56 protein-coding genes and 1 pseudogene (2 of these 57 only partly in view) are annotated in these 57,671 nt (G+C 41.0%); 16 read left to right on the top strand and 41 right to left on the bottom strand.

Features of this window, described 5'->3' with window-relative positions:
• The 3 genes from nhaC to aspA form a co-directional block, all read right to left on the bottom strand.
• Nucleotides 1–718 carry the 5' portion of a Na+/H+ antiporter NhaC gene (nhaC, locus tag ACE4RR_RS00770; RefSeq protein ID WP_375533483.1) on the bottom strand. The gene continues 707 nt to the left of window position 1, outside the view, so the window shows 718 of its 1,425 coding nt (coding positions 1–718); it begins with the start codon at nt 716–718; the stop codon falls past the left edge of the window.
• A gap of 406 nt (nt 719–1,124) precedes the next feature.
• Nucleotides 1,125–2,381 carry a dicarboxylate/amino acid:cation symporter gene (locus tag ACE4RR_RS00775; RefSeq protein WP_375533484.1) on the bottom strand — a complete coding sequence of 419 codons (1,257 nt, stop codon included), beginning with the start codon at nt 2,379–2,381 and terminating at the stop codon, nt 1,125–1,127.
• Nucleotides 2,382–2,537: 156 nt separating this feature from the next.
• Nucleotides 2,538–3,974, bottom strand: a complete 1,437-nt coding sequence (gene aspA / locus ACE4RR_RS00780) for an aspartate ammonia-lyase (RefSeq protein WP_375533485.1) — start codon at nt 3,972–3,974, stop codon at nt 2,538–2,540.
• Between the two features lie 175 nt (nt 3,975–4,149).
• On the opposite strand from aspA, the gene ACE4RR_RS00785 reads away from it, so the two are divergent.
• Both ACE4RR_RS00785 and ACE4RR_RS00790 read left to right on the top strand, forming a co-directional pair.
• A complete protein-coding gene (locus ACE4RR_RS00785; protein WP_375533486.1) occupies nt 4,150–5,418 on the top strand; it encodes a sensor histidine kinase in 1,269 nt (422 codons plus the stop codon).
• A complete protein-coding gene (locus ACE4RR_RS00790; RefSeq protein WP_375533611.1) occupies nt 5,418–6,338 on the top strand; it encodes a response regulator in 921 nt (306 codons plus the stop codon). Before ACE4RR_RS00785 ends, ACE4RR_RS00790 begins: the two co-directional genes overlap by 1 nt.
• A gap of 638 nt (nt 6,339–6,976) precedes the next feature.
• On the opposite strand, the gene ACE4RR_RS00795 is transcribed toward ACE4RR_RS00790, so the two are convergent.
• The 7 genes from ACE4RR_RS00795 to ACE4RR_RS00825 form a co-directional block, all read right to left on the bottom strand.
• A complete protein-coding gene (locus ACE4RR_RS00795; RefSeq protein WP_375533487.1) occupies nt 6,977–7,708 on the bottom strand; it encodes a YwaF family protein in 732 nt (243 codons plus the stop codon).
• 227 nt (nt 7,709–7,935) lie between these two features.
• The gene (locus tag ACE4RR_RS00800) at nt 7,936–8,262 is read right to left on the bottom strand and encodes an RNA polymerase alpha subunit C-terminal domain-containing protein (RefSeq protein ID WP_375533488.1); all 327 of its coding nucleotides are present in this window, start codon (nt 8,260–8,262) and stop codon (nt 7,936–7,938) included.
• A 30-nt stretch (nt 8,263–8,292) separates the two neighbouring features.
• Nucleotides 8,293–9,150: an AraC family transcriptional regulator gene (locus ACE4RR_RS00805; protein ID WP_375533489.1), complete on the bottom strand. Its 858-nt coding sequence runs from the start codon at nt 9,148–9,150 to the stop codon at nt 8,293–8,295.
• Nucleotides 9,151–9,334: 184 nt separating this feature from the next.
• Nucleotides 9,335–9,562, bottom strand: coding sequence for a hypothetical protein (locus tag ACE4RR_RS00810; RefSeq protein ID WP_375533490.1), 228 nt, complete (start codon nt 9,560–9,562; stop codon nt 9,335–9,337).
• 79 nt (nt 9,563–9,641) lie between these two features.
• A complete protein-coding gene (locus ACE4RR_RS00815) occupies nt 9,642–10,241 on the bottom strand; it encodes a GNAT family N-acetyltransferase (protein ID WP_375533491.1) in 600 nt (199 codons plus the stop codon).
• Nucleotides 10,242–10,266: 25 nt separating this feature from the next.
• Nucleotides 10,267–11,430, bottom strand: coding sequence for a DUF418 domain-containing protein (locus ACE4RR_RS00820; protein ID WP_375533492.1), 1,164 nt, complete (start codon nt 11,428–11,430; stop codon nt 10,267–10,269).
• A gap of 153 nt (nt 11,431–11,583) precedes the next feature.
• Nucleotides 11,584–12,843: a nickel pincer cofactor-dependent isomerase, group 22 gene (locus ACE4RR_RS00825; RefSeq protein ID WP_375533493.1), complete on the bottom strand. Its 1,260-nt coding sequence runs from the start codon at nt 12,841–12,843 to the stop codon at nt 11,584–11,586.
• Nucleotides 12,844–13,122: 279 nt separating this feature from the next.
• On the opposite strand from ACE4RR_RS00825, the gene ACE4RR_RS00830 reads away from it, so the two are divergent.
• Genes ACE4RR_RS00830 through ACE4RR_RS00840 form a run of 3 tightly spaced genes read left to right on the top strand, consistent with a single transcriptional unit; the run spans nt 13,123 to nt 15,597 of the window.
• Complete coding sequence (locus ACE4RR_RS00830; protein WP_375533494.1) at nt 13,123–13,701, top strand: DeoR family transcriptional regulator; 579 nt, start codon at nt 13,123–13,125, stop codon at nt 13,699–13,701.
• A gap of 24 nt (nt 13,702–13,725) precedes the next feature.
• Nucleotides 13,726–15,093, top strand: coding sequence for a PepSY-associated TM helix domain-containing protein (locus tag ACE4RR_RS00835; RefSeq protein ID WP_375533495.1), 1,368 nt, complete (start codon nt 13,726–13,728; stop codon nt 15,091–15,093).
• A 39-nt stretch (nt 15,094–15,132) separates the two neighbouring features.
• Nucleotides 15,133–15,597, top strand: a complete 465-nt coding sequence (locus ACE4RR_RS00840; RefSeq protein ID WP_375533496.1) for a FixH family protein — start codon at nt 15,133–15,135, stop codon at nt 15,595–15,597.
• Nucleotides 15,598–15,700: 103 nt separating this feature from the next.
• Here the strand turns inward: ACE4RR_RS00840 and ACE4RR_RS00845 are convergent, their stop codons facing one another.
• Nucleotides 15,701–15,886 carry a hypothetical protein gene (locus tag ACE4RR_RS00845; protein ID WP_375533497.1) on the bottom strand — a complete coding sequence of 62 codons (186 nt, stop codon included), beginning with the start codon at nt 15,884–15,886 and terminating at the stop codon, nt 15,701–15,703.
• Between the two features lie 148 nt (nt 15,887–16,034).
• On the bottom strand, nt 16,035–16,886 hold the full coding sequence (locus tag ACE4RR_RS00850) for a glycerophosphodiester phosphodiesterase (RefSeq protein ID WP_375533498.1): 852 nt from the start codon (nt 16,884–16,886) through the stop codon (nt 16,035–16,037).
• A gap of 439 nt (nt 16,887–17,325) precedes the next feature.
• Here ACE4RR_RS00850 and ftsW point away from each other — a divergent pair, with 439 nt between their 5' ends.
• Nucleotides 17,326–18,408 (top strand): putative lipid II flippase FtsW, encoded by a 1,083-nt coding sequence (gene ftsW / locus ACE4RR_RS00855; RefSeq protein ID WP_375533612.1) that lies wholly within the window; start codon nt 17,326–17,328, stop codon nt 18,406–18,408.
• A 38-nt stretch (nt 18,409–18,446) separates the two neighbouring features.
• Here the strand turns inward: ftsW and ACE4RR_RS00860 are convergent, their stop codons facing one another.
• Both ACE4RR_RS00860 and ACE4RR_RS00865 read right to left on the bottom strand, forming a co-directional pair.
• Nucleotides 18,447–19,625 (bottom strand): FtsW/RodA/SpoVE family cell cycle protein, encoded by a 1,179-nt coding sequence (locus ACE4RR_RS00860; RefSeq protein ID WP_375533499.1) that lies wholly within the window; start codon nt 19,623–19,625, stop codon nt 18,447–18,449.
• A gap of 197 nt (nt 19,626–19,822) precedes the next feature.
• Nucleotides 19,823–20,467, bottom strand: a complete 645-nt coding sequence (locus ACE4RR_RS00865; RefSeq protein WP_375533500.1) for a glycosyltransferase — start codon at nt 20,465–20,467, stop codon at nt 19,823–19,825.
• A 391-nt stretch (nt 20,468–20,858) separates the two neighbouring features.
• Between ACE4RR_RS00865 and ACE4RR_RS00870 the strand changes: the two genes are divergently transcribed.
• The gene (locus ACE4RR_RS00870) at nt 20,859–21,932 is read left to right on the top strand and encodes a M14 family zinc carboxypeptidase (RefSeq protein ID WP_375533501.1); all 1,074 of its coding nucleotides are present in this window, start codon (nt 20,859–20,861) and stop codon (nt 21,930–21,932) included.
• Nucleotides 21,933–22,410: 478 nt separating this feature from the next.
• On the opposite strand, the gene ACE4RR_RS00880 is transcribed toward ACE4RR_RS00870, so the two are convergent.
• Both ACE4RR_RS00880 and ACE4RR_RS00885 read right to left on the bottom strand, forming a co-directional pair.
• The gene (locus ACE4RR_RS00880) at nt 22,411–22,935 is read right to left on the bottom strand and encodes a L,D-transpeptidase (RefSeq protein WP_375533503.1); all 525 of its coding nucleotides are present in this window, start codon (nt 22,933–22,935) and stop codon (nt 22,411–22,413) included.
• 136 nt (nt 22,936–23,071) lie between these two features.
• A complete protein-coding gene (locus ACE4RR_RS00885; RefSeq protein ID WP_375533504.1) occupies nt 23,072–23,518 on the bottom strand; it encodes a hypothetical protein in 447 nt (148 codons plus the stop codon).
• Between the two features lie 638 nt (nt 23,519–24,156).
• Here ACE4RR_RS00885 and ACE4RR_RS00890 point away from each other — a divergent pair.
• Nucleotides 24,157–24,600 (top strand): RNA-binding protein, encoded by a 444-nt coding sequence (locus ACE4RR_RS00890; RefSeq protein ID WP_375533505.1) that lies wholly within the window; start codon nt 24,157–24,159, stop codon nt 24,598–24,600.
• 174 nt (nt 24,601–24,774) lie between these two features.
• On the opposite strand, the gene ACE4RR_RS00895 is transcribed toward ACE4RR_RS00890, so the two are convergent.
• The 14 genes and pseudogenes from ACE4RR_RS00895 to ACE4RR_RS00960 form a co-directional block, all read right to left on the bottom strand.
• On the bottom strand, nt 24,775–25,524 hold the full coding sequence (locus ACE4RR_RS00895; protein ID WP_375533506.1) for an ABC transporter permease: 750 nt from the start codon (nt 25,522–25,524) through the stop codon (nt 24,775–24,777).
• A 1-nt stretch (nt 25,525) separates the two neighbouring features.
• Entirely contained in the window at nt 25,526–26,287 is a 762-nt protein-coding gene (locus tag ACE4RR_RS00900) for an ABC transporter ATP-binding protein (RefSeq protein WP_375533507.1), read from the bottom strand.
• A gap of 170 nt (nt 26,288–26,457) precedes the next feature.
• Nucleotides 26,458–26,775 (bottom strand): DUF1048 domain-containing protein, encoded by a 318-nt coding sequence (locus ACE4RR_RS00905; RefSeq protein ID WP_375533508.1) that lies wholly within the window; start codon nt 26,773–26,775, stop codon nt 26,458–26,460.
• A complete protein-coding gene (locus ACE4RR_RS00910) occupies nt 26,772–27,125 on the bottom strand; it encodes a DUF1048 domain-containing protein (protein WP_375533509.1) in 354 nt (117 codons plus the stop codon). Before ACE4RR_RS00910 ends, ACE4RR_RS00905 begins: the two co-directional genes overlap by 4 nt.
• Nucleotides 27,126–27,163: 38 nt before the next feature.
• Nucleotides 27,164–27,499: a DUF1048 domain-containing protein gene (locus ACE4RR_RS00915; RefSeq protein ID WP_375533510.1), complete on the bottom strand. Its 336-nt coding sequence runs from the start codon at nt 27,497–27,499 to the stop codon at nt 27,164–27,166.
• Nucleotides 27,500–27,519: 20 nt separating this feature from the next.
• On the bottom strand, nt 27,520–27,837 hold the full coding sequence (locus tag ACE4RR_RS00920) for a PadR family transcriptional regulator (RefSeq protein ID WP_375533511.1): 318 nt from the start codon (nt 27,835–27,837) through the stop codon (nt 27,520–27,522).
• 459 nt (nt 27,838–28,296) lie between these two features.
• Nucleotides 28,297–29,465 (bottom strand): annotated as a pseudogene (locus ACE4RR_RS00925) (multidrug effflux MFS transporter).
• Nucleotides 29,466–29,655: 190 nt separating this feature from the next.
• Nucleotides 29,656–30,396, bottom strand: a complete 741-nt coding sequence (locus ACE4RR_RS00930; protein ID WP_375533512.1) for an SDR family NAD(P)-dependent oxidoreductase — start codon at nt 30,394–30,396, stop codon at nt 29,656–29,658.
• Between the two features lie 529 nt (nt 30,397–30,925).
• Nucleotides 30,926–31,621 carry a response regulator transcription factor gene (locus ACE4RR_RS00935; protein ID WP_375533513.1) on the bottom strand — a complete coding sequence of 232 codons (696 nt, stop codon included), beginning with the start codon at nt 31,619–31,621 and terminating at the stop codon, nt 30,926–30,928.
• A 36-nt stretch (nt 31,622–31,657) separates the two neighbouring features.
• Complete coding sequence (gene phoU / locus ACE4RR_RS00940; protein WP_375533514.1) at nt 31,658–32,314, bottom strand: phosphate signaling complex protein PhoU; 657 nt, start codon at nt 32,312–32,314, stop codon at nt 31,658–31,660.
• 12 nt (nt 32,315–32,326) lie between these two features.
• On the bottom strand, nt 32,327–33,106 hold the full coding sequence (pstB, locus tag ACE4RR_RS00945; protein WP_375533515.1) for a phosphate ABC transporter ATP-binding protein PstB: 780 nt from the start codon (nt 33,104–33,106) through the stop codon (nt 32,327–32,329).
• Nucleotides 33,107–33,129: 23 nt separating this feature from the next.
• Nucleotides 33,130–34,008 carry a phosphate ABC transporter permease PstA gene (pstA, locus tag ACE4RR_RS00950; protein ID WP_375533516.1) on the bottom strand — a complete coding sequence of 293 codons (879 nt, stop codon included), beginning with the start codon at nt 34,006–34,008 and terminating at the stop codon, nt 33,130–33,132.
• Nucleotide 34,009: 1 nt separating this feature from the next.
• A complete protein-coding gene (gene pstC / locus ACE4RR_RS00955; protein WP_375533517.1) occupies nt 34,010–34,954 on the bottom strand; it encodes a phosphate ABC transporter permease subunit PstC in 945 nt (314 codons plus the stop codon).
• An 89-nt stretch (nt 34,955–35,043) separates the two neighbouring features.
• Nucleotides 35,044–36,042, bottom strand: coding sequence for a PstS family phosphate ABC transporter substrate-binding protein (locus ACE4RR_RS00960; protein WP_375533518.1), 999 nt, complete (start codon nt 36,040–36,042; stop codon nt 35,044–35,046).
• Nucleotides 36,043–36,475: 433 nt separating this feature from the next.
• Between ACE4RR_RS00960 and ACE4RR_RS00965 the strand changes: the two genes are divergently transcribed.
• On the top strand, nt 36,476–36,715 hold the full coding sequence (locus tag ACE4RR_RS00965; protein WP_375533613.1) for a CHRD domain-containing protein: 240 nt from the start codon (nt 36,476–36,478) through the stop codon (nt 36,713–36,715).
• 323 nt (nt 36,716–37,038) lie between these two features.
• Here the strand turns inward: ACE4RR_RS00965 and ACE4RR_RS00970 are convergent, their stop codons facing one another.
• The 4 genes from ACE4RR_RS00970 to ACE4RR_RS00985 form a co-directional block, all read right to left on the bottom strand.
• Nucleotides 37,039–37,287, bottom strand: coding sequence for a biotin/lipoyl-containing protein (locus tag ACE4RR_RS00970; RefSeq protein ID WP_375533519.1), 249 nt, complete (start codon nt 37,285–37,287; stop codon nt 37,039–37,041).
• 154 nt (nt 37,288–37,441) lie between these two features.
• On the bottom strand, nt 37,442–38,989 hold the full coding sequence (gene pruA, locus ACE4RR_RS00975; RefSeq protein ID WP_375533520.1) for an L-glutamate gamma-semialdehyde dehydrogenase: 1,548 nt from the start codon (nt 38,987–38,989) through the stop codon (nt 37,442–37,444).
• Between the two features lie 82 nt (nt 38,990–39,071).
• A complete protein-coding gene (locus tag ACE4RR_RS00980) occupies nt 39,072–39,983 on the bottom strand; it encodes a proline dehydrogenase family protein (RefSeq protein ID WP_375533521.1) in 912 nt (303 codons plus the stop codon).
• A gap of 467 nt (nt 39,984–40,450) precedes the next feature.
• On the bottom strand, nt 40,451–41,887 hold the full coding sequence (locus ACE4RR_RS00985) for a sigma-54 interaction domain-containing protein (RefSeq protein ID WP_375533522.1): 1,437 nt from the start codon (nt 41,885–41,887) through the stop codon (nt 40,451–40,453).
• 352 nt (nt 41,888–42,239) lie between these two features.
• Here ACE4RR_RS00985 and putP point away from each other — a divergent pair, with 352 nt between their 5' ends.
• A complete protein-coding gene (gene putP / locus ACE4RR_RS00990) occupies nt 42,240–43,715 on the top strand; it encodes a sodium/proline symporter PutP (protein WP_375533523.1) in 1,476 nt (491 codons plus the stop codon).
• Nucleotides 43,716–43,821: 106 nt separating this feature from the next.
• On the opposite strand, the gene ACE4RR_RS00995 is transcribed toward putP, so the two are convergent.
• The gene (locus ACE4RR_RS00995; protein WP_375533524.1) at nt 43,822–44,115 is read right to left on the bottom strand and encodes an AbrB/MazE/SpoVT family DNA-binding domain-containing protein; all 294 of its coding nucleotides are present in this window, start codon (nt 44,113–44,115) and stop codon (nt 43,822–43,824) included.
• A gap of 279 nt (nt 44,116–44,394) precedes the next feature.
• Between ACE4RR_RS00995 and ACE4RR_RS01000 the strand changes: the two genes are divergently transcribed.
• From ACE4RR_RS01000 to ACE4RR_RS01015, 4 genes are read left to right on the top strand one after another with little or no spacing between them, the layout of a single operon-like run.
• Nucleotides 44,395–45,948: a spore germination protein gene (locus tag ACE4RR_RS01000; protein WP_375533525.1), complete on the top strand. Its 1,554-nt coding sequence runs from the start codon at nt 44,395–44,397 to the stop codon at nt 45,946–45,948.
• The gene (locus ACE4RR_RS01005; RefSeq protein ID WP_375533526.1) at nt 45,945–47,036 is read left to right on the top strand and encodes a GerAB/ArcD/ProY family transporter; all 1,092 of its coding nucleotides are present in this window, start codon (nt 45,945–45,947) and stop codon (nt 47,034–47,036) included. The genes ACE4RR_RS01000 and ACE4RR_RS01005 overlap by 4 nt, the downstream gene beginning before the upstream one ends.
• A gap of 7 nt (nt 47,037–47,043) precedes the next feature.
• Nucleotides 47,044–48,237: a Ger(x)C family spore germination protein gene (locus tag ACE4RR_RS01010; protein WP_375533614.1), complete on the top strand. Its 1,194-nt coding sequence runs from the start codon at nt 47,044–47,046 to the stop codon at nt 48,235–48,237.
• 15 nt (nt 48,238–48,252) lie between these two features.
• Complete coding sequence (locus ACE4RR_RS01015; RefSeq protein ID WP_375533527.1) at nt 48,253–48,465, top strand: hypothetical protein; 213 nt, start codon at nt 48,253–48,255, stop codon at nt 48,463–48,465.
• 124 nt (nt 48,466–48,589) lie between these two features.
• Here the strand turns inward: ACE4RR_RS01015 and ACE4RR_RS01020 are convergent, their stop codons facing one another.
• A complete protein-coding gene (locus tag ACE4RR_RS01020; RefSeq protein ID WP_375533528.1) occupies nt 48,590–48,883 on the bottom strand; it encodes a phospholipase in 294 nt (97 codons plus the stop codon).
• Between the two features lie 186 nt (nt 48,884–49,069).
• On the opposite strand from ACE4RR_RS01020, the gene ACE4RR_RS01025 reads away from it, so the two are divergent.
• Together ACE4RR_RS01025 and ACE4RR_RS01030 are read left to right on the top strand one after the other, a co-directional pair.
• The gene (locus tag ACE4RR_RS01025; RefSeq protein WP_375533529.1) at nt 49,070–49,423 is read left to right on the top strand and encodes a PadR family transcriptional regulator; all 354 of its coding nucleotides are present in this window, start codon (nt 49,070–49,072) and stop codon (nt 49,421–49,423) included.
• Nucleotides 49,410–50,186 carry an HAAS domain-containing protein gene (locus tag ACE4RR_RS01030; RefSeq protein ID WP_375533530.1) on the top strand — a complete coding sequence of 259 codons (777 nt, stop codon included), beginning with the start codon at nt 49,410–49,412 and terminating at the stop codon, nt 50,184–50,186. The genes ACE4RR_RS01025 and ACE4RR_RS01030 overlap by 14 nt, the downstream gene beginning before the upstream one ends.
• A gap of 140 nt (nt 50,187–50,326) precedes the next feature.
• Here the strand turns inward: ACE4RR_RS01030 and ACE4RR_RS01035 are convergent, their stop codons facing one another.
• The 5 genes from ACE4RR_RS01035 to ACE4RR_RS01055 all read right to left on the bottom strand — a co-directional run.
• A complete protein-coding gene (locus ACE4RR_RS01035; RefSeq protein WP_375533531.1) occupies nt 50,327–52,972 on the bottom strand; it encodes a GH32 C-terminal domain-containing protein in 2,646 nt (881 codons plus the stop codon).
• 324 nt (nt 52,973–53,296) lie between these two features.
• Nucleotides 53,297–54,727: a glycoside hydrolase family 32 protein gene (locus ACE4RR_RS01040; RefSeq protein WP_375533532.1), complete on the bottom strand. Its 1,431-nt coding sequence runs from the start codon at nt 54,725–54,727 to the stop codon at nt 53,297–53,299.
• A 14-nt stretch (nt 54,728–54,741) separates the two neighbouring features.
• Nucleotides 54,742–56,340 (bottom strand): extracellular solute-binding protein, encoded by a 1,599-nt coding sequence (locus ACE4RR_RS01045; RefSeq protein WP_375533533.1) that lies wholly within the window; start codon nt 56,338–56,340, stop codon nt 54,742–54,744.
• Nucleotides 56,341–56,376: 36 nt separating this feature from the next.
• The gene (locus tag ACE4RR_RS01050; RefSeq protein ID WP_375533534.1) at nt 56,377–57,285 is read right to left on the bottom strand and encodes a carbohydrate ABC transporter permease; all 909 of its coding nucleotides are present in this window, start codon (nt 57,283–57,285) and stop codon (nt 56,377–56,379) included.
• Nucleotides 57,286–57,301: 16 nt separating this feature from the next.
• A protein-coding gene (locus tag ACE4RR_RS01055; RefSeq protein WP_375533535.1) for an ABC transporter permease crosses the window boundary here: on the bottom strand, nt 57,302–57,671 show its 3' portion. 590 nt of this gene lie beyond the right edge of the window; only the last 370 of its 960 coding nucleotides appear in the window; its start codon lies off the right edge, out of view; the stop codon is at nt 57,302–57,304.

Raw genomic sequence — 57,671 nt, forward strand, 5'->3', positions numbered from 1 at the left:
TAAGGGGGCTGATATGAAATGTTTTGTTTAAGGCAGTCATTATAGTTTGAACTCTATCTAAGTCTACATTTCCCCTACTATAACTGAATCCAGTAATTGTGAAGAGCAGGGCTGTTAGGATAAATGCTGGTATATCCAAATACAACATAGATTTCACGTGTGAGATCACATTTACCTTAGACATTGAAGCGGCAAGGATAGTGCTGTCTGATAACGGTGATAATTTATCTCCAAAATAAGCACCGGATAATACAGCTCCTGCTACTAGAGGAAGAGGGAGACCGAGACCTTCACCGATCCCCATCATCGCAATACCAGCCGTTCCCACTGTTCCCCAAGAGGTTCCAGTAGAGAGGGAAGTCAAGGCACAAATAATCAGGGTTGCCAATAAGAAGATGGATGGATGGATGAAATCTAATCCATAATATATAATCGTTGGGACAATCCCCCCAGCAATCCATGTACCAATAAGTGCTCCGACGGCCATTAGAATGATTACAGCTTCCAAGCCATTAGAAATCCCTTTCATAATTGAGGTTTGCAAATATTCATAGTTAAAACCCAGTCTCAAACCAAGCAATATTATCAAAAACCAGGCAACAAACAACGCAAGTTGAATAGGCAAGTTAAAAATGGCGGTAAAAGAAAAAACTATAGCTAAAAATGCAAGCAACACGATACACACTTCAAAAATTGACGGCAACCTTTCATTACTCAAAGAAACCCCTCCAAATTAGTAATTATGTATTAACAAATACAAAAGTACGCTTAACGAGAACATTTTTGACTATAATATCATAAAATATCGAATTTACAAAATTTTTTACGCTTAACGAGAACATTTATTAAGAGGAGGTATTTAAAAACATAGGTGCTTATTCTACTTGATGAATTCATTTGCAGAGAGTGGTGTAAATTCAATGAGGGGATGAGCTTTACAACCCTTAGTAGTAGCATGGCCAGACTAGATCGATTGGAGTTTTAGCGCAGCAAATAGGCGCAATTCAAGATAGTTGAATTGCGCTAATCAATCTGGTGGTACCTTAATTTTCCTTCGTTATGTTTTTCCAGGGCACAAGTTCATATTTCATAGATCATTTATCTTAACATTGTAATATGTTTGGCTAAAGATACCCTTTGGTCTCCATACTTTTTTGGTCGATTTGGTTCTCTTTCTTTTGTTCAGAGCGATCAATAATGTAAGCACAAGTCGCATCTCCCGTTATATTGAGAGCAGTACGCAACATATCTAGTAACCGGTCTACCCCAAGAATTAAGGCAATTCCTTCAACGGGAAGACCTACTTGCTGAAGTACCATCGAGAGCATAATTAAACCTACACCTGGAACGCCTGCAGTTCCTATACTCGCTAGAGTAGCTGTCAGCACCACCATCATTAACTGAGAAAAGCCCAGCGTTTCACCGTACACCTGAGCAATAAATATTGTCGCTACAGCCTGCATGATTGCAGTTCCATCCATATTAATTGTGGCTCCAAGAGGCTGCACAAAACTGCTGACTGACTTGCTTATACCAAGCCGTTCCTGAGCGGTTCTCATTGAAATGGGCAACGTTCCACTCGAACTGGATGTACTAAAAGCGACCATCATAGCTGGGAAAAAGTTTTTATAAAACGTAATAGGACTCGCTTTTCCAAGACCTTTAATGGCAATGCTATACGTTATTCCAGCATGTAAAAGTAACCCGGCAATAATGGTGAGCATATACATAAGCATCGACTGAATACCTCTCATCCCTGCTTCACCAAGCGCAGAAGCAATCAAGGCAAAGGCACCATACGGTGCTGTATACATAACTACATTTACTAGAAACATCATTACATCGTTTCCCTGCTCAAGCATCTTATGAAGTCCTGCTGTTTTATCCCCAAGTTTTGCCAGGGCGATACCAAGGAATACGGCTACTGCAATGATCTGTAACATGTTCGCGTCCGCCATCGCGCTGATCGGATTATCTGGAATGATGCCCAGAAGATTATCTTTTATGGATGGCGCTTCCCCTGCTTTGTAGGTGGCACTATCGGTATTAAATATCCCCTCTTCTCCCGGTTGAATCACGTACGCCAGCAATAGACCAATCACGAGAGCAATAGCGGTGGTGCTTAGATAAAAAGCAATCGTTTTTCCACCAATCCGGCCTAACTGAACCGGGTCTTTTAAACTCGCTGTACCGAGTGAAATCGAAATAAATACGATAGGTACTACGAGCATTTTAATCAAATTCAAGAAAAGATGACCCACAGGTTCGAGAACAAAGTTATTAAGCGTATTATAAATGTTATTAGATACGAAATTTAAAACAATGCCTGCGACAATACCCAAAAAAAGGGCAATCAGTATCTTTTTTGTTAAATTATGCAATGTTTTCTTAGCTCCTCTCTGTTACAAGCCACGTGTAAAGTCCAGGTATCAACGATTTCAGTTTATGAACAACGAGCGAAATCACTTAGGGTGCTGCGTTCCAACTAGCCATTCGCAAAGCAACTTTCCTTTATTCCACCTAATTCTGTAAGTGAATTACGTTCTATCAAAAAGCTCTGCCCCAGAAATTCCTGGGTTTGTCATCTCATAAGGATTTAAAACAAGATTCAGTTCTTCTTCTGATAACACTCCGTAATGCAGACATATATCACGAACAGAGTTTCCTTTTAAAATGGCTTCTCGTGCAATGCGTGCTGCCACTTCATATCCAATATGAGGATTCACAGCTGTAATGATACCTACACTATTTTCTACATAATCTTTTAAACGATTTTCATTTGCTTCAATACCTGCCAGACAGTTGTCAGTGAAAGTCCTGAAGGCATTGTTCATGATGCTGATGGATTGCAGCAAGTTAAACACAAGTACAGGTTCCATCACGTTCAATTCAAGCTGACCCGCTTCAGATGCCAAGCAAATGGTATGGTCATTGCCAATAACTTGGAACGCTACTTGATTAATCATTTCCGGCATTACCGGATTGACTTTTCCCGGCATAATAGAGGATCCTGGCTGACGGGAAGGCAAACTAATTTCAGCAAGGCCCGCTCGAGGACCGGAGGCCATTAAACGAAGGTCATTCGCGATTTTAGACATATTCATCATACAAACTTTCAACGCCGCGGAGACTTCTGTATAAGCATCAGTATTTTGTGTCGCATCTACAAGATGGTCCGCCCCAACAAGCGGAAACCCGCTAATATCCGCCAAATGCTGAACGACACTTTTGATGTATCGAGGGTCTGCATTTAATCCCGTTCCGACCGCTGTTGCTCCCATGTTAATTTCATATAAATGCTGGCGTGATTGGTGAATGCGTGTAATGTCACGCTGTACAGAACGACTATATGCTTCAAACTCTTGACCTAGACGGATGGGCACAGCATCCTGAAGATGAGTCCTTCCCATTTTAATCACATGATCGAATTGTTCTGCCTTTTCCTTAAAGAAACCGAGCATATATTGCATCGTATGTAAAAGCTTTTCGAGCAATTGAAGAGTAGCGATATGAATCGCTGTCGGGAAGACATCGTTGGTTGACTGAGACATGTTCACATGGCTATTTGGACTCAAATGAACATAGTCCCCTTTATCTTTGCCAAGCAATTCCAGTGCACGGTTAGCAATCACCTCGTTCGTGTTCATGTTTATGGAAGTGCCGGCACCGCCCTGGATAGGATCCACGATAAAATGATCATGCCATTTGCCTTCAATCACTTCGTCCGCTGCTTGAATGATTGCTCTCTCAAAACCTTTATATAAACGGTGCGTGTCCATGTTTGCTAACGCAGCTGCTTTTTTCACCATCGTCAAAGCTTTAATTAAGTCTTCATGAATTCGATAGCCGGTTATCGGGAAATTTTCGACTGCACGTATGGTTTGGATACCATAATAAGCCTCTTTAGGTACTTCTTTTGATCCTAAAAAATCTTTTTCAATGCGAACGCTTTCATTTATGTTGATGACTGCCATAATGGTTCCTCCTCTTGTTCATTCTTCGATTATTTTGATTGTATAATCGGCCCTACGAATCCCTACTAAAACCTACAAAAGAAAATGGAAAAATTAAAAATTCTCAAGCAAAACTCTTTCCTCCTGTGTTCAATTTGTTATGTTTATAGGGAGTGAACTGGGGAGGGGGGGCGGATTGAAAAAACGATTCAGTATATTGTTAATAATAATGATTGCGGTGCCTCTAGCAGGAGAATTAAAGTTTTATCCATTTGACGATACTTTCAGAGTCAGTTTGGGCACTCCGGTATTTTTCTTGTTTTTGCTGTGGGGAAAGGGGATTCATCCGTTTATTACAGGTATTTTAACTGGGATGAGTGTGTTTGTTTTCCGTTTTTTTCCTGCTGTTTGGATACATTATATACCTGTTGAGGAAGCAATGTATCTTCATGTCCCAGCTCTTTTTTATTACGTTATTTACGCCTTTGTATTTCATCTATTGAAATTAAACGAACGGCACGACCAGCCGTTTATGATTGGACTGTTAGGGGTCATAATTGAACTTTTTGCCAGCGTTTCGGAAATGACGGTCCGTTTTTTTCTATCAAATCAGGACATTTCTTGGGTAGTCACGGAAAAACTGATAATCATAGCCTTTATTCGAAGCTTTTTCGTTCTCGGCTTTTTTAATATTTTCAAGCTAAGAGAAGCAAAACTCGCAGAAGAAGAGCAGAGAAGGCAAAAGGAGCAAATGCTGCTTTATATTTCAAACTTGTATGAAGAATCAGTTCAATTGAAGAAATCGATGCAAAATGCAGAAGAAATAACCCGCCTCTGTTATGATTTTTATCGTCGGTTACACTCCGTGGAGACCAACAGCTCTCATGCGCAAACGGCACTGCAAATTGCCGGACTCGTGCATGAAATCAAAAAAGATAACCAGCGGATTCATTCGGGTTTGACGGAACTCATATCTACCGAAAACATGAAGGAATACATGAATATCGAACAGCTATGTAACATCATAATGGTGTCCAATAGGCGCTATGCAGAGTCCCTGCGTAAACAGATTTCCTTTTCGTTATATGTTGATGGAGACCATCCGCCGTACCATGTTTATTTGGTATTATCGTTAATTAATAATTTGTTGGCCAATGCTGTAGAAGCCATGAAAGAAGATGGATCCGTATCGCTGCATGTAAAAAGAAAAGATCTATTTGTAGAATTCTGCGTCAGTGATGATGGCCCGGGCATTGCACCTAGGCTGAAGGAAGTCATTTTTACAGAAGGCTTTACCACGAAATATGATAGGACGGGAAACCCTTCAACGGGTATCGGTCTATCGTTTGTAAAACATACGGTGGAAAAATTGGGAGGACAACTCAGGCTTATGAATAATCATAAAGAAACCATGTTCATCGTAAAAATACCAATAAATAAAATGATAGAGAAGGAATTAGCATGATGAATTATTTCATCATAGATGATGACGCAGCTATTCGAGCAATGCTGACGGATATGATTGAAGACGAAGATCTTGGAAACGTGGTAGGAGAAGCCGAGGACGGGGCGTTAGTGGATAAAGGCCTATTAGCATTAAAAAAAGCAGACGTGGTCTTAATAGATTTACTCATGCCTGGAAGGGACGGCATTGAAACAATACGTGCTCTGGCTGATAAAATACAAGGAAGGTTTGTGATGATTTCGCAAGTAGAAACGAAGGAACTGATTGGTGAGGCGTATCGTTTAGGGGCGGAATACTACATTACAAAACCGTTGAATCATCAAGAAATTACAGGGATATTAAAAAAAGTAAACGAGCGGGTGCTGTTGGAACAATCGATTTGGCGCATTCGAGAATCGTTGAACGTATGTACAGGCCACTCGCAGCCTCCGTTCGTATCCTCCTCTCATGCAATAAATATAAAAGAAACCGGTCGTTCTCTACTTTCCGATTTAGGCATGTTTGGGGAAGGGGGAAGCGATGATTTACTTAGAATTTTAGAGTTCCTCCAAAAGGAAAAGAAACGACTCGGTTCATCCTATACATTCCCATCTTTAAAAAAGCTGTTTGCAGAAATCGCTGCTGAAAAATTGGGAAATCAAGCAAAAGAGACAGAAATCAAAAAAGAAATGAAAGCTTCTGAACAGCGAGTTCGTCGTGCTCTTTACCAGGCGCTTGTTCATATCGCTTCCTTAGGATTAACAGATTATATGAATCCAAAATTTGAAGCCTATTCTTCCACATTTTTTGATTTCACAGAAGTCCGCAAGAAAATGCTAGAGTTAGAGGGCAAAAACAAAAATGCAAACAAACCGAGCCGCATTCATATGAAAAAGTTTATTCAGGCGTTATTTATGGAAGCGAGACAGCTGGTTGAATAAGAAACGATTTAGAGGGAACCTTCAACAAGCGAGGGGCTGTAGCAAAAGCCCCTTTTTATAGAAAAAGTAGTATCCTAAATAGAAGATAGCAGGGGACAAGTCCGAGACTCCTGTGGGAAGAGCAGCGGCTGAAGATCCGCCGGGCGCGGGTTTCGCCCGGTTAGCTGAAGCGCTGCCCACGGAAAGCGAAGGACTTGTCCACTGCTTTTTTTTACCATGCAAAAGGGGCGAGTATCAGTTATGATACAGCCCCATTTTATTTCGTCTGTGAATAATTCAAGTAACTCCCACTTTTTATTCTTTATATATAATTTTTTCATAAGTACTTGATACATTTATTCAAAAAACGTTCTGTATCTGTTGTAAAGATCAAAAGAAGAAAAGTGATTGTTGGGATAACTAGTTAATATAGCGTTCTTTCAGGAAGTAACAAATAAGCGAATTTCTTATATTTCTTATAAGATTCGCTTTTTGTGTCTTTTTATCGTATATTCATTATTTTATACAATGTTGATTTATCAACTTTCACTTCTTTCGAATACGTGAATTGTAGTATTGCTGGCTCCTACATAGCTTGCCGCTGCCATTTTAGCGCCCCCCAATGCCCCCACCACGTCCACAGAGCCTTCGAATACCGTTCACACATTTACCTGCCCCTCCCGCTCTCTGTTTCTTTTTCTCAATGCAAACGGGACATAAGAAAGCAGAAAGACAGCGAACACCACTACCTCGAGGTTCAGTAGATAATACGGCTGCTCTGTACTCCACACATAGTATTCACTTGCAGCGGGAGGACGGTTTAAGAACATATAATTAGCGTCGAGCCGTACATTCAGAAGAATAATAAAAACAGAAATAATGTTCAGGCAGAGAAATGAAAAAAAGACACTTCGCAGCCTCGGCCGGTAATTTTTCACGAAAATAAAAAACAATACGGTACACACGATGGCAAGGTGCTGCGAAAAGAACCGGAAATATTCAATATGCGGAAATCCATTAAACAACACCGGGGTCGCGATGGCCACGACCGCTGGAAACAGGCCCAAAAAGTAAAAAATCCGAAACAATTTTTGATTGTCCGTACATAATAGAATAATTGCCATAAAAGTGCTTAACGAACAGAGCTCGAGCGGGAGGTGATCTACACGGTTCCACTCCCCTGTAAGAATCGCTCTGCTGTGGTATGTACTCTCCGTGGCGATAAGAAGAAACAACAGACTGCGCCGCAGCAGCTTCTGCAAAATTGGATTACTGCGGATGACGCGGCGGAAGTAAATTAAAAAGGCGGAGATAAGGAGCACAATGCCGACAGCGACCCAATGACTGGGCGAAAACATTTCAAAAGGATACGGTGAATCCCCAGCAAACATTACCTCTCCTCCTTCCCCTTTTACTATATTATACTGACAAATCGGGCACTACGTTTCAATTGATTTTAGAAGGAAGAAGCAGCAGCCTGAGCTCTTTTCTTAATAAAGCTTGTGTTCCCTGCAAAATAAGATCAAAAGACAATAAAAAGACGCTGTTTCATACAGCGCCATGCACTCCTCGTATTCACATGATTCAAACCGGTTAATGGTCACCCACGCAAACTTTCCTATTTAGGGTTCACTTTTGTATCAGCATTTTTCCCAGTATTGAATGCCAGCCCCTGTGACTGCAGCTCGTTTCTGAGTATAGGCATCGAACGCGGCCCCATTCCGTGAAGTTGTAATATCTCCCGTTCAGTATAGGCTGATAGCTTTTGTAAAGATGTAATTCCTTCATGCTCCAGTGCGGATCTGGCAGGACTTGAAAGTAGTGAAAGAAATCCAGTATCCGGTTTCTTTTCCTGTTCACACTTCGGACAGGTTGGACAGTCACTACTCTTATAGTATTTGTGTCCTTTGTCACATATCCTTAAAGTTTTTTTTGAGGGCGCCATACGTATTGCCTCCTTTTCTCAAGAAAAATCTTATTTTACGGCAAGCCAAATTTGATTCAATGCATCGGGTCTATAGGGATCAGAATCGGTATAGGCTTCTACGGCTGGTATGTCAGTCACTTCATACCCATTGGACGGAATCCACTCGGTATAAATTTGTTTCCACGCTTCAGGCATGGCAGTTGGTGCAGATCCGTGCACTTCAAAAACCACCCATTTGGATTTGGGAAATTCCAGGCTTGATAAATCGCTGGGACCTTGTCCCATATGCTCTGCTGCAATCCAGTAATCAATCGAGTTATTCTCCTCATCATAGTTATCCGTGATCCCTAATAAACCTTTAATGTCACTATTTATTAATTGACTCAGCCTGTCGACAGTTCCATTTGCGTTGACTTCACCCCAAAATTCAGGTATACCATCGACGTCACCATTTGTTCCACATGGACATTCTCTTTTGAGACCCACGACTTGAAAAGCATCTCTTTCCACAATCTGATATTTCATCGGTTCGGCCCCTTTCAAATTCACCTGTATGGACAGGCGGTTATAAGATTGAAGCTTCCCAATCCCTTTTCGAGCTGCCCTCGGACTGACCCCATGTTGTTTTCGAAAAGCTTTTGAAAAAGCTTCAGGAGAGTCGTAGCCATATTTATAGGCAAGGTCAACTATTTTGCCGTCTGTGTTGGATAACTCTTGTGCTGCTAGTGTGAGACGGCGGCGGCGAAGATATTCTCCAACGGATACATCAGTCAGAATCATAAATGTTCGTTGAAAGTGAAAAGGAGATACATGGGCTTGTTTGGATATATCTTCCATTGTGATATGATCCAGTAAATGTGCTTCCATGTAATCTATCGCCTCCTGCAAAGATTCAACCATTGCCATATGCCCAGCTCCTTACTCAAATTATATAAAAAAAGGGAACAGACATCCTGTTAATTTATGCTCTGTTTGGACAGTATTATATCAAAATAAGCGTCAAATAGCTCCCACCTATTTGCGAAGTGGAGAGCTGTTTGACGCTTACTTTAAATTACCATTTACCGTTGTGTGTTCACAGATAAGGTCATTACTCTACTATTATAGAAGGAGCAGATTCCAGGCCTCCCTCATCTACTGTCGTGACATAATATGCTCCCATGTTGTTCGATTCTGTGTAGCTCTTCCGTTCATGGGCAGAGATACTATCCACGTGCTCAAACTCGCCTTCTTCTTTTTCTTTATAGATTCGGTAGCCGATCACATTGTCTTCTCTTACGGCGTGCCATGTCACAAAGTTTTTCTTTACCGCGGGCAACGCTTCAACTTCCTCGGCAGCTTGTCGCTGCCTGCGGGATTTTCAGCCGTTGCTTTTTCAGAGAGTAGGGCTACCGAGCTTAAACTTCTTTCCTTTTTACTTGCTTCATATACACCAGATTATTAACACCACTTTTTTCACTGTTCTTTTGAGGTATACGAAGGAACTCTGCAAATCCCAGTTTCTGATAAAGTTTTATGGCGTTTGTGTTAGTATCAGCTACTTCTAATACATATTCGTCGTATGACGTTGAATCCATTATCGATTTTATCAGTTCAGTCGCCAGACCCTTCCCTCGATAATTTTCCGACGTTGCCACAAACTCTATAGCACCCATTTTTTCATCTATTTGAAAGGGGTATTTCTTTTTCTCGAATTCTTTCTTGAGAATGACATAAGCAATGCTGCCCATGAAGAAGCCAAGGTGCTTTCTAAATTCACTATATTTCAATTTGACCGAAGGTATATTGTTTGTAGTGCAGGCGGCTATTGCCGCAATATTGCCGTCAACTATAACCGTATAGAAAACCTCAGTATTAAACATATGGGCAAATGTCCTGTAAAGTTTAGTTTTATCCTTTGAAAAATAATTCAGCCATTGATAAAAACCATCTACAAAAATAGTGCTCATCTCATTATTTATATTTCTATCAACTTCACAAGCACGAATAATATTCACAGCTTACACCCCTTGTCGTTGCACCTCAAAGCTCTTTGTAAGTTAAATAATGCATGTACTTTTCTAACGGGCCTTCTATTTGACGACGGTCCATGAAATATGCAATTGACAAAGTAACTGCCCACATGCCGATTCCGAGTATTACAGAAGTTGTGACAGTTAGAGAGGCACCTATATTGAACGCGATTGGAGACAGTAGTACCACTATCAAAACTTCATGCATGACGAAGAAGGTCAGCGAACGTTTTCCCATAGATGTGATTGCTTTTACGATTACGCCCCGATATTTCACACCTAACCCCAATAAGCCAAATAGGGCAGCATACCCTACTCCCCCTGCAAAACCAGTAAGTATATGAATACCGTATGCTGTTCCTGCAGTAAAATAACTAGGAAACCAAACATCATTAATCAGTACGAGTGGGATGGCACCCACGAATGAAAGAGTTAAACATCCAATCGTTAGTTGCTTCAGAAGTCTTATATGATCCTGCGGGTCAATTAATACGTTTAATTTTCCTAACCAAATTCCCATTAATACAGAGGGGATGACTGGGAAGAGAAAGTGAGTAAACAATGGAATAATAGGGATAGTTATCAGTCGATCAAGTATTGTATTTAAGTATGTTTCCTGTCCTGTTAAATCTATCGGTAATCCGTAAGATTGCATACTTATTAAGAGTCCGCCCCACAAGATTGGAATATAAAAAAAACATATTATGGTGGAAATAATCGCATATTTCTTAATCTTATGGCTGTCCTTTTTCAAGCTTGAAACTAATAGAAGTCCAGCAATACCGTAGGACATTAAAATGTCCTGTACACCTGCGAGACCAGCGAGTATGGCGCCGAATAATATTAAATACCAGCAGCGTCTCTTAATAATGCGGTGTGCTGCCTGGGCACCCCTTCTTTCACATTGCTTGCGGTAAATCATAACAAGCCCATAACCAAACAGTATTGCGAATAATGGACGTGCCCGATTATCTACGATAATTTCCATTAAAAAGTTTAAGAAGTGGTCTAAAGGCGTACTGCCGGCTACTTTTGTTATTACCCCCGGCTCTATCATGTACAGAAATAATGGTATATGCGCAAGTATTATCAAAAACAGCATAGATCCACGTGCGATATCTAAAGATATGGCACGTTTCTTATTGGTTATTTTATCAGTATATAAATCAGCCATAATAATACTCCTAATTTATAGAGTCATGCTCAACTATTCGTGATCTACGACGTGATAATGACTTATTTTACCTGCTGCCTCTCAACGTGTAAAACTACAATAAGTACTTTAATAATATCGTAATTATCCAAAGGAAAGGAAGCAGAGCTTAAATTAAAAAAGATTATAATGCTGATCAAATGTCATATAGTCGAGATCCCCTGCTGGTTCAATTTCTGGATGAGCCTGCGCTTCGTCCAGCATGGCTTCCGAAATATAAATGTACTCGAGTTCTAATGTATTTTTGATGCGGATGATTCTCATCCTGGAATAGTCTACGTCAAAGCAGGTTTTCATGGCGGCTTTTATCGCAAGACTGTCATTTTCCATAACCATGGGGATCTTTACACCCTGAGCAATTTTGTTCGTCAGAGGATTAGGATAGGTAGCCGCAAATTGAATCTTATCAAAAAATCTTCGTGAACAGATATCAGCGTTTGTCATGCCGTTCGCATTGCCGTGCGATTCTTTCGTAAGGTCGAGAATGGCAATTCTCTGTACAAGCGGCTCGTGTTTGACGGAGCCGGAGTAATTTCGCCGGATGATATTGGGATCCATTCCGTTCCCGGAGATATTTTTACCCATTTCATCTACGATAAGTACATCGAAGGGGGAAAACAGAATACTCGGCATGAGCTGCTTTGCCTTTTCAAGAAGGACGGGTTCTTCTTTCATGATCTTGTCACCTGGAAGCACGGCAATTTCTGCCGTTTCTTCATAAGCGTTTTCTAACACTCCTACCGAAAAGACAATGTTCGATTTATCTAGTAACATTTTCGCCGCTTCTTCTACTCTTTCAGCGATGTTATCAACACCTGCCTCGTGAATCATTTCAGCTCCTTTCTGCTTTCCTAAACCGACAGCGATCATCTTCGCTAAGCCACTCTCAAATTTTGCCCGAAAGGAGGTGTGCGGTTTGATTCGTCCAGTGATAATAACCGCGTCCGCATGATAAGCCTCCTTGTCAATGTAGACAGGAAAGCCGCTCTCTGTCACCCCGAGCTGGACCACATCCATATTGGAAACAACCGGAACTCCTGTGACAGCCTCTGTTACCCCCAGCTCAGCTAGTACTTCAGCCTGTCCTGCCTCCGTGGCGCCGCCGTGACTTCCCATCGCAGGTACAATAAACGGCTCGGCCCCGCGCTCTTTGACAGCGGTTATAACTTCAGAAATCAGCTGTGGGAGATTCGCAATCCCCCGGCTGCCAACGGCAATGGCGACCCGGTCTCCTGTGTTGATAGTGCCGATAATTTTTTCCTGGTTCAATGCATTCTGCAGCACTCCGGCAATGTCTGATACCCTTTCCCTGGCAAAAGACTGTCGTACTTTCTGCATTCGCGGAATGTGGATTCCATTAAATAATTGTTCCATTCCCTCACCTAACCTCTTTTTTTGAAATATTCATGCAATTTTTAAGGTAAGGATATTATAGCAGACATTATAATTGTCAGACAATATAAGTGGTGAAAAATCAAAACTGTTTACAATCTATCGAATATGTCATGTCCATATTGTTACAGTTCAACATTTTTTCACAAATATTATCAATCTGTTCCTTGTTTGTTTTTATTAAATCAAATACCCTTAATTAATAAACAACTATAAAATTGCGTTTAATCGAACCATAATCTAGAAAAAAGGAGCAATAAAATGTTACCAATCGAGCGACAGCAACAAATTTTAACATGGCTGGAGCATGAAGAGACAATGCGTGTTTCAGATATTAGTAAAAGATTAGATGTTTCTGAAATGACAATTTATCGTGACATAAAACCGTTGATTGAGCAGGAGAAGATTCTAAAAACAGGAAATGGTATTTCTCTTGTGCCTCAAACGTTTGTTTCTTCTAATCATTGTTCTTATTGCCATAAACCTTCGAATTCTCGATTATCAGTCAAGCTTCTTAAAGTAAATCAACAAGTAGAGCTGGCCTGCTGCGCTCATTGCGGCTTGCTTCGTTATCAGGATATTAAAAAGGATATTTCGCAGATTATCTGCCAGGATTTTTTAACAGATACAACCATAAGTGCGAAAATGGCAGTTTATCTTATACATGCAGATGTAAACCTTAATTGCTGCCAGCCTCAAGTCATCTCTTTTCAATCCATGAAACAAGCTGAGCAATTCCAGCTGGGATTCGGTGGCGATATCTATCATTTTGACGACGCTATTCGCACCATTACTAAAGAAATGCATGGGGATTCCTGCTGTCAATCCAATAATACGTAAAGATACATATTAGAGGAGGAAAAAATGACTCCAAAACGCAATAAACAACTTAAGAATGGCAAGAAAACCACGGGTATATATCATGCCGTCTGGCGCTGGCACTTTTATGCTGGATTAATTTTTATGCCTTTTCTTCTACTATTGGCAATCACAGGCGGTATTTATCTCTTTAAGGCTGAGATTGAACAATTTATGTATCAGGACCTTTACCAAGTGGAAGCACAGGGGCAGGCCATCTCCCCTGCTGCACAGATTGACACTGTGATGGATAGATATCCTGAAGCAATCGTGGATCGATACCGTCCTGGAGAAGATGCGCATCGATCAGCTGAAGTAGGAATCAGCAATGAATCCTCTTCTCTGACGGTTTTTGTTGATCCTTATACTGGAGAAATTGTTGGTGATCTTCCTGATGAAGAACGTTTAATGGATAAAATTGTTGAAATTCATGGAGAACTAATGGCCGGGACCACAGGGGACCGAATCGTCGAATTAGCCGCCTGCTGGGCAATTATTCTTATTGTCACGGGGATTTACTTATGGCGGCCCAAAAGGAACGAAAAGTTATGGGGTGTGCTGCTCCCAAGATTTTCGAAAGGTAAAAAAATTGCAATGAGAGACCTGCACGCCGTTCCAGCCTTTTGGATATCGGCAGGGATGTTCTTTTTAATCATGACTGGATTACCCTGGTCTGGTCTTTGGGGAAATGGGGTTCAAACTTTGGCGACCAGTACCGGAGCAGGCTACCCTCCTTCCATTTGGGTCGGAGAGGCCCCGACCTCTGAGGTCAAGACGGAAGATATTGCAGATGTTTCATGGGCAGCTGAAAATTTAGACGTTCCTTCTTCTTCTATACAGGAATATGAAAGATTGTCCATTGATGATGTTGTTGATATTGCAGAAGAAAGGAACGTTTATCCGAGCTACGATGTGTTTTTACCCCAGGAAGAAGATGGAGTATATACGTTATCTGTATTTACTGAAAAAGCTGAGGATGAAGCCACTTTGCACATTGATCAGTATACCGGAGCTGTTTTAGCTGATTACCGTTTTCAGGACTATGCTCCGGCAGGAAAGCTGATTGCGATGGGAATTACTTTGCATGAAGGAACACAATTTGGACTCCTCAATCAACTAACCGGGCTTATAATTTGTATAGGTATCGCAGGAATTGTTGTAAGTGGGTTTTTATTATGGTGGAAACGAAAGCCTGCCGGAAAGCTGGGAGCTCCAAAAGCGCCTCCTGCCAGAACACTAAAGTTCTTCACCCTTATTCTCATATTATTGGGGATATTATTTCCTTTAGTCGGAATCTCACTCCTTTTCGTTTGGATAATTGATTTCCTGGTTATTAAAAGAATTCCAAAGGTACAGAAGTTTTTAAACGCGTAATGGACATATCGGAAAATGAAGAAGTGAGGTGTAACAACAGTGAAAAAAGCATTTCATTTCTACGCTGTCGGTATTTTATTACTCTTTTTGTCAGCATGTGCCGTAGATGATAATACAGCTAATCTATATAAAAAATCTAAACCACTGGAGATTGATTTGATTTTACCTAAAAGCACTTCGCTGGATAAAGAACAAATGATAAAGATTAAGTTGACTCAAGAAGGAGAAAAAGTAGAGGACGCGGCCGCTCAGCTTGAAATATGGAAAAGAGATAACCATGAAGATCATGAAGTGATTAAAGCGAAGTCTGAAGGGAACGGAATTTATGCTGCAGAAAAAATGTTCAACGATGATGGCTTATATTATATAAGAGCAGAGGTCAGGACCAGTGATTCACACGTGATGCCTACTAAACAAGTGATTGTCGGCAATCCCACGGAAGAAGAATTAAACTCATTGCAGCAAAAAACTGAACAACTCCAAGGAGGCCATGACCATCACTAATCACTCATTCAACTAAAACCACGTACCTATTAAAAAAGTCAATAGTAAGATTCCCATACCTGCGGCTCGGACACAATAAAGTTCTTTCTCCGAGAGTGGTCTTTTAGTTACAAGTTACAGACCAATTGAAAGCTAAAAAGCTGATGGTCTCTTCTTCAACGGCTTTATCGTTGTCTTCACAGTCCTTTTTAGCGTCTGCGTATCCTTTGTAGCTGGAAGCAGAGGCGACTGCAAAGGTAAGTATTAGCAGGAATACGATTAACAGCGTTTTTGTTCTTTTTGAGCTCAAGTTACCACCACCATCCTACCATGTTTTTGCCTCATGTGTTCTTACGACGCTATAAAATAATTGTTTCGCCACTTCTTTAATTTTTTAATATTTCATAAGCAAAACGAAGCGCCTCTGCCTGAGCAGAAGCGCTTCATTTATTTAAGTATCATGCTGCTTCATCAGCCGGATGCGGATCAACGTAATCCGGGTAGTCTGTAATGATACCGTCAACGCCGAGCTCCAGGAGATAGTCCGCAGATTCTCGATCTCTGACTGTCCAAGGGTAGGTTTCCATGCCTTCGTTATGAATCCGTTCGACCAGCTCCTCATCCATCATATCCTTCGCTGGATTGACAGCTTCTGCGTATTCCTTGAATTCGGAAAGCTGCTCGTCTGATATGCCATCATCACTGTAGCTTAACAGTACACCGACAGGCACTGAGGGAAGAATGGAGTGAAAGGTTTTCATTGAATCATGGTCAAAGGACTGCACCATAATTTTATCGTTATTCGGACGATGCAGATTGCGGGCAGTAAGCTCATCCGCTACCTTTTGTTCAATTCCGGGATAGAGCGAAGGAGATTTGATTTCAATGAGAATGCCGATTTTCCCCCGGTATTCATCGAGCACCTCTCCGAGGGTCGGGATGGGTTCTCCGGCGAATTCTTCATCAAAGAAGCTCCCCGCATCGAGTTCCCTCATTGCTTCATAAGTCAGATCTTCCACGGCTCCGCTTCCATCCGTCGTCCGATCCACGGTAGTGTCGTGAATCACCACAAGTTCGCCATCTTCACTCATCTGCAAATCAAGCTCGATCATTTCTGCTTTCATGTCCACTGCCTTGTCAAATGCCGCCATTGTGTTCTCCGGGGCGTAGCCTGACGCTCCGCGGTGAGCCACCGTTGTCATCTGCTTTCTTTCCTTCTCCGTCACTCCTTCATTCGCCTGCGCCCCTCCCGGAAGCAGCATCGTCACACTCATCACACCCATCGCACAGCTCAGCAAGAGTCGTTTCATCAATATTCCTCTCTCCCTTCCCTATTTTTCACTATCACTTTAGCTGAGAAATATAAAGGGAAAATAAAGAGAGCATCAATTGTTGTAGAGGGCGTGTAAAAAATGTAAAATATTAGGATATATTGATGATACTCTCTCAAGAGGAAAGCAGTAATTCCGGAAATGAACGAGCGAAAATCAAAAAATGCAGTAAGTATGAGATGGGTAGATGGATGTACCTTTCTACAAAAAAATTCTTTAAATTGAAAAGAATGAATGCTTAAAAAAATGATATAATCTTACCAGATAAATATATATCTTCCTGCTTCCATTCAAATGAAAGTTATTTTATAGTTGATATCGGTCACCAACTCACTTCCAATTTGTTTCATCAATAAATGAAGGGGAGGGATACACTTTTTTTCTTATAAATGACTGGTCCAGATACGACCGGACCTTAATAATTACAACGATGCTTCTTTGTGTCTTTGGTTTAGTAATGGTGTACAGCGCAAGTTTTCCATTAGCAATCGATATGACTGGCAGTTCCACTCATTTCTTACGAAGACAGCTTGTTTGGTTTAGTATTGGTTTATTTCTCTTTTTGTTCATTACACGTATTTCATATAAAAAATATAGAAAAATAATCCCGCTTATACTTTTCGGGTGCTTCTGCTCTCTTATCGGAGTGCTGTTGTTCGGTCACAGTGTCAACGGAGCAAAGCGGTGGCTTGCTTTAGGTCCTTTTACAATCCAGCCATCCGAATTTGTTAAATTAGGCATGATTATTTATTTAGCACACGTCTATTCCAATAAACAATCGTATATTAACCATTTCGTCAGAGGCGTGCTTCCTCCTCTCATCGTTCTGATTTGTATGTTTGCTCTTATTATGCTCCAGCCTGACCTTGGTACAGGAACGGCTATTTTACTTGCAGGCGGTGTGATTGTATTTTTATCCGGGGCAAGATGGACCCACCTAGTCACCCTGGCTATCCTAGCATGCGGTGTAATTACCTGGTTAGCCTATCAGGCCCCATATCGCGTCCAGCGGCTGATCGCCTTTCGGGAACCTTTTGAAATAGAAGCTCAGGGAAGCGGTGGCTACCAGCTGATCCAATCTTATATCGCTATTGCTCACGGAGGTTTAACCGGGACAGGCCTTGGACAGAGTGTACAAAAAATGAGTTTTCTGCCCGAACCTCACACCGATTTTATATTTGCTGTCATTGCTGAAGAGCTCGGGATATTTGGCCTTTTCTTCACGATTGCGGCTTTTGCCATTATCGCAGTACGGGGCTTTCGCATCGCAGCAAGATGTGAAGATACATTTGGCCGACTGCTCGCGTTTGGCCTTGTATTTAATCTGCTGAGCCAGGCTCTCTTTAATAAAGCAGCTGTTACCGGCATGATGCCCATTACCGGGATTACGCTCCCGTTTATCAGCTATGGCGGCTCCTCCCTGTTAATCTCGATGATATCAATGGCGATACTCATAAATATTTCGAAAGACCGCCGTTCTGCTTCTCACTCGCATACGTAGGAAAAGCTTCATGAGAACGTGCTCTCATGAAGCTTATTTTATGCTTTTTCCTTATACTGAGAGTCTGAAGAAGAAAACATAAATACTTTTCTATTATAACGAACTCCCATTACCAGCCCGATCGCAAGCATGGTAGTTAATAGCGAGCTGCCTCCGTAGCTTACTAACGGAAGTGTAAATCCGGTGACAGGAAGAATACCCAAATTCATTCCTATATTCTGAAATACTTGAAAAGCAAGCATTCCAGCTATTCCCGCGCATAAGTAGGATCCAAAAGGATGATGACATTTAAACGCCGTCATGACGATCATATACAACAAAATAAAATAAAGCACGATTAATAACGCCGCTCCACCAAACCCATGAGTATTTCCAATGATAGCGAATATAAAATCGGTATGAGCTTCTGGAATGTAAATCTGATGGTCAGAACCAAACACCTTTCCCGTTCCAATCAATAACAACGCCTGTGCCGTCTGATATCCTTCATCGACATATTCGAACGGGTTAAGCCACCCGTAAAAACGACGTACTTGATAAGGGGAAAGATACGAAAAAATATACTGGTCAATGACAGCCGGGTATCGAAAAAATACCCACAGGAACATTGCAATTCCCAGTAAAGGAATACCAAAAAGCACTGCTAATATCTTAAGTGAAACTCCTGATACTATGAGCATCGTGATGAATATAGAAGTTGTCATCATCACCATGCCCATATCCGGCTGATTGACCAAAAACAGAACAGGTGGAATAACAACCACAGTCATTTTTCCTATCAGCTTCAGGTCTGCACTTAACGTATGCGAATATCGCTGGTTATGTTTAAAAGTAATATTGCTTAACGTTATGATAATGAAAATTTTCATTAATTCGGACGGCTGAAAAGAGCCAATCAGCGGCAGCTCAAACCATCTTACGGCTCCTTTACTCGGTGGTGCTATAGATGGAGGGGCAATTGCTAAAAGCATTAACAGAAATAACCCCAAAAAGTAGAGGAGCCAGGATAAATACATATAATATTCGAAGTCAAAGTGCAGGATTAAAAAAATCATCAGAAAAGCGACAAAATAAAATACAGCCTGCCTGATAACAAAATTCGTATCGTACTGAGACATTTCCTGAGCATAGAAAATAGACAGACAGCTGATTACACTAAAAAGAAATAAAACAAAAAACATGTTGATATCATATTTTTCATATTTAATATTTTCCATAGTTCACCACACAAAAAATACTTTCTAATCTTTTACTATAAAGGTTTCAGCCTCAGTGGTCTATAGTGTTAAAATAATGTTTATAAAATTCACATAAAAATATATTAAAAGCAACAAACTCTGCGAAACATTCGAGCAGCAGCAACCACTTTTAAAAAAGAAAGAAGCTTCAGCAATCAAGCTGGAGCTTCTTTCTTTTAATTATTAAACTTCTCTGGAAATTGTTTTACAACTGCCTCAGAGATGGTGTCTGCCATTATGATTATATGAGTGATCCCTTCATCAATCGCAGCGATCCTTGCGTCCCAATCTTTTTCTAAGCTTGCCGTTAAGTCATCTGCCACCATTTCCAGATGCGTATACAACAAATTTTTTACGTCCTCATTTTTTAAATTAGGATTTGCCTCACTAAGGAATGCCGCTATATCATCAGCATTTCTATACCATTCTTTGTTTAGTTGCTTCACTTTGTCTTCCTCACCATTTTTAGCTGCTTCTACAATCTCGCCAGCAATAGAAATATGCTCCTTAAGTAATTCCGTAAGTGTATTCCCTGCGTCCTCTCCATATACCGGCTTCACTGCATTCCCGATATCCTCCTGATTTTTCAGAAGCCTTGCCAGCACCTGCTCCTGATCCTCCGCTCCTGCCGTTGTCGCACTTGTAATATAATTACTTGTCCATAATACATGATCAATCCAAAGTCTCCTGAATTCATTTTCGAATTCCACCTCTGATTGACTAATGCATTGTTCCTCTGTGTTCTCATTGGCACTAATGTCTCCAGGCAGCATGTTTAGCAGAAATAACAACGTAAATGCCATCAACAATAATCTTTTCATCAAACCGACTCCTTCCAAAATAAAAAATACCTTCATATTATTGCTATAGCGATTTTTTTCATTCATTAAAATAAGGAATCTAAAGGAGTGGCCATTAAATTGAAATAATGTTCTTTTATAAAGTTTGAGCAAAAATTCCTCATAAGCCAGCATTATACGATAAATAAGCGTTCATTTAAATTTCGTTTTATAGTAATACTAATTTTTCTTATATCCAAATTATGTTAATAAAACACTATTACTATCTTGCTTATCTGAATAATCCTGTTTGCCGTCAAATTAAATTCAGTACTTTTGGAATAGTTCTATATTATCTATATTTTTTAATAAAAGGAAAATATAAAGTTATGTGGAAAATAATAGAATAAATTCCAAAAGGAGGATGGTTTATGTGATCAAAAAAATTGTAAAGACAGGTATGGTTACGGCATTATCTTTTTCTTTATTTACATCCCCGACATTCGATAATTCTATTCTTGCAGCAGGGAACGGACCATACGTGAATGAAAACCAGGAAATAAAAATCGAGCGGTTAACCAGCTATGAAAAGATGAAATCCTTCCTAGAAAAAGCTGATCGCAAAGCAGAGCATATTTCGGTCGAAGTCATTGGACAATCAGTGAAAGGTCGGGACCTGCATCTTGTAAAGTTTGGCAGCAGCGAGGATAAGCCGACGATATTAATGCTGACTCAGCAGCATGGAAACGAACCATTATTAACGGAATCAGCCTTTCAAGTAATTCAACAGCTATCAACAAACAGCAGGGAAGTAAAAGACTTAATGGAACAGGTTAATATTTTATTTGTTCCGCGTTTAAACCCAGATGGAGCGGAAGGGGATGTAGACTGGGATACTTCCCATATTTTGGGCGGCGGCCAGCAAACACGTAACAATGCGAATGGGATCAACTTAAATCGGACTCATAATTCTTTGTCCCAGCCGGAAACACGAGCGCTGCATGAAGAAGTACTGCAGCAATATGACATTGACTATGCTATTGATTTTCACCACCAGGTGGCGAACCGCGTTATTGATGACGAAGGGAAAGAACAACTTGTATCTGCTGCCATGCTTTACCCGACTAGTAATGTGACGGAAGAAGTTCTGGAAAAATCTAAACAACTTGGCGCTGTCGTACATGCTGCAATAGAAGAAAAAGGCTATAGTACCATGGCAAAATATCATATGGGCGATACGTTGACCTCTAATGCACGGAACAACCTGGCAACTCGTTATGACATTCCAACCCTGTTATTTGAAAACCGCGGTCTGTCGGCTTCCCCAAATACGGATTCTATTCTAGGACAGAAAAGCAGTGGATACCTAATTGGACAGGGGAAAGTGGCAATGATGTCGGCAATAAAAGCCATTGCTGATGGCTCGATTGATTCTGCTGATCCAGGCATATGGGAGTCGCTGCCGTTGCAGTATACTTCAGGGGGCGAAGTGGAAGAAGGAGAATAAAATGAAGGGGTATTAGCCAGTGCCGCACCTTACCCTATAAAATGGTCAGTTCAATAAATGAGGCTTTTCAACTGATAGTAAATGACTTCGGTATTTTGCCGGGGTCATTTCTATTAATCCCCATTGATAACGATCATAATTGTATTTTTCTATGTTTTCATTCACTTTAAGCTTTCCTTCCGTACACACACAACCCCGAATAAAGACTAAGTATGTCCTTAATTCGGGGTATAGTTGAGAGAAAGCTTTCCTTAGACGCTATTTACTGAATAATGCTTTCCTTGTTTTAGTCCCTACAAAGCCATCAGCCACTTGAGCTTTGAACTCTTTACAGCACATAAGTCTGCGTTTCAACGAGTCATCAACATTTATACTGAATTTTTTCTGTAGGGTAGATTTTTCACTACTTCTCCTTTACTATCCCTCAAGGGGAAGGTATCATTTAAAGGTTTCATAACTTACAACTACTTTATCTGGCTTAGTCAACTTCAAATTCTTCCGCTAACTCCGAGAATGATGATGAAGAGCTTGTAATATAGACCGGAATATTTTTATCCACCCGGTCATACAACCAGATGACATCATCATTATGCATTCGAATACAGCCATTGGACGCGTAAGTTCCAATCGAAGACGGCTCATTTGTTCCATGCACTCCATAAATATTTCCGGAGGTATGCCCCCAGTCTCCAGGCACTTCTAACCCGAGCCACCTTGCGCCTAATGGATTCTCTGGATCTCCACCTGGGATATCTCTTTTATAAAATGGCCTGTTTTTCACTTTATTAACAAGAGAAAATTCCCCTTCAGGAGTTAAATCTTCTGTTCTTCCCGTTGCTACAGGAAACACTTCCTGAAGAGTTTCTTCTTCATAAAAAGCCAGTTGGTTGTTACTTTTGTTAATAATAATCGCCTGGTTCTCGTCGGCCTCTACCGGCTTTACCATTAAACTTAAAATCAATCCCAAAATCCCCATTGCAAATGCAATTTTTCTTATACCCATTCTCTTTCCTCCATTTAGTTGGAAATAGTATACTCCGGGTGATTGGGGAAGTAATCGTTGGAATGTCTGTCAAAATAAAGAAATTTCAGAGTAGATATGAGCAATCATATGAAGTGGGCCAACTGCCCCCTCTTAGTTATTTTAAGATTTTCGTATATTTTAACGCTCCGATTAATGACTCAAAATCTTCGTTTACTTGGTTAATGACTGCTTCTTCTTTCCCTTTGGTGGAAAGGTTTGGATTAATTTCTAACAGATGACCTCCTTTAAATGTGATTTCCAATCTTTGTGGAGGGGTATTATCGTCAAACTTATAATGCTCAAAATATTCCTTCATGGAAATAATTTCGTCTGTAAACCATGTTTCCTTTGTCACGTTATTAGTTACGTCCACACTTAGAACCGTGAGGGTACCATCCTTTCTGTTCACGATGAAGAGTTTATTCTCTTTAGGAGTAAGAACTTCTAACGGTTTGTAGGTGTCTGATTCGAATACCTCTTCTGTGAACTCTAATACAGCCGCAGCACGTAAATTCTGTTCGAACGGAGTCCTACTTAATCTTTCGTTAATGGCGATTCCCATTATAATAAAATCCTCCTAAAATTTGTATTTGTTTTACATTTACAAAAATACCCATTATATGGAATGTTAAACCTAAATATTGGAAATGAACCGATGTAACTATTGAATTAGATTACTAAAGATAGAGAGTCGATTTTTCTCGACAACATTTATCTCAAACCAAAGTTTTATGTCAAGTGAAAATTTTGTTCCATACTATTCAAACGACACAGCTATGAAAAGAATCTCTTACTAGCAAGGTGGATATTATTGATACGAGCAGCACATTTCATATGACAATTGAATATACTTTTGCTCCAGTAAGGCTTATATGATCAAATGGTAGATTTTAAAGGGAATGGAGGAAATAACTCTTTAGCATATACATCAGATCAGGATTATAATTAACTCCTTCCTTTGTATATAGTGCTCTTGCATACCACACATTGTTTACTCCAGGTCCATGAATACCCTTAGCCAAGTAAAGAGAGCATCAATTGTTGTAGAGTCTGTGTAAGGAATGTTAAAAATTAGGATATATTGACGACACTTCTCCAGCAGTTGACCACGGAGTAAGTAGTGCGCCGGCTATCAGTTATGGGTATAAAATTGTGTTACCATTGAATTTCAATAAATATTTATAAAGGATGTGACATTGTATGCATGAGTCAGCAATGAAGGAAAGAATCAAAGAGTTTTTCAAGACATATGAAGACCAATTTAATATTGCTTTAGAGGGTAAAGCTGATTTAGAAAAGATTGCAGGATTCTATTCTGAAGAATTTATTGCAGCAAATCCATCCGGTGTAAAAGCAGGGGAAAATAATAATGAACTTAAAGAAGCTATGGATAAGGGATATGAATACTACCGTTCAATAGGAACTAAAAAAATGGAATGTAAGGAAGTTCAAATCACTCCACTTGATGACAAACATGCTGTTGCCCATACTAAATGGAATTCAGTTTATCTTAAAGACGAAGAAGAAGTATCCATTCCATTTAAAAACAATTATCTTATCAAATTTAGGGATGGCAAACCTATTATCTTTGGGTGGATAACTGGTGACGAATCACAACTATTAAAAGATAAAGGTATTATCTAACGACAAAGAAGGTGAATAGATACTATACAGGGACATTAGTTTAGTAAGACTATAATACATATAGGACTTATATATAAAGAGCGCAATCCTCACTTCAGATCTGCGCCCGTAATGCAGAACAATTATTTACAATATTCTTTTATAATTTATGGTTTCTCAGAATATCATGGTGCCTTACCCTAACTGGCGTTTAAATTCTTTACTTGCAAAGAAGTAAGCAATAACCATGATGGCGGCGCACCAGGCAAGTGCGGTCCAGATATCGCTGCCAACCGTACCTTCAAACAAGAGGGCACGAAGCGCATTCACGATGGAAGTCACGGGTTGGTTCTCAGCGAACGCACGGACAATTTTAGGCATGGTTTCGGTAGGAACAAATGCCGAACTGATAAATGGCAGGAAAATCAGCGGGTACGAGTAGGCTGTTGCCCCTTCCATAGATTTCGCTGTCAACCCGGGAATGACTGCAAGCCACGTCAGTGCCAGTGTAAACAGTCCGAGTATCCCAACTGCTGCGAGCCAATCCAGGATATCAGCACTGGAGCGAAAGCCCATCAAGAGTGCGACGAAGATAACCACCACGACCGTAAGTGCATTGGAAACAAGTGAAGTTAACACGTGAGCCCACAGTACAGAAGAGCGCTTGATGGGCATCGTAATGAAACGCGCCATCAGCCCGCTCTTTACATCCGTAAAAAGCCTCAAGGAAGTGTAAGCGACGCCGGAAGCAATAGCGATCAGCAGAATTCCCGGCAATAAATAATTGACGTAGTTTTCCGTCCCGGTCTCAATGGCGCCGCCAAATACGTACACAAACAGCAGCAGTAACATAATCGGCGTGATCGCCACCGTGATAATCGTATCCGGGCTGCGCATGATATTGCGCATTAAACGCCCCAGCAATACTCCTGTTTTACTTTTCATTTTACATTTCCTCCTTTTTGCCGGTGATCGCCAGGAAAATTTCTTCCAGTGTTGGCTGCTTTTCGATATACTCCACTTTCGCCGGCGGGAACATCTCTTTGAGTTCGGTAAGGGTGCCGGTTGTGATGATTTTTCCGCCATGCAGGATGGCGATACGGTCCGCAAGTTGTTCGGCTTCCTCCAGATGCTGGGTCGTCAGCAGGATGGTCGTGCCGCCGCCGGCAAGCTTCTTGACAGTCTCCCAGACTTCAATACGTGCCTCGGGGTCAAGCCCGGTCGTCGGTTCGTCGAGAAAAATAGCTGCAGGTGTGCCGATCAGGCTCATAGCGATGTCAAGCCGGCGTTTCATCCCGCCGGAATACTTGTCGGCCCGGCGATTGGCAGCCTCCTTTAAGCTGAATCTTGCCAGCAGATTGTCGGCAACTTGAGCGGGGTTGGAAATTCCCCGCAGCCTGGCGATCATCATCAGGTTTTCCCTCCCTGTGAGCATGCCGTCTAAAGCTGCGAACTGCCCTGTCAGGCTGATACATTGGCGAACATGATCCGGTTGACGTTGGACGTCAAAACCGTAAATTCCTGCTTCGCCGCCATCAGGCTTCATCAGCGTCGAGAGGATATTGACCGTCGTTGTCTTGCCCGCACCATTTGATCCCAGCAGTGCGAAAATTTCACCGCGCCCTACCTCAAAATCTACTCCCTTTAACACTTTCTGGTCTTTAAAGGATTTTTTTAAGCCTGTTACAGAAATCGCTGCATTGTTCATCCTTTTTTCCCTCCTTTTACGAAATTCAGATTGTCTCCCGCTACTTAGTTTTACTGGTAACATGTATTACTTACTACCAGGGAAAAAAATAAATCTGAATAGGAAATGCGGCACATTTCTACCCAGCTGTTCAGTCAGTAATATCTATTGAATTTACTTTTTTCATATCCTTACCGCTTTTTTGATTTTACCGCTTCTTGATAGAGATCAGCGTAGGTTGTTGAATCTTCAATCAGCGCATCGCAGAAAGCGGAAACGTTTGTTCCTGTAATTTCTAGTACACCTTTTCCAGCAGCAGCGCCTTCTTCAAAGAAGTCGAGAATGTCCGAGAGCAGTCCGCTGCCTTCATGCAGTTCAACAGGACCGACTTTGAAGAAATATTTTTGGATCTCTTTATAGACAATTTGATAATCTTGTGGTAGTGCTTTGACACGAGAAACATGGGCTCTCCCTTCTTTTTTGCCTTCGATAATTTTTTTGAGACTCATTTCAGTCCTCCTAATTTTCTTGCTACATTCTTGTTGAGTTGGTCACGCCATTTATCTCTGTACGTTTTTGTGCCTTCGTCTCCAACAAGCGCTGCGCAGAAGCCTTTGATATCATCTCCCAGCACTTCTTCGACGCTCTGGCCGTCTGCTGATGTAACTTCAAGCAGTTCAAGAGCACTGTCAAGAATGGGCATCAGATTACGACCGGTGAAATCTCCGTAAATCCAGAGATTACTACTAATTTCATTCCAGGCAGTTTGATATTCAGCTGGCAGGACTTTTGCTCGTGCTTCAAAACCTTTTATTTCTTTCGTCATATCGCTGCCGGTGATTTTTTCAAAAATGTTCATCGCAGCCTCCTTTAGATACTAAGCTGTTCAGTAAAGTTCTAGTATTTAATTTCATCGTTGAGTTTTTGACGGTGCTTATCCACCCACGATTTTGCATCAATGACAAGATCATCACAGAAAGCTGCTACGTCGTCGCCGGTAACTTCTTTCACGCGCTTTCCATCAGCTGCGGCTTCTTCAAGAAGGTCGATGATGTGATTAAAAACGAATTTCGTTTCCTGCCAATCCATCACGCCGCCGGTGGTCCAGAGATATTTTTGCATCGCTTTATAAGCGTTGTAGTACTCACTTGGAAGTGCCTTTGCACGTGCCTCCATCGCCTTCCATTCCCGCTTGTCGTTCAGGCTTCCGGTAATTTTTTCAAAGATACTCATATTACATCTCCTTTTTGATTCTATTTTTTTAGTTCATTAATAGTGCTCGAGACAAATTCCCATTTTTTCCAAAAAGTTTCAAGATGCTCTTGGCCTGCTGCGTTGAGTGTGTAAAATTTTCTCGGCGGTCCCATAGTGGATGACTTTTTCTCAATGTTCACCAGATTGTTTTTCTCAAGCCGCATGGTAATCGTATAAACTGTGCCTTCAACCACATCAGTAAAGCCAAGCTCCCGAAGCTGCTGAGTGATTTCATAACCGTAGGTTTCACCGCGGCTGATGATCTCAAGCACACAACCCTCAAGCACCCCTTTCAGCATTTCTCTGAAATTTTCCAACTTTACCCTCCTTTTGTGTTTCACTTTCTTCACTACTCTGTATAACTGGTATTAAGTGTTACTTATTACTTGTATATAGTATAGCATAGTAGTGTCGTTTGTCAAGAATTTATTCGTCAAATAAGCCCATTTATAAATCGTCTAATAACCTTTGAATATCAGAAATCAGATCAGGAATCCATTCACGTGCAGCCGTGATAGCTTTAACTCCATAATCTAAAAGCTGACGAAGTAAATGTATTGTCCAGCAGATTCCCCCTATGTTGATCTGCCATTCAATATCATTTGACCAAGTATCATCAATTTCCTCACAATACGCATGAATCAAATCGGTTGATGTTATATTGTTTTCTTTTGCGGAATTAATTAAGCAGTATAAATCTCCAAGATGGGGGGTTATTACCCCCCCCAACCTAAACAATACTGAATATCTCGGATGTGATAAACATTAAAGTAATTTTAAAATAAGGAAGAGGATGTTTCAGTATAGCGGTGACGTATAAAAATGATATAGCATACCATCGCTCCCATATTCGCAGCCATTATTGTTAATCCCATCGGCACCGCAGTGGATTCTCCTGCAATGCCTACGAGAGGTACAGTCATACCGTCAAACAGGTAGGGTAGCAATCCCAGCAGGGCTGCCGCGCTTCCTGCTCTATCTCCCTGTAATTCCATTGCCAAAGAAAAACATGTAGTAGTGACGATCCCGACGCTCGAAACTATAAAGAATAATGGAATAACAATAAAAAGAAAAGGAGCCTGAATAATAATCATCCCAATTAAAAAAAGACTTGCCGTTAAAGAAATACACAGCCCGGCTAAAAGCATTCGGCCAGCAGAAACAATCGCAGACAGTCGTCCCGTTAGTTGACTGCCTATAATGAGCCCCATTCCATTAATGGCAAACAAAAGACTGAATTGCTGTGGGGAGACTCCGTAAATCCCTTGATAAATAAATGGCGTACCGGAAACATAGGCAAAAATTCCAGCCATGAACAATCCCTGGATCAATGCATATCCAAAAAATGTTCTTTCTTTTATTAGTTTTCCAAAGGTGAGAATTGATTGCTTTATGGTACCTTTAGAACGTCTGGATTCCGATAAGGTTTCAGGCATGGTGAACAAAACCATTAAGGCCATAAATAAAGCAATGGCAGCCAGCAAACCGAAAATACCACGCCAGGTGGTTATTTCTAATATAAAGCCACCAAGGATCGGAGAAATTATTGGTGAAATACCTACTATAAGCACCAGTAAAGAAAAATACTTTGTTAAATCCCTGCCGGAATATAAATCTCTGACAATGGCACGGGAAATAACGACGCACGCCGAAGCAGAAAACCCTTGTAAAAATCGTGCGGCAATAAATACCCAAATGGTCGGAGAATAGATACAGCGATATAACAAAATAGAAATATAATTAAAGGTTTTTTTCTCCCCATCTTATCACTTAGCGACCCAATAACTATTTGACCGGACGCAAGTCCAAATAGTGCTGCGGTTAAGCTTAATTGAACAAGTGATGCGTTTGTTTGTAACGATTGTGTAATAGATGGAAAACCTGGCAGGTACATATCTATCGTAAGTGATCCGAAGGCTGCTAATGAGCCAAGAAACACTATCATTCATATTCGATGCTTCGCCTTTAGTAGAGTTGGCACTGCTGTTATAGATTTCAAAAAAAGAACACCTTTCGTATCTTTTAATAGCAGACAGGTAGTGAAAGAGTTGTCATGCCAGCCCCATTATAATTACTCTACTCGAGCTCGATCTAAGAATAAGAAAAAATGGCTTGCCACTATCACTGTCCTTCTGCTAAAGTGTCCATCCGCCATCGACCACAATTGTCTGACCCGTAACGAAGTCTCCTCCTTGTATAATGCCAAGGACCATGCTGCCTATATCTTCTGGATCTGCCACTCTACCTAACGGTGTATTTTCTCCAAACTTTTTAATATGCTCATCTTTCCCGTCCACCCAACGCGTATTTACAATTCCCGGAGCTACTGAATTTACCCGGACATGTGGAGCGAGTACGCGGGCAAACGATTTAGTAATGCTGATCCCGGCTGCCTTTGATGCAGCGTAAGCCATCGAACTTCCCGCTCCGTTCAGCCCCGCTATAGAAGTGATGTTTATAATACAGCCCTCATTTTTCTTTAGCTCTTCAGCACAGGCCCTGCTTACAAAGAAGCTGCCTTTCACGTTAATGTTAAAAGTGTTGTCCCAGTATTCTTCCAGCATTCCATCGAGATCGTCGAGCTCTACAAAGTTTGTTGCTCCTGCATTATTTATTAAGATATCTATGGATCCAAATTGGTCCACTGCTTCTTTGCACATGGCTTCTACTTCGTCTACTTTTGATACATCAGCTTTGTAAGTAAACGCCTTTACACCAAAAGATTCGATTTCTCTTAAAGTCTTTTCCGCCTCTTCCTTTGACCTTGAATAATTCAGTACAATATTGGCTCCCTGCTCTGCTAATTTCAATGCAGTGGCTCTTCCTATCCCTGTCCCAGCACCAGTAATAACAGCTGTTTTATTATCAATTTTCATTTATACTCTCACTTCCTATCACGAAAAATTTGGAATACAGAAAACTTCCTCCCTATCTAACTATACTTAAGTCTGCTTATAATACTCAAGGTCTACACTCTCCTCATTCAAAAAAACTCATTTCTCATCCCCGAAACTATTTCCTCTGTGCACCAAGTGTCGGGCTACTGCAACCTCCAAATATTCTGCATGATCCCAGTATTCTAGTGTTTCGCGCTCTTCACTGACTTCAAAACATAGCTGCAAATGCTTTTTTCATAGAAATAATCTCCTCTATATCATTCGATTTTCGCTCCAGGCGAACGCTTTCCGTGGGCTAGTTACCCTTAATGATTGGAAATTAGAAGCAATCCCTAAGAGGGGACTGAAACTGTCAATCAATCTTTGGAAAAAACTCCAACTATCCTCCACACTCTTATTAAATTTCCCCTTTTGTTTAGCCGATTGAATACCTGCGCGTTGCAAACAAACCTCGTCGATTGACCACGACAAAGTAAAAGAACAGCAGCTCACACGAAGGCTGCTGTTCTTATTCAATAACAGAGGGAATGTCAAATATATAACCGACCCTCGTTATAGTTTTTATATACAGAGGATGAGATCGATCTTTTTCGATTTTGGAACGTAAATTACTTATATAAGAGTCAATCACTCGTTCTTCAGAAGTTCCCGCTAAAAGCTTTATTAGTTCTTTACGTGTTAAAATATTTCCTCTACGCCGAAACATATACACAAGTATTTTCATCTCGTTATGGTTTAATTCCTTGGATCGGTTGTTGATTGTTATTTTATAACTTTCAGGAAATATCTTTAGTTCTCCGGCATCAAAAATATCACCACTGTAGTCGTTCGCCATTGAAACGATTCTTTCATATAAACGAAGTAACCTCCGTACTCGAGCTATAATTTCTCTTTTTCTCTTATCACTGTGAACAATGTCATCTATTCCAATTTCAAAAGCTAAAACACAGTCAATCTCTGAAGCATCGGGAGATACAACAAGAATCGGCAGATGGATTCCAGATAAACGAATTCTTCGACCGATTTCTGAATATGAAAATCCAGGCCCAATAAAAAGCAGATGGTGTTTTCGATAAAGTATTGCCTCTATACATGCTGACTCTGTATCCCACTGAATGAAATAATAATTATCTGAACCTAATTGTTTTTCTAATATAGGCAGCCAGGTATTATCTCTGTCTAATAGTCCAATGATTTTTTTCACGTGCTACCCTCTTTTCTATTGTCAGAGGTTTTCTTTTTAATTGTTTAAGTCATATTGCTTCCCTTTTACAAGGTAAATGATACTTTCGGAAATATTAGTCACATGATCGCCAACTCTCTCTAAATCCCTGCAAATGAAAGTGAGTTGAGTAACCTGGGTTATAACGGAAGCATCTTTACTCATGTATTGAAGTAATTCTCTTATTAAAGCCCCGTGTAATTGATCGATTTCATCGTCGCGTTCTGCAATGGATTTTGCTTTCACAATGTCTTCTTCCCGAAACGCCTCGATCACATCATTTACCATGGTAATCACTTTTTCGGCTAAATTAGGGATATCCTCTAAGGGCTTGAACAACTTCTTATCCCCGATACGAATGGTTGATTTTGCGATATTTACCGCTAAATCAGCTATTCGTTCTAAATCATTCGAGATTTTAAGAACGGTGATTAATCTTCTCAAATCGGTGGCCACTGGTTGTTCTTTCGCAATTAACCAAATTGCTTCATCATTTAACTCTTCTTCCAGCTGATTGATTTTGTAGTCTTTATCAATAATTTGGACACCAGCCTCTATATCCTGGGTTTTTAAAGCTTCTACAGACTGCTGAAGTGCTTTTTTAGATTTATTTCCCATCTTCACTAATTTAGTTTGCAGATCTGAAAGATTGTTCTCAAAATTAGTACGTGCCATGTTATAGCCCCCTTATCCGAATCTTCCTGTAATATAATCTTCTGTTTGTTTATTCTGTGGGTTATGAAATATTTCATCTGTGTGCTCATATTCAACTACATATCCGTCTAAAAAGAATGCTGTACGATCAGAAATGCGTGCAGCTTGCTGCATATTGTGTGTAACAATAACGATGCTGTATTTCTCTTTTAAAACACGAATGAGCTCTTCGACCTTGTTTGTTGAGATAGGGTCAAGTGCTGATGTCGGTTCATCCATCAAGATAACTTCAGGCTCGATTGCTAAACAACGTGCAATACACAACCTTTGCTGTTGACCTCCAGACAGGCCCATTGCATTGGTCTTCAGCCTATCTTTTACTTCATCCCAAATCGCAGCATCCCGAAGACTTTTTTCTACAATTTCATCCAGTTTGCTTTTTTGACGGATACCGTGAATTCTTGGACCGTAAGCCACGTTTTCGTATATGGATTTTGGAAAAGGATTCGGTTTTTGAAAAACCATCCCCACTTCTGTTCGTAGATCTTCAACTTTATATTTCGGATTAAAGATGTTCTCTTCCCTGTAATTTATGCTTCCTGCCATGCTGACAGTCGGAATCATTTCCACCATTCGATTTAAAGATTTGATAAACGTTGATTTTCCACAACCAGAAGGTCCAATAATCGCCGTGACCTCATTCTTATAGATATCCATATCTATATTATGAAGTGCTTGTTCTTTGCCGTACCATAGATTAAATTGATCCACGGAAATTATTTTTTCATGCTTCACTTTTTGTTCTTGTGTCAAGATGTTCATCCCCTTTATTCTACCTAATAACGTTTGGACAGCTTATTTCGAATGAGCACAGCCGTTAAATTCATTAGGATTAACATTGCTAACAAAACAATAATTCCAGCGGCTGCCACATTTTGAAAATCTTCTTGAGGGCGTCCGGTCCAGTTGAAAATTTGAATTGGCATAACAGTAAATCCGGACCACACACTCCCTGGAACAAAGGCAATAAATGTCAACGCTCCAATCATAATAAGGGGAGCTGTTTCCCCAATGGCACGTGACAAAGCTAGAATTGACCCAGTCAGCATACCTGGCACAGCCGCAGGAAGTAATACACGACGTACCGTCTGCCATTTAGAGGCACCCATTGCGTAAGAGGCTTCTTGAGTTGGGGTAGGGACCGATCTGAGCGCCTCTTGGGCTGCGACCACAATAATAGGAAGAATAAGCAAACTCATTGTCAATCCTCCTGCCAGTACACTTCTTCCCATCTCCATTAAACGAACGAATACCGTTAGTCCCAACAGCCCAAAGACGATGGAAGGAACCCCGGCTAAGTTCGCAATATTAATTTTTATTAACTCCGTAAATTTATTTTTTTTCGCATATTGTTCAAGATAAATCGCTGTTCCTACTCCGAGAATAATTGACACTGGCGCTGTCACAGCCATCAGCCAAATCGTCCCCATGATAGCTGCATAAATACCGGCGTTTTCCGGGTTTCTCGAGGCAAAATTAGTAAAGAAATGAAGGTCAATATATTGAAAGCCTTGATTGAAAACTCTTATAAACAGCACAAGTAGAACAAACAGTGCAAACCATGTGGCTGCTAAAAAGAGAGTGCGGAAACCAAAATTTATTGCCAATCTGTTCGAAATATTTTTATTCATTTTTTGTTTATCGAGTAAGCTCATATTAGTACTCCTCCCTAAACTTCTTGGTGATGTATTGTGACAGAAGGTTCATTAGGAGAGTGAATACAAATAGAGTCATCCCAACAGCATAAATACTATAGTAAATGGTAGACCCAAAAGAGGCATCCCCCAGACTGACCTGCACAATATAAGCAGTCATCGTTTGGATAGAATCCGTTGGATCTGCGGTAATTCGTGGAGTAGAACCACCTGCAACAGTCACAATCATTGTTTCCCCAATGGCACGAGAAATGGCAAGTACAAAGGAAGCTACGATTCCAGAGAGCGCAGCTGGAACGACAATCTTTCTCGCGACTTCAAATCGTGTGGCGCCCATGGCAAGAGCCCCTTCTCTCATCGAGTTTGGAACTGCATTCATAGCATCCTCTGATAATGAGGCAATCATAGGCACAATCATTATTCCGACGACAATACCAGGACTTAGCGCATTAAATAGGGAAAGATCTATAAAATTTTGCAGAAGTGGTGTCACAAACGTTAAGGCAAAGTATCCATAGACAATCGTAGGGATCCCGGCTAACACTTCTAATATTGGTTTGATAATTCTTCGTTCTCGATCGCCGGCATATTCACTTAAATATATGGCAGACGCTAAGCCGATTGGAACTGCCACTATAACAGCTATTAAGGTAATAAGAAGAGTTCCAGATATTAGTGGCAAAATGCCATATGAGGCACTTGATTCCACAAATGGATACCACTCAGTGCCGCTAATAAATTCTATAAAGGAAACTCTGTTAAAAAACGTGAGCGTTTCAAAGAGTAATGTAAGCACAATTCCAACAGTTGTGACTATGGAAATAACAGCACAAATAAGAAATATAATTGGTACTGTTTTTTCTGTTAATTGATTCCATGAACCTCTCTTTTTTTTCTGTTCGCGGATTAATGCGGACACAGTTTCATTGTTTTTTTCGTTTGCCATCCCACTTTTTTCCTCCTATAAAAAGAGATGGTGAGCAGGTTCCCCCTTCTCACCACATCCCTTATCAAACACCTTTTCCTAAAAGAACTTTATTCAGCAGCAGATTCTAATTCCTCCAGGTTAGCTTCATAATCTTCTTCCGGCAGGGCGATATAGCCAACCTCTTCTGACAAGTCGCCTGCATTTTCTAATGCAAATTCCATATAACCGTATACTGCATCATTTTCTTTTAAGGAATCATTGTTTACGTATAAAAACATCGGACGAGATAATGGCTCATATTCACCACTTTGTACTGTTTCAAGACTAGGCTCCACTTGGTCCCCTTCGCTGTTTTCGATTGGAACAGCACGCAGAGTGTCCTGATTTTCTACATAGTAAGCATAACCAAAATATCCAATGGCATTGTTTGATCCCTGTACACCTTGTACTAATACATTATCATCTTCCGAAAGGGACGCATCTCTATTAATTGCTTGGTCTTCTAGAATAACTTCATTAAAATAATCATACGTACCAGAGTCGGTCCCTGGGCTGTAAAGCTCAATCGGCTCGTCCGGCCACTCGTCACGGACATCCGACCAAGTTTCCACTCCGCCATCCTCTAAATAAATAGCTTCAAGTTCCTCTACCGTTAGATAGTCTACGAAGTCATTTTCTTGATTAACTACGACAGATAGACCATCCAAAGCAAGTTCAAATTCTGTATACTCGATCTCATTTTCTTCTAACAATTCTTTTTCTTCATCAGATATTGGACGAGATGCATTTTGTATGTCCGTTTCTCCATTAATAAACTTCTCAAATCCTCCGCCAGTACCAGATACACCAACCGGCGCATTGACGCCTCCTTCAGCAATCGAGTACTCTTCGGACACTGCTTCCATTATTGGGAAAACAGTAGAAGATCCATCTATAGCTACATCTCCAGAAGCCCCGCCTTCTTCAGAAGAACCTTCTTCTCCGGAAGTTTCTTGTGCTTCTTCTTGACCAGTTTCTTCAGGAGATTCAGTGCCATCTCCATTTCCACATGCCGCCATAATTCCAAAAAGAGCTGCAAAACTTGTGATACTAAGAAACTTCTTCATTGTTTTCCCCCTCAGGTATTATATATTTCCAACAGTTACAACTATAAGGGGGGAGTGTTAAATGAGAATTAACTTAATGTAAAGAATGTGTAAAGTAAACAGGATGAAAGACCCTTTTTTTGTAAAAACATTTCCATGTTGTCGAAATAACTAGAATGAATTTCGTACACTTAAATTTACGTGTAAAAAATGATAAAAGATTGATTCTTTACTAACTTTTTATTAATTGGAGTGATCCAATACTATTTTTTTGTGCAAATTTAAGTTTACAGCAGTGAAATAGTCATTTAATTCTAAGGAGAGGATGTTAAAAGAGAGGAGATTATTTCTATGAAAAAAGCATTTGTAGCAAACTTCCTGTTCAGGGGTCAGCTCAACCATAAACTCTCGCCCTTCATGCTCGGCGGAAGCTGTTCCTGCAAAGGCTACCGACCTGGCAGGAGATATGAGCTGGGAGGGTTTTTCAATGGCCCTCGTAGCTGGTGAAGTATACGCGAACCTTCACACGGAAGATTATCCGGATGGTGAAATTCGTGGGCAGTTAGATGAACATGCAGAAGAAGAAGCGATGATGCCGGGAGAAATGCCACAGACTGGTATGGGCGGAACCAGTAATGATGGGTGGTTTACAAGCTTATGGAACAACATCAGCGCTTTCTTTTCATCTAAATAAGAATCCGGCTTGTAAGACGCTCGAGATAAAATTCTTTGATGGAGTATACTGTAAAAAATCATGGGGCTGTATTATAAATGATACTCCCCCCTTTTGCATGGTAAAAAAAGCAGTGGACAAGTCCTTCGCTTTCCGTGGGCAGCGCTTCAGCTAACCGGGCGAAACCCGCGCCCGGCGGATCTTCAGCCGCTGCTCTTCCCACTGGAGTCTTCGGACTTGTCCCCTGCTATCTTCTATTTAGGATGCTACTTTTTCTATAAAAAGGGGTTTTTGCTACAGGCCACTTATTACACTTTCCTATTCGCCTGGGAATCTCTTGGTGGCTAATCACTACCTGCTGGGGACCTGCTCTCACTTACGATTGCAAGAGGAGTATTGATACTTACTTTGTCTCCAGGTGACACATAAATGTGTTTCATATTCCCGCTCACTCCCCATTTGACTTCCTCTTTTGTTTTCCATGGTGTCTGAATGATAAATATAGGTTCCCACTCATGAACATAGGAATCTTTTTCAACGAGGATTTTTTCAATCATCCCTTCATGAGCGCTATTAATAAAATAATAACCCACGAGCTATTCCTCCTTATTCTACTCAGTCAGTGGCTTCGGATCACGAATTCAGTCTCCAAATTATATTTGAATTCTCAATTTTCAAAAATATATAAGTTATAAGAGAATCGTTTACGAATGAATATGTAAACGACTCTCTCTTATAACTAACTAGTTAAAGCTGTTGGCTGATTGTTTTGGGATGCATATATTGTAAAAGATAGTCTGGACCGCCGGCTTTGGAGTCTGTGCCAGACATTTTGAAGCCGCCAAAAGGATGGTATCCCACAATGGCACCGGTGCAATTTCTATTAAAATATAAATTTCCTACATGGAAATGAGTTTTGGCGTATTCTAAATGTTCAACGTTGGTAGAAATAACAGCACCAGTTAATCCATATTCCGTATTATTAGCAATATCTATGGCTTCTTCATAACTAGATGCTTTCGTAAAAGCAACTACTGGTCCAAAAATTTCTTCCTGCATAATTCTTGCGTCTGGGGAAACATCGGCGAAAATGGTTGGATCAATAAAATATCCTTTAGAATCGTCACTTCCTCCTCCAGCGGCCAATCGTCCTTCTTGTTTACCAATAGCAATATATCCAGTGATTTTATCAAAAGCCTTTCGATTAATCACAGGTCCCATATAATAATCATAGGAGGTTGTATCCCCAACATTTATTTCATTTACTCGATCTACAACACGCTCAAGCAGCTTATCATAAATATTTTGATGGACAACCACACGGGATCCAGCAGAGCATTTTTGGCCGGAGAATCCAAATGCTGAAGCGACAACAGCTTCAACGGCTGTCTCCAGATCCGCATCTTCATCAACAACTACGGTATCTTTTCCTCCCATTTCAATAATCACCCTTTTTAGGTGCTGCTGCCCTTCTTGAATTTCCGCCGCTCTTTTATATATTCTCGTACCAGTTGCGCGTGAACCGGTAAAGGAAATAAGTGATGTTTTCGGATGATCTATTAAATAATCACCAATTTCTGTGGGTTCTCCCGGCACAAAATTCACGACCCCTTCCGGCATTCCGGATTGTTCGAGCAATTCTACAAATTTAGCCGCAATAATAACCGCTGGTTCGGCCGGCTTAAGAAGAACCGTATTTCCTGTAACCATAGGGGCTACTGTAGTTCCCACCATAATCGCGCATGCGAAATTCCATGGTGGAATAGTGACGGCCACTCCCATTGGCTGATAAACGTATTGATTGTACTCCCCTTCGCGGCTAAGAATGCCTTTCCCATTTTTTAATTCAATCATTTGTCGTGCATAATATTCCATAAAATCAATGGCTTCGGCAATATCAGCATCTGCTTCTTTCCAGGGTTTCCCAACCTCTTTAACTAACAGCGCAGAATATTCATGTTTATCACGACGCATCCCGGCGGCAGCCCGGAACAAAACTTCTGCCCTGGCTTCTGGACTGGTTACGCGCCATTTTTGATACGCTTTTTCCGCTGCATCGAAAGCTTGATCAATAATGGTTGTATTTGATTTTGATACAGCCCCAATAATCTCCTCTTTGTTTGCAGGATTCACAGAATTCATTTTTTCATCTGTGAAAATTCGTTCGCCTCCCACTATCAATGGGTAGTTTTTTCCTAAAGTATTTTCTACTTTGTTTAATGCTTCTTGAAAGACTTGACGATTTTCTTCTTTCGTGAAATCGGTAAATGGTTCGTGACGATAAGCTGTATACATGATTATTCCTCCCAAAGTTTTTAACTAATTGATTTATGAAATGGTGCTGGTCTGTTAATTGATACTGCACAAAGGTAAAACGTTATTTTGAAAAAAGGCCTTTCACGGCAAATGCCACGTTTTGCGGTCTTTCTGCTAAACGACGCATAAAATAACCATACCAGTCATCTCCAAAAGGAACATACGTGCGGAAGCGATAACCCTCTTTGACGAGTTCTAGCTGCATTTCATTACGAAACCCATATAACATTTGAAATTCAAATAGATCTTTAGGTAAATTGTGTACTCTCACAAATTTTTTCACATGTTCAATGATCGAATGGTCATGTGTTGCAATTGCGGTATAGCTCCCATTCAGAAGATGCTTTTCAATAAGGGTCAGAAAATTTGCATCTATCTTTTCTTTGTCCTGCATGGCGACGTCGGAAGACTCTTTATACGCTCCTTTCACCAGTCGTAATGGTATCCCTTTTAATTGATCAAGATCTGATTCAGCCCGGTATAGATACGCCTGAAGCACGGTACCGACATTGTCAAATTTTTTACGAAGTTCAGCTAATATATCAAGCGTTAATTGATAATGACCATAATCCTCCATGTCAATGCGGACGAAATTTCCATGTTTTTTGGCTGTTAAAAGAATGTTATACATATTATTTAGGCAGAGGTCCTGGTCAATATCCAACCCTAACTGAGTTAGCTTTAATGACAAATTGCAATCAACGCCATATTCAGCGATTAAGTTCAGTGTTCTCTGACAATAATCTGCCGCTTCCTTGGCTTCTTTTTTATCGGTGACAAATTCACCAAGATGGTCCACCGTGCACATAAGATTTTTTTCATTTAAGGACTTCACGGTTTTCATAGCACTTTCTGCTGTAACACCCGCCACAACTTTTGAGGCGCCAAGCTGCAGCCCCCACTTTTTTGCACCGTGGTTTAATGTTCTGTTTTTAGATAGAAATAGAAAAAAATCTCTACTTATTTGCTTCACCTGTAACTCCTCCTCATGTCATTTAAAAAGAGGGGCTGATTCATGATTCTTTGGCCAGCCATTGCTTCCTTTCTCGAGTAAATTGAGCCGAAACAGATTTAGACTACCTGAACCAAAGCAAGTAAGTATGGTTCTCCAGCTTGGTGAAAGTTGTCAGCGGTTCCTGTTGAAAATCCCAAACCATTGTTCATCTCTCCTTTACCTAGTGAAAAATAGTCATTCACCCAATTAATTATGCAATTACCGTGCCAACTTTTAAATTTTTAATTATAGCGCAAGTTCTCTTTGAATTAAGTAGGATCTTCACCAGATTTGGGAATAGAAGTTAATAATATAGCAAATTATTTTGCTGTATATTGACAAAAAATTATGAAATCGCAAAATAATTGGCGGTTCTTAATAAAAAAAAGAGACTGCTCCTGGAAGTGGAAGGCAGCCCCTATTCATGATTTAGATGGATGAGAGGTTTAAGGTCTCTGTATATGAAATTTTTCCATTCGATATTGTAAACTTTGGCGGCTCATGCCTAATGCTTTTGCTCCGCGATTGACATTATAGTGGTATTTCTCTAGAGTGCTGATAATAATTTCTTTTTCCAGCTTGTTAAGATGTTCATTCAACGATTCACCATGTTCGAGAGAATGCTCCCCCGGTTGTTCATGAACAGGTTCTCCTTGTTGTTCTATTTGATCTTTCTTAAAGTCGTTCTTGTTTCCTGTTTTTATTTTAAAATGAGGAGGCAGATGAGAGACAGTCAGTTCATTTTCGCCTACCATAAAATTCATTGCTCCTTCAATAACATGTTCCAATTCCCTTACATTTCCCGGCCAATGGTACTCATGAAATAGAGCTAGTGTTTTTTGGGAGATTCCTTCTACATTCATCTGAAATAACTGATTATATTTCCTGATAAAGGATGAGACAAGAAGTGAAATGTCACTCTTACGATCACGAAGGGGAGGAACAAACACAGTAACCACACTGAGCCGATAGTATAAGTCTTTGCGAAGTCGATCATTTGAAATGGCATCGATGGGATCTTCATTGATCGTCGCCAAAATTCTCACATCGATGGAACGCTCTTTATGGTCACCTAAGCGGGTGACTTTTTTTTCTTGAATCGCACGAAGCATCTTTGCTTGAAGAGACATCGGCAGGGAATTGACCTCATCAAGCATGAGCGTTCCTCCTTCCGCTTTTTCGAATAATCCTGGTCGTTCAATGGCCCCTGTAAATGCACCTTTCACCGTTCCAAATAGGATTCCCTCTATTAATGTTTCAGGCAGCGCAGCGCAGTTCTGCGAAATATAAGGACCGTTTCCACGCGCACTTCCAGTGTGAATGCTTTGGGCAAATAACTCTTTTCCCGTGCCGGTTTCTCCGACAATCAACACAGATGAAGACGTACGTGTAGCGCGTTTAGCATTTTCAATAATGTCTTTTAATTCTTTAGAAGAACCAATGATGCTTTCAAACGTAAATCGGGTATTTCCCTGACGATTCAGATTATCGTGAATCAACCGCTCGAGCTGTGTTACATCTTTTGCGATTTCTGCTGCTGCAATAATTTTATTGTTATATCGAATAGGGAAAATATGATTGACCGTAGTAACCTTTTCTCCCTTATAGGTAAAGTACGTCTGCTTTTTATTATTTATAGTTTTCCCCTGCTGAATTGCCTGCAGTAATCGACTATCCCGTGCATCTTGAAACTGGAACATGTCCATGATTTTTTTATCTGAGAAATCTTCCGCTTTCATTGACTCAATGGATTTCATCTTTTCATTATAGATAATCTGCTGCTCGTTTAAGTCAATAACCCTAATGCCATGCTCTACATAATTAAGTAGTAATTGATGAATAAAGAAGATCTGGTGATCGGTAAGTTGTTGTGTATTTTCCATATTATCCTCCCTACTGACCAATAGTCTATGCAACTTAAAATATCATAAAAGTATAAAAAATAGTATAAGAAATGCGAAAACGCAAAATTTTGACATAATACTGAAAAATATTTTGCGTTTTTAAAAAAGGGATTATCCAGAAAAGTTAAAAATTCTTTGAACATTCTCGAATTTTGTCGTTGGCATTATTCTTGCATCATTTACTAGCTAGGTTGAAACATAAACAGGAGGTAATATTATGGATTACGCACTATCACCTGCAACTTGGCTGTTACTAGCACTACCAATGCCAACACTTATTATCCTATCATTCATCTCTTTTGTACGATCAGGAAGGAAGGTGTCATAATATATGTCTGTTCCTTCACTCTCGACGTTTATCATTTACCTTATCGGCATGTTGTTTATTGGATTTATATGTTACCGGCTCACAACCAATTTATCGGATTATGTTCTTGGTGGCAGAAAACTAGGAGGAGGCGTCGCGGCATTGAGTGCTGGGGCATCTGATATGAGCAGCTGGCTCCTGCTCGGTTTGCCCGGCGCCATTTTCATGTATGGAATGAGTGAAATGTGGATTGCTGTTGGACTTGCCATAGGTGCTTATTTGAACTGGCAATTCGTAGCCCACCCGTTACGAAGGTATACAGAAAAAGCGAATGATTCCATTACCATCCCTGATTTTCTTGAGAATCGCTTCCGAGATCATTCGAAAATCCTGCGGGTCGTTTCTGCAGTCTTTATCTTGTTATTCTTTGCCTTTTACACTTCTGCCGGCCTTGTGGGAGGGGCCCGCCTCTTTGAAGCTTCTTTCGGACTTCCCTACCAGGCAGCGCTTTGGGTAGGAGTGATTGTCATCATCTCCTATACCTTTTTAGGAGGGTTCCTTGCGGTCAGCTGGACAGATTTTTTTCAAGGAATATTGATGTTTGCTGCATTAATTATCGTACCTATTGTTGCGATTAGTGAGCTGGGAGGATGGCACGAAACTGTTCAGCTTGTAGGGAATGTCGACTCGTCCTACCTAAATGTTTTGACTGATGCGAACTCCATTGCCATCCTTTCCATGCTTGCATGGGGGCTGGGTTACTTTGGACAGCCTCACATTATTACAAGGTTTATGGCCATTCGACATGAAAACGAAATTCCTAAGGCTCGATTTATTGGGATGTCCTGGATGGTTTTTTCTCTTTTTGGTGCCATTTTCACAGGGCTTGCGGGCATTGCTTACTTTACAGGCGAGGGTCCTGGAAATGCTCTGGCTGATGGCACGGAAGAGACCGTTTTTATTTTGTTTACTCAAGTACTCTTTAACCCCTGGATTGCCGGCTTTCTGCTTGCTGCAATATTAGCTGCGATTATGAGCACCATTGACTCTCAATTGCTCGTTTCATCCAGTGCCTTAGCTGAAGATTTCTATAAAGGCTTTCTGAGACCCTCCGCAAAAGAACGTGAGCTTGTATGGGTTGGGCGTTTCGGGGTCCTTGGTATTGCTCTTATTGCAACATTTCTTGCCTACAACCCGAACAGTACAATTCTGGATTTGGTTGGTTACGCTTGGGCAGGATTTGGAGCAGCTTTCGGTCCGGTCATTTTACTCTCCCTATTTTGGTGGCGAATGACAAGATGGGGAGCTCTTGCGGGAATAGTCATTGGAGGAGGAACTGTGATTTTATGGGCTCGTTTAGAAGGTGGTTTGTTTGAATTATTTGAAATTGTTCCAGGCTTTATTTTTGGCATGGCTGCAATTGTTCTGATCAGCCTCATCGATAAAAAACCAGACAACGATATCCTTAATGAATTCAAAGCCGTTCACCAAAAAAACTAATTACATGTAGAATTCATTTTGATTACTAATAGGGATTTCCCGGGTATAATCACAAAAATAAGCTGTCCCAAATTTGGGGCAGCTTATTCTCTTTTCCTCAGCCTATTCACTCATATCGACTCCTCTCATCGACATACTCCTCCAGCTGTTTCATTAGTTTCTTTGCCCCATCTGGACTAAGATTGATATCTCCAGCAGTTGTAGTGAAATTATTAGAGCTCACTATCCCTGTGACTGCACACGCCTTATCTGGAGTATATTTTTTAAGAATGATTTGATCCCCATCAACATAAATTTCCGTCGGCGTTTTGTATTGAAGATCCAATATATTTCTTAATTCTTTTGGTAATACCACACGACCTAATTCGTCGACTTTACGAACCATTCCGGTTGATTTCATATTGTATCTCTCCTCTTCAAATGATATGGAATATCGTTACGCTGCCTGTCTTCAGCATACCTGCTAACATGGTCATTTAGTTTGTTCGTACCATTCCACACTAGATCTTCAGACTGGACATCAATATCGTAACGCTCATCCCTGTATGTTTAAAAGTGTCTCCCGACATAGACCCAAAATCATTAAATAGGGTCCAGCCGATATCTATTTCTCTTTGCATATTTCCACATTTTAAACGCATCCTACCTATAGATATAGACTGGTCAGGAGGGAAATCTGATGGGCGGCTTTCTAAAAAGAATAAGAAGAAAATCAATGAATAAAGGCAGCCAACATCATGGTACAGATAAGGACATCCCTTCTTTTATTTCGAAAGAGCCCCGGATCAATGTAGAAATAATCAAAAATACAATGCAGAACAGTTCCGATGTTTTATCGCGATCCTTTCATTTATTTGGTACCGACAAACAAGCTGCTATCGTATATATAGAAGTATTAGTTAACATGGAGGATATTCAAGAACAAATTCTTTCTCCTCTTCTGGTAAAAAATCCTCAAATATCTTGTGCAGCCACTTCCATTTTCAAAGACGATATACTTTCCGTTGGAAAAATAGAAATAGAAACAGATATGGCGAAGGTTGTTCATCACATCCTAAATGGAAAAACAGCCCTGTTTATTGATGGGGGGACAGAGGCTGCAGTGATAGACACTACCAAAGTAACTTCCAGAACGATTGAGGAGCCGGTCCAGGAAGCGTTGATTCGCGGACCACGGGATGGGTTTACAGAGAATTTAAATAGTAACTTAGCTTTGATTCGGGCAAGAATGAAGTCTTTTACTTTAACAATAAATACGAGGATCAAAGGAGAGCGTACGCGAAAAAGTGTAGCGGTCATTTACGATCACTCCCTTGCACGCCAGGAAATCGTAGAAGAAGTAATGAATCGATTATCGACCATTGAAATGGATGACTTTCCTGATACAGGTTTTATCGAACAATGTATTGAAGATGAGAGCCTTTCTCTCTTTCCGCAGGTTCAATCGACAGAGAGACCAGATAAAGTTGTTGCAGCTGTGTTAGAGGGAAGAGTGGTAATCGCTGCAGAAGGAACACCTTTTGTATTAATTGTGCCGGTAACCTTCAGTCAATTCATTCATTCGCCTGAGGATTATTATGAACGTTGGTACATTGGGACCTTTTTAAGGATTCTCCGATATTTTGGTGTAATGTTAGCTGTATTTCTTCCGGCATTATATGTTGCTTTAACGTCTTATCACCAAGGGCTGCTGCCTACTGAACTGGCTCTATCGATTGCCGCCGCGAGAGAAGGCATTCCCTTTCCCTCATTTTTAGAAGCGCTATTAATGGAAATCACGCTTGAGCTGTTAAGAGAGGCGGGGGTCCGTTTACCAACTCCGTTAGGCCAGACGGTTGGCCTTATTGGAGGTATTATTATTGGAGAAGCAGCGGTATCTGCCGGAATAGTCAATCCACTAATGGTTATTGTGGTTGCTATGACTGCGGTCTCCAATTTTATTATACCTTCTTACTCCATGGCTATTACCCTAAGAATTCTCCGGTTTATCGTTCTTATGTTCGCATTAGTATTAGGCATGTATGGTATTATTTTATTTTTTATCTTACTCATGGCTCACTTAGTAAGTCTAAAAAGTTTTGGTATTCCTTATTTTACTCCCTTCAGCCCGTTAAAAGCTCAAGATTGGAAGGACACTATTTTCAGATTTCCAATTCCTGTGTTAAACAAACGACCGCAAACTTTCCACCCAAAGGATAAAGTAAGGCTGCGAAAGGAGACAAAGCAGGGATGAGAACAAAAGATGAAAAAATATCTACTGGAACGTTAGGAATTGTTATCGCTTCTTTTTTAATGGGAGTGGGAATACTAACCGTTCCCAGGACGGTAACTACAGCCACAGGCGGTTTTGGCGGCTGGTTGTCTCTTTTGGCTACAGGTCTATTGTTTATCGTAATTGGCGGATTTGCTGCCGGTTATTTATTAAAAATGTTCCCAGGGGAAAACCTTATTTTGTTTGGTTCAAGAATCTTAACGAAGCCTCTTAACGCTGTAGTTTGTTTCCTGTTTTTGTTGTATTTTACTGCTGCCGCCTCTTTGCACTGCCGAATATTATCCGATGTTATGAAATTATATGTACTTGATACGACCCCTCCCACTGTCATTATCGGATCCTTGTTATTGGTATCTACCTATGTAGTCTCTCACGGAATAAATACTATTGTACGTTTAAACATTTTGTTTTTCCCTCTGGTTTTTGGCATTTTAGCGCTTATTCTATTCTTAAATGTGAGAGGGGACTTTACATTAGAGGAAGTGCGTCCTTTTTTTGTCCCAGATATTGCGGTTTATACTAAGGGCATTACAAGCTCATTATATGTATTCGTAGGCATTGGGTTGTTGTATTTTTTGGCTCCTTTTATAAAACGGCCGGAAAAAATTCCACTTTCTGTAGCGATCGGCATAGGAGTTGTCACTTTCTCTAATATAATTACGCTTTTTATCGCTGTCGGCATTTTTAACTTTGCAGCAGTCCAAAACATTGTTTACCCTACCATTGAGCTTGCAAAGGATATCGCCATTCCCGGTGCATTTATTGAACGAATAGAAGCTTTTTATATGACCGTTTGGGTTTTGGCCATATTTAGTGCAGTCAGCAGCACTCATTATGTCGTTTCCCTTGGAATGAGTCAATTGTTTAATGGAAAACAAAAGCTTTGGGCGATATGGCCGCTGCCATTATTTTTTTTAATTGCGATGGCCCCAGAAAATATTGACGAATACTTTCGTTGGAAAACCGTCCTCTCCTATGTAGGAACTACTTTTCTGATTGGTGTGCCTGTTCTTTATATCCTCATCGCTAAAATAAGAAAGGTGATTTGACGTGAAAGTGATCAGAGCTAGTATATGCTGTCTTCTCTGCATTTTTTTAACAGGCTGTTGGGATTTACAGGATATTGAAGAAAGAGGGCATGTAATGGGAATAGCGCTGGACCTTACCGACGAAGAGATCCCACAAGATGGAAATGAATCATTAAATAACGGGGAAAACAAAAACATCCACTTAACGGCACAGGTAGCAATACCGGAACAAGGTGGAGACGGACAAACGACTTCAACCAAAAAGTATGTCAATATTTCTGCCGTCTCTCATTCCGTATTTGATGCGCTGCGCCTTTTATCTAATAAAAGCTCCCGCGTATTGACTTTCGATCACTTAAAACTACTATCAATCAGTGATGAGATTGCTGAAAGCACCCATTTTAACGGAGGACTCATCGACTATTTTTTGAGAGACCATCAAATGAGAAGACAAATACTCTTTTTTGTAACGGAAGGGGAGGCAAAAACATTGCTTGAACATCAAGGCTATTATGATGACATCCCTGCGTTAAATATCCTGGCAATTACAGAGAATTTTACAAGAACGAACCGCATGCCTCCACCGTTTGCGGTGGGAGAGTTGAACAATGAGATAGCAAAAGATACAAGCTTTATTATCCGAAAAGTCAAAATGAATAAGGATGGGGAAGGTGTTACCGTCGCAGGAGGACTTTTATTCGATGGAAAAATGAACAAACTGGCAGGCGAGCTGGTTGGCGACGATATAGTTGCTTATAATTTACTTGCTGGAGAGCACCAGAATGGGATTATTACGACTGAAGACAAAGATGGAAATATAATTTCTTTTGAAGTATTTGAGTCATCCGTAGATATAAAGCCCACAGTCAATGGGGAGGATATATCGTTTAATATCACTATTTCCGTTACCGGTAATTTGGGGGAAGCTCAACAGCTTCGCTACGATCCGTTAACAAACGAGCACTACCTAAAGGAAATAGAACAACAGGTTAATAAAAAAATAAAACACATTACAAACGACTTAATGACGAAGCTGCAGGAAGAGTACCGGCTTGATCCACTTGATCTTTTGGACAAAATACGGATAGCCGATTATTCTGCGTATAAGAAGATTAAAGATAATTGGGATCGGGGAGAGAAAGTTTTCACTAATGCAGATTTTCGTTTTCATATCGATACAAAAATTGAACGGATGGGAGTAACCGGAAATGCCCAAAAGTAAAAGAGGTCATCAAGAATGAACGCAGAGCAAATTTCAGCATATATAGAACTTTCGAATGTTTGGATTGCGATTTCCTTTTGGGTCATTTGCTTTGGATGGTATTTTCTATATAAATGGATAGATCACTGGATTGCGCCGCCATGGAAACAAAATATGCAAAAAGAAGAAGCACGGGAAGACGCCTCTGATCCTTCAAGTCGATCTTCCGAAGCTGAGCAGGTAGATTAAGTTCATTAGATTTTATTTCGCCATTTGACTTGGCGACAGGCCTATTTTTTTTAATGAGAGTCATTTATAAATTAATACAGCTAAAAATATATATCTGCCATCCGATCGAGGCTCCATGACCATTCTAAAAAGAACAATTAAAAAATCGTTGAATTTTCATGTACTGCAGCATCGCTCTGGCGTTGCGCCCTTCCCTTGTATATGGATTCTGAAGATGAGCCAGCCGCCGGATAAATTCCTCATCACATGCGCAATAATTCTTCGTTCGCCGGTAACAGAGGTCGTGCGCTTTGCAGGCCGCATCGACTGCGTTTACGGGCGCGCCCGGTCCGCTGCAGCCCGGTCCGCACCAGTTATAGCCCGGAAACACACAAAAACGCGGCCCTCTGCCTCTTCTGCCACATGCATCTCGTCCCATTTCCCACTCCCCTCCCATCCTATTGACTTCTATACAATATGAAACGGGAGTTAGATAAGTATGGTCGGGAAACCACATTTTCATAAAAAAACTCATCGCGTACATATATACCTTGCATAACAAGATATTACCAGTTATGATATTTATATACCTTGTATAACAAGACAAAGGAATGGGGAGACTCTCATGTCGCAGACGCAGATGATGAAGGGTATATTGGACGGCTGCCTTTTGGCGATTATACGTGGAAACGAAGTGTATGGCTATGAAATTTCCAAGCGCCTCAGTGATTACGGATTTGACTCGGTAAGCGAAGGAACGATCTATCCGCTGTTAATGAGAATGCAGCGCGAAGGGCTGGTCAGCTCAGTCCGTAAGCAATCCACGGCCGGCCCAAAACGAAAATATTACTCCCTCACACTCGAAGGCCACCAGGCATTACAAGACTTTCTGAAGCGATGGAGCCTGCTGGAGCGAAGCGTAAATGAAGTAATCAAACAAGAAACGAAAGGACGGAACAAAGAGAATGGGACAATATAATATTTCTCAAAAAAGTGAAAAATTTATTGATGACTTGCGAGTTTACCTCTTTTCCAGCGGGAAAAATGAAGCTGAAATTAAAGAAATATCAGAAGAACTCGAGGTTCACCTGTATGAAGCCGAACAAAAAGGCAAATCGGTAGAAGAAGTGGTCGGCAGCTCGCCGAAGGAATATATGGAGATGATATCCTCAGAAATGAAGATTGATTACCCAGGCTGGGCTAAGCACGTACCCCTCATCATTCTCGGGGCGATTTCGTTTAAGATCATAGGAGATCTGCTTCAAGGCACCCTTCAATACAGTCTCTTACATATCATCGCCACTATTCTCTTTCCGTGTTTGTTCTTAGGAGGGGTGTTTGGCTCCTTTCGGTATGTCTCGAAACACCAGTTATCCAATAAAGCACAATTTGCAATCCTTCTCATTCCGATTTTTTTCATCACCTTTTCCTTCGGCGGACTGCTTTTACTGGACACTGTCTACAGCAGCCCGATGATTGGATTCGGGGTATGGGGAAGCGCCGCGATTGGTGTTGGAACGCTTATATTTATTATTTTATTTTCACTCTGGGCGAAGACAATGATCCTCCCACTAATGATGATCGCCTTTTATCTCCCTACCTTCGCCCTCTCCTATACGAATCTGGGCCTAGAATTTCGGCTGATCATCGGGATGGCAGTCACCTATCTGGTCATTGGCCTGTATGTGTTTTACACGTTTAAGAAAATAAAGAAAGAACGACAAAAACAAATTTCCTTTTGAATGGTTGAAGAATGGGGGGTTACCCATTCTTCTTTGTTCTTTTATATTGCGCAGCTGCGCTCATCAACAGTTGGATATTCGGCAGAAAATACCGCTATTACTAAGTCCCCACTGAAAATACGTTCGCTCCCTTCCTATCACTATTCACTTATATTTTTCTTTACTCGCATCGCTTCAGTTTGAATCTCTTCTTTTGCCTCGTTCGTGATATGTTTCTGCATGCCAGGGCTGTCCAATCGTTTAATTAGCTTATCCATATGATGCAGCGATTGTTTTATTTGTCCTTGTTCTAGATGTTTTTCCACTTGCTTTACACGCTGCAGCAATTGACCAGATAAGGGGGAGGCCACATCACCTGCAGAAATATAGTCTTTCATCTGTTGGTACAGCGATTCTATCGTACCGTGTTTTTCATCATGTGCTTGGACGATAATGTTCGTAAATTGCGCTTCTGTATTTTCGTTAATTAATCCCACATTCATTTCATCCGCTACCTCGACTGTTCGTTCATATAATAATTCATCGTTCACGTAATAAGAAAAGGTATCGCCCGTCTTCTCTACCTTTAAAGTCTGTGACTCTGTCAAATCTACCTCTTCGGGCAGTTCCGCGCCTTCCCAGCCCAGATCTTCTTCCTTTCTGGCAAACGTTTCGATATGATGAATATCTTTGTTAAAAAACCCTGATACCATCGTTCCGTTTTCATCTACCATGGTTAAACCGTATTTAGGAAACCCTTCACTCCCCTGATTTTTCCATTCTATATCGGCTGAAACGGTAAAATCTCCATGAATACTTCCTTCTTTAAATAACTGCTGCCAGTCTGGACTGTAGTCAATCTGGCTGGTTACTGTTGATTCCCCTTCTATATTCCAATCTCCTGAATGAGTATTTGTTAATGACGCCGGACCCCAGCCGTAAATATAACCATCATCCTTATCCTCAAGCACTCTTATCGTGATATTTTTGTAAACATCTCCTTTTGCGTCACGAACAATAACATTTGTGATTCCTTCGCTGACACCTTGAACAGAGGCAGTTTGATTCTTTTGCTTCTTTATTTTTACCACTTCTTCGTTTGCTGATTCCCAGTCGAAGTCTATGTTCTCTACATTAAACCAGTCTGGCTTAGCGTTTGCGGTCAAATCAAACGTCTCACCTACTTCGAGATCCACCTCTTCTTCGTTTACAACAATTCGCTCCAGTTCTCCTTCCGAAGGAGCATCACGCCATGTTGAATGCAAATGATAGAAATCAAACGAAGTTACCTCAATTTCTCCACCTTCAGAAAAGAATTCTATCCCATTGTTCGTTGGATCTGTATAAATCAAGTTCGTAAACGTAAACTCCCCATCATCGATAAAAATTTCGACCGAGGATTCGTCGACAAGTCCTCGAATCTTTATCTTTTCTTTATCTTCTGGATACTCTTTTTCAAATCTTTTACCAAATGAATACGGCTCCCCGTTTCGATCTATTAATGTATCAAGCCCTGCATTGGTTCGGTCGAGAAACACTGAGTTCTGTTCTGTATTTAGACCTACAACCGTTTCTTCCTCATCTGACTGTCGCAGTCGAATGCCGAATTCATTCGCTTCCTCCCACTCGATTTCCGTTTCAAATTCATAGGACATTCCGGCCACATCCTCAAGCAAATAGTCACCTTCAACTGTAAACGAATCCACGGAGTGCTCAGTGGCACGAATCGATTCGATTTCTTTGACAGGCTCCTGATGAAGGCGGACATCTTCACTTTCCGTAGTTCGTAAAGAAAGCTCACGAGGAATGGACATTGATCCCATCCACGGTTTTGTCGGAGATTGGTATGGATAGCGCCAGTTTGCCATCCAGCCCATCCAAACACGGCGTCCGTCTTCGGATTCTGCCAATTCATTAAACGATTGAGCTGCATAAAAATCCTGACCGTAATCTGTAATAAGCACTTCATCTGCAGGGTTCAAATTCGTAAATTCAGACCCATCAAAATCTCCAACAAAATATTGAGCGGTGGAGCCATCGGTTTCTTCATTATCTCCGACGCTGACGTGCAGTACCCATTTTTGATTATCTTCATCACCATCTACTGGCAGCTGGAATAAGTCTGGACACTCCCAGACTGCAGCGTGTGATCCTTGCCCGTCACCAAATCGACTTTGATATTCCCAATCCAGTAGATTAGATGAATTATAAAAGGTAACACTTTTGTCAGTCGAAACGGCCATCACCCATCTTTCCGACTCTTCATGCCAAAACACCTTTGGATCTCGAAAATCTTTTATACCAGGGTTCTCCAGTACGGGATTGCCGTCATACCTTTCCCACGTACGACCATTATCTTTACTATACGCAATACTCTGTGATTCCCCTTCATGTGTGCTCGTATATATAGCCACCATTCCTGCTTCACCGTCAAATAGGTTTGTCGTGTCGTTCCAATCAATGACTACTGTTCCTGACAATGCCTGCCCCAGCTCGTCGTGTTCGAGGGCGATAGGGAGATGCTCCCAGTGTAGTAAGTCTTTACTTACTGCGTGTGCCCAGGTCCCCATTTTCTGATGAAACAAATGATATTCTCCGTCGAAATAAACGAGTCCATTTGGGTCGGCGAGCCGTCCTTCCGGTGTGGAAAAATGATACTGCGGCCTGTACATCTCCGTATAATACTTCTCTGTCCCCTCTGCTTGATTCATGACGTCATCCTTTTCACTGGCTTCGACTTCGACCGCTGTCACAGCAGCAAAACCTGCAACCATCAGTGCTGCTAAAGCTTTATTATACCATCTCACGAATCCTATTCCTCCTTATTGTTTTACTATTCTGAATTTTTAATGGTTAAAAACTCAAGTGCTGCAAACTATGCACTTGAGAAGGCTTTCATATTTTGAGATTCTAAGGATGATTTGAATAACAGATTACTCGCAGCCCGCCAATTCGACTGCAAATATAAAACGTTGTGACCATAACGTCCGAATGGAGACTGTAAATAATTGCTTGTACCAGAGGTGTCCGCTTTCTTAAACATAAATTCCTTCAACACTTAAGAAAGCGGACTTGTCATTGGGGAAGGCTGAACATTTCTAAACAAGATCTATGCGATGTCGCCCTGTTCATTATGGTGTTGATAGATACCCATCATGGACGATTGCATCATCACTGGAAATAGAGATACTTGCGCATACGCTGTCCGGGTACAAAAGGCATGTCAGAGCCTGTTCTCCATCATTGATAAACAGTTCGAGAGAAAAGGAATCAACGATCATACGAAGTTTCAGTTTATCCGGACAGGACGTGACTACCTCCTGGATATGAGAGAAATTTTCAGAGAAGCTGACATTTCCAGATTGACTTCTGTCTACTTGAAGAACTCCTTCAGCAAATGTCATGACAGTATACTGGATGTCTGTATGACGCAGCGTAATGGTAAATGGATCAGTTCCGCTTACTGTCAGCTCCGCTTCAAAGCAAGGTCTATTAATATCGTAAGTAATTGCCTGATTCTTCTCGATTCTCTGTTTATGAATGTTTGTTACTTTCCTGACATAGTCATCAAATTCTCTTACAGGCTGCTGCCGTAAACGGTACTCCCCGTTTATATTATGCAACGATAGCTCCCTTGGGATCGTCATCTGGCTTCTCCAATGCCCGGTTGGAACATGATTAGCATAGCGCCAGTTACTCATCCATCCAATATAAATTCGTCTTCCGTCCTCTTTAGGAATATCAGAGAAGCTGACACCAGCATAGTTATCTTTGCCATAATCGAGCCATTTGATATGAGTATGATCGGGAACAAATCTCGAGCCGTCAAAGCTCCCCGTAAAATACTGAGTGCGTGAGCCTTTCTCGTAACGAGGATTATCTCCAATGCTCACGAGCAGTACCCATTTTTCTTCCTTCGCATGCTCTACATCCATTTTAAATAAATCAGGACATTCCCAAACACCTTCATGAGAACCGCTCCCTTCCCCAAATTCACTTTTAAATTGCCAGTCCAGTAAATTCGGTGAAGAATAAAACGAGACAGATTGACCCGTAGCTAACACCATCACCCATCTCGCATCCTGTTCATTCCAAAAAACTTTTGGATCTCGAAAATCTATTTTTGTTTCATGGGTCAGAATCGGATTATTTCTGTATTTTATCCACGTTCTACCTTTGTCGGTGCTGTAAGCTATACTTTGGCTCTGTTTAGGCGACTGTCCTTCCCGTCCATCCTTATGATGAGTAAAAACGGCCACAAGACCAGGTTCGTTGTTAAACAAGCCAGACGTATTTTCCCAGTCGACGACGCAGCTGCCGGAGAAAATCGTTCCTAATTCGTCCGGATAAAGAGCGATTTCGAGTTCCTCCCACTCTATCAAATTCTTGCTGACAGCGTGGCCCCAGTGCATGGGGCCCCAAATGCTGTCATACGGATTATGTTGAAAAAACAAGTGATATTCTCCTGCAAAATAAACCATCCCGTTAGGGTCGTTCATCCAGTTTTTACTTGGAGCAAAATGTAAATGTGGCCGATAGTGCTGTACATGTTGTAATTCCAATTGAAAACCCTCCATTAGTTAGTTGAACGATCATAGCCTTCCTGTTTGATTTCCAGCCATTCAGATAGCTTCAGTCGTTCCAGCTCTTTTAAATACTCATCCCATTCTTCCTCTGCTTTCCCTTCCGAAATCCATTCCGCTTTCTTTCTCTCGATATAAGGGATCAAATCTGCTTCAATCGTAGAAAGACGATCAAGCTCTTCCTTCGTGTGAAAAACATTTGGAAAAATATTTTCTGCCTGCATGTGCGGTACCATGACTTCTTCCATTAGATCGAGTCTCCAAGCAGCGTCATCCGGCATCGTTGTCACTTCTCCGTAATAGCTGTCAAGGATGGCAAGCGGTCCACCGACGGAGGTTCTCTCCCGTAATTCAACCGGTGCAGTCCCCTCTAAATCTTCATGCTTCAGCATATCTTCGTCTTCATCGTAAGCGAAAATGTTCTGCTGCTCTTCATCTCCGTACGTCCCCCAGTTGTGCTGGACAGAAGTGTGCGGGTCATAAAATTCATCAATCCACTTCGCAGTTAATTCAAGATTTTGATTAGCACTCGTAATAACCATTCTTGCTCGATCAAATCCCATTCCATTAGTACGCGGCGCATTGATTTGTCCATCCGGGCCCTCAAGCGGCGGCATGAGCTCATATTCATCATTCATGCCTGTAATGTTGCTTTTATCCCATGTGAAGTACATGCCGTAGCGACCCTCTTCCCCTTTGGACACATACACCGGCCAGTCATGTTCAAATGCTTCCTCGTCAATGAGCTCTTCGTTATACAGCTCATTCATAAACGAAATCCCTTCTTTATACCCTTCATCTGCAGAGGTAAGCTTCACTTCATGATCATTGGTTACCACCGTGTGGTCCCAATTATCTCCGTATCCAAACGATCCGAATAAGAAGCCGGGATCCTGGCCGCCGTCGTTAATAATGAATGACATCGGAATTGTCTGGCCGTTTCCTGCCATATCATTATCACGGAAAGCAATCAATGCTTCTTTTAATTCTTCTGTCGTCTCCGGCATGTCGAGTCCGAGTTCGTCAAGCCACTCTACATTAATCCATGGAAAGTTATCGATGGAGTGGATGTTTTGTTTGCCTTCTCCCAGCTCTTCAATCCAAGGGAAGGCATAAATATTGCCGTCTTCCGCTGTCATCATTGCTTCATATTCTGGTTTTTCTTCGAGCACCTTCTTTAAGTTTGGCATGTGGTTTTCAATCAGATCATTCAAAGGGATAATTGCTTCATCCTCCGCCAGCTCTAACAGCTCATAATCACTGTAGCCTGCATTTTTTATGGCATCCGGCATTTCCCCGCTGGACATGGCAAGATTCCTTTTATCTTGGAACGACTCACCAGTAAAGCTTCTCCAATCGATTTCTACACCTGTTTTTTCTTCGAGGCGCTCATACAGTAGTTTATCGTTCGGATCTTCAGGCGCTAACGATGAGCTTTCCGTCATAATTTTTAGTGATACATCCTCCTCAACCGGGAAGGAAATATCCTCGAGCTCATAATCCTCCGACCACGTCTGCGATTGATTGCCGCACCCTCCAATGAAAACACTTCCTAAGACCAAAGCAGACATTACTTTTACATACCTTTTCATGTATATCCCCACTTTCACTTTTTTTCAGAAGCCGAATTACTTCAATGAACCAACCATAACTCCTTTTTCAAAATACTTTTGGAAGAATGGATACATAATTAATAAAGGAAGGCTTGCGACGACAATGGATGAGTATTTAATCATCTCGGCAATGCGCTGCATTTCTGCTCGGGCGAGTTGATCAGCAATCATGCCAGGCTGGACTTCGTTTTGGATCAGAATTTCCCGCAGGACAAGCTGAAGCGGATAAAGAGAGCGGTCCTCTAAGTAAATCATCGCGTTGAAATAAGCATTCCACTGACCAATAAAAGCGAATAACGCGAGAACAAAAATAATCGGCTTGGCCAAAGGAAGCAGAATCTTAAGAAAAATCATAAAGTCTGAGGCTCCATCGATTCTAGCTGCTTCTTTAAGTTCATTTGGAAGCGCTTTAAAATAAGTTCTCGCAAGAATAATGTTCCATACCGTGACAGCACCAGGGAGAATGATTGCCCAAGGTGTATTAATTAACCCAAGTTCACGAACCAATAAGTATGTCGGAACCAGTCCACCGTTAAAGAACATTGTAAAGAGAAAGAAAATCATTATCGTTTTTTTTCCTACCAGGTTATCCACCGATAAGGCGTACCCGGCTAATATGGAAAAGACAATCGAAATGAGCGTAAAACCGCCTGCATATAATATGGAATTAAAGAATCCCCTAATAATAGAACCATCCTGGAAAATCCGAACGTACCCACTTAACGTCCAATGATCCGGATTCAAGGACAGTCCCTGGGTCATTAAAATATTAGGCTGTAAAAAAGATCCGACCAGCACATAGAGCAGCGGCACTAACACAACGATGACTATGAGACTGAGTACTATTTTGTTAACAAATAGAATGATTCGATCCGTTTTTGAATGATTGAACGTATCGATTTTTTGTGCATGAGAACGGCTCATGGCCTTCTTCTCCTTTCTAGAATAGAGATTCTCCTTTAAGTTTTTTCACGATTTGGTTTGCGGTAACGAGCAGCATGAGATTAATGACGGATAGAAACAGTCCAATCGCTGCACCAAACGACCAGTCTGCCGCCTGCAGCCCGCGCTTGTATACGTACGTTTCAATAATTTCAGAGGCAGGTAAGTTTCGATCGGTCTGAAGCAAATACGCTTTTTCGAATCCTACCGCCATAATTCCACCAATCGCTAGAATAAACAGAACAGCCATGACAGGCTTTAGTACCTGAATATCAATGTGCCATATCCGCTGTAAGAGCGAAGCCCCGTCAATAACTGCTGCATCATGCAATTGAGGGTCGCTGTTCGACAAAGCGGCCACATAAATA

It is taken from the genome of Alteribacillus sp. HJP-4 (assembly GCF_042139015.1).
GTDB lineage: Bacteria > Bacillota > Bacilli > Bacillales > Marinococcaceae > JBHIKY01.

Bases quoted from the DNA above. Each gene is read 5' to 3' on its own strand.
- ACE4RR_RS01030 (WP_375533530.1), top strand. From the start codon at position 49,410: ATGGGACAATATAATATTTCTCAAAAAAGTGAAAAATTTATTGATGAC.
- ACE4RR_RS00860 (WP_375533499.1), bottom strand. From the start codon at position 19,625: ATGGAAAATATTAAATATGAAAAATATGATATCAACATGTTTTTTGTT.
- ACE4RR_RS01000 (WP_375533525.1), top strand. From the start codon at position 44,395: ATGGGCGGCTTTCTAAAAAGAATAAGAAGAAAATCAATGAATAAAGGC.
- ACE4RR_RS00805 (WP_375533489.1), bottom strand. From the start codon at position 9,150: ATGGCAATGGTTGAATCTTTGCAGGAGGCGATAGATTACATGGAAGCA.
- ACE4RR_RS01005 (WP_375533526.1), top strand. From the start codon at position 45,945: ATGAGAACAAAAGATGAAAAAATATCTACTGGAACGTTAGGAATTGTT.
- ACE4RR_RS00910 (WP_375533509.1), bottom strand. From the start codon at position 27,125: ATGAACATTTTTGAAAAAATCACCGGCAGCGATATGACGAAAGAAATA.
- ACE4RR_RS00905 (WP_375533508.1), bottom strand. From the start codon at position 26,775: ATGAGTCTCAAAAAAATTATCGAAGGCAAAAAAGAAGGGAGAGCCCAT.
- aspA (WP_375533485.1), bottom strand. From the start codon at position 3,974: ATGGCAGTCATCAACATAAATGAAAGCGTTCGCATTGAAAAAGATTTT.
- ACE4RR_RS00880 (WP_375533503.1), bottom strand. From the start codon at position 22,935: ATGGGTATAAGAAAAATTGCATTTGCAATGGGGATTTTGGGATTGATT.
- ACE4RR_RS01020 (WP_375533528.1), bottom strand. From the start codon at position 48,883: ATGGGACGAGATGCATGTGGCAGAAGAGGCAGAGGGCCGCGTTTTTGT.
- pstC (WP_375533517.1), bottom strand. From the start codon at position 34,954: ATGGCAAACGAAAAAAACAATGAAACTGTGTCCGCATTAATCCGCGAA.
- ACE4RR_RS00865 (WP_375533500.1), bottom strand. From the start codon at position 20,467: ATGAAAAGATTATTGTTGATGGCATTTACGTTGTTATTTCTGCTAAAC.
- pruA (WP_375533520.1), bottom strand. From the start codon at position 38,989: ATGTATACAGCTTATCGTCACGAACCATTTACCGATTTCACGAAAGAA.
- ACE4RR_RS00900 (WP_375533507.1), bottom strand. From the start codon at position 26,287: ATGAACAATGCAGCGATTTCTGTAACAGGCTTAAAAAAATCCTTTAAA.
- ACE4RR_RS00915 (WP_375533510.1), bottom strand. From the start codon at position 27,499: ATGAGTATCTTTGAAAAAATTACCGGAAGCCTGAACGACAAGCGGGAA.
- ACE4RR_RS00830 (WP_375533494.1), top strand. From the start codon at position 13,123: ATGTTACCAATCGAGCGACAGCAACAAATTTTAACATGGCTGGAGCAT.
- ACE4RR_RS00820 (WP_375533492.1), bottom strand. From the start codon at position 11,430: ATGGCTGATTTATATACTGATAAAATAACCAATAAGAAACGTGCCATA.
- ACE4RR_RS00890 (WP_375533505.1), top strand. From the start codon at position 24,157: ATGCATGAGTCAGCAATGAAGGAAAGAATCAAAGAGTTTTTCAAGACA.
- ACE4RR_RS00930 (WP_375533512.1), bottom strand. From the start codon at position 30,396: ATGAAAATTGATAATAAAACAGCTGTTATTACTGGTGCTGGGACAGGG.
- ACE4RR_RS00960 (WP_375533518.1), bottom strand. From the start codon at position 36,042: ATGAAGAAGTTTCTTAGTATCACAAGTTTTGCAGCTCTTTTTGGAATT.
- pstA (WP_375533516.1), bottom strand. From the start codon at position 34,008: ATGAGCTTACTCGATAAACAAAAAATGAATAAAAATATTTCGAACAGA.
- ACE4RR_RS00850 (WP_375533498.1), bottom strand. From the start codon at position 16,886: ATGAAACGACTCTTGCTGAGCTGTGCGATGGGTGTGATGAGTGTGACG.
- ACE4RR_RS01050 (WP_375533534.1), bottom strand. From the start codon at position 57,285: ATGAGCCGTTCTCATGCACAAAAAATCGATACGTTCAATCATTCAAAA.
- ACE4RR_RS00835 (WP_375533495.1), top strand. From the start codon at position 13,726: ATGACTCCAAAACGCAATAAACAACTTAAGAATGGCAAGAAAACCACG.
- phoU (WP_375533514.1), bottom strand. From the start codon at position 32,314: ATGGCACGTACTAATTTTGAGAACAATCTTTCAGATCTGCAAACTAAA.
- ACE4RR_RS00985 (WP_375533522.1), bottom strand. From the start codon at position 41,887: ATGGAAAATACACAACAACTTACCGATCACCAGATCTTCTTTATTCAT.
- ACE4RR_RS00800 (WP_375533488.1), bottom strand. From the start codon at position 8,262: ATGGCGCCCTCAAAAAAAACTTTAAGGATATGTGACAAAGGACACAAA.
- ACE4RR_RS00795 (WP_375533487.1), bottom strand. From the start codon at position 7,708: ATGTTTGCTGGGGATTCACCGTATCCTTTTGAAATGTTTTCGCCCAGT.
- ACE4RR_RS01015 (WP_375533527.1), top strand. From the start codon at position 48,253: ATGAACGCAGAGCAAATTTCAGCATATATAGAACTTTCGAATGTTTGG.
- ACE4RR_RS00790 (WP_375533611.1), top strand. From the start codon at position 5,418: ATGAATTATTTCATCATAGATGATGACGCAGCTATTCGAGCAATGCTG.
- ACE4RR_RS01045 (WP_375533533.1), bottom strand. From the start codon at position 56,340: ATGAAAAGGTATGTAAAAGTAATGTCTGCTTTGGTCTTAGGAAGTGTT.
- ACE4RR_RS00895 (WP_375533506.1), bottom strand. From the start codon at position 25,524: ATGAAAAGTAAAACAGGAGTATTGCTGGGGCGTTTAATGCGCAATATC.
- ACE4RR_RS00885 (WP_375533504.1), bottom strand. From the start codon at position 23,518: ATGGGAATCGCCATTAACGAAAGATTAAGTAGGACTCCGTTCGAACAG.
- ACE4RR_RS00995 (WP_375533524.1), bottom strand. From the start codon at position 44,115: ATGAAATCAACCGGAATGGTTCGTAAAGTCGACGAATTAGGTCGTGTG.
- ACE4RR_RS00825 (WP_375533493.1), bottom strand. From the start codon at position 12,843: ATGGAACAATTATTTAATGGAATCCACATTCCGCGAATGCAGAAAGTA.
- ACE4RR_RS01025 (WP_375533529.1), top strand. From the start codon at position 49,070: ATGTCGCAGACGCAGATGATGAAGGGTATATTGGACGGCTGCCTTTTG.
- putP (WP_375533523.1), top strand. From the start codon at position 42,240: ATGTCTGTTCCTTCACTCTCGACGTTTATCATTTACCTTATCGGCATG.